Origin of the sequence: Nocardia sp. NBC_01388 (assembly GCF_045040085.1) — a bacterium.
In the GTDB taxonomy this organism is placed as follows: Bacteria; Actinomycetota; Actinomycetes; order Mycobacteriales; family Mycobacteriaceae; genus Nocardia.
Genome location: NZ_CP109553.1, coordinates 1,780,949 through 1,837,224, shown reverse-complemented (window position 1 = coordinate 1,837,224; position 56,276 = coordinate 1,780,949). Strand labels below are relative to the sequence as shown.

Below are 56,276 nucleotides of genomic sequence, written 5' to 3'. Positions count from 1 at the left end.
TCCAATTGCGCGATCTTGGGATCGGACAGCTCCATGCTGTAGCGATCCTGATAGCGCTGGAACAGCTTGCGCTTGATGACCCAGTCGATCTCGGTGTCCACCTTGGCGAAATCCTGCGCCTCGACGGCATCGAGGGTGCGGCCCCACAGGTCCACCACCGCGTCGACCTGCGGATCGCGGTCGCGATTACGCAGGTGCTCGACTGCGCGGGCGTAGTACTCGCGCTGGATTTCCAGAGCGCTGGCCTGTCGCCCGCCCGCGAGCCGCACCGGACGTTTGCCGGTGAGATCGTGCGAGACCTCGCGAATGGCACGAATCGGGTTGTCCAGAGCGAAGTCCCGGAACGCGACCCCCGCCTCGATCATCTCCAGGACGAGCGATGCGGTGCCGACCTTGAGCATGGTGCTCGGCTCGGCCATATTCGAGTCGCCGACGATCACATGCAGGCGGCGGTACTTCTCGGCATCGGCATGCGGCTCATCACGAGTGTTGATGATGGGCCGCGACCGCGTGGTCGCCGAGGAGACGCCCTCCCAGATGTGCTCCGCGCGCTGCGAGAGGCAGAACGTGGCGGCCTTCGGCGTCTGCAGAATCTTGCCGGCGCCGCAGATGAGCTGACGTGTCACCAGGAAGGGCAGCAGCACATCCGATATCCGGGAGAACTCGCCCGCACGCACCACGAGGAAGTTCTCGTGACAGCCGTAGGAGTTGCCCGCGGAGTCGGTGTTGTTCTTGAAGAGATAGATATCACCGCCTATGCCCTCTTCGGCAAGACGCTGTTCGGCGTCGATGAGCAGATCCTCCAGGACCCGTTCACCGGCGCGGTCATGAGTGACCAGCTGCACCAAGCTGTCGCACTCGGCCGTTGCGTACTCCGGATGTGAACCGACATCAAGGTAGAGCCGGGCACCGTTGCGGAGGAACACGTTCGAACTACGGCCCCAGGAAACTACCCGGCGGAAAAGGTACCGGGCCACCTCGTCAGGACTCAACCGACGGTGACCGTGGAAGGTGCACGTCACCCCGAATTCGGTTTCGATCCCCATGATTCGTCGCTGCACCCTATCGACATTACAGCGATGTAGTGCCCGATAAGGGTGGTGTCGGACATGCGATGCAAACGTATTCACAACGATTTAGCACTGAGTGCAACGTCGCACCGGCCGTAGGCAGCGAAAAAGCAAGGCCCCTTTGCACTCTGCTGTACAGAGTGCAAACACTCGGAGGGTCCGAGTGCAACGTGGCAGCGGGCGCTGGATACTGCCGGAAAAAGAAATCCCCGATCGCCCACATGCGGTGGGTGACCGGGGATTCCGGGATTTTGCTAGGCCTGCGAGGGATCTCCGGCCGACGGCTTGTCGGCCTCGGCTGTCGCAGTGGCGCTCTGCGCCTTACCGGTGATCAGCTCCTGCAGTGCGCCGCCGGTAATGCGGCGGAACGCCCGCCGCGGCCGGGCCTGCTCGAGGGTTGCCACCTCGAGCTGCGACCCGCCCGTCGGCTTCTTGTCCTTATCGGCGTTTTCCGGCGCCGACTTTTGCAGGGCCTGCATTGCCACCGTCACCGCGGAGTGCAGATCCAGGCCCGGCCGGTAGGAATCCTTGAGCGCGGTGACGATCGGGTCGGTATTGCCGCCCATCACCACGAATTCGCGCTCATCGACAATCGATCCGTCGAAGTTGATCCGGTACAGCACCGAGTTCGGTTCTGCCCCCGGATAGCCCACCTCGGCGATGCAGATCTCCACCTCGAACGGCTTGAGCTGATCGGTGAAGATGGTGCCGAGGCTCTGCGCGTACAGGTTGGCCAGGAATCGGCCGGTGACATCGCGCCGGTCGAACTGGTACCCACGCAGATCGGCCTGCAGAATGCCACCGCGGCGCAGGCTTTCGAACTCGTTGTACTTGCCGACGGCGGCGAAGCCGACGCGGTCGTACAGCTCGCTCACCTTGTGCAGTGTGGCCGAAGGGTTCTCGGCGACGAACACCACACCTTTGTCGTACACCAGCACCACAACACTGCGGCCTCGTGCGATGCCCTTGCGCGCAAGTTCGGTCTTGTCGCGCATGATCTGTTCGGCGGACGCGTAATACGGCAGTGTCATGCCCGGGCACCCCCTTCTTCGTCCGCGCGCGTGGCCACGATCTCACGGGTGATCTCGGCCAGCCGACCCTCCGACACCTCAACGGAGCCTTCGGAATCGATGACGATCGCCGTCGGATAGATGCCCCGCATGGTGTCGGGACCACCGGTGGCGGTGTCGTCGTCGGCGGCGTCGAACAGGGACTCGACCGCGATGCTGAGTGCCTGGTCCTGATCGATGCCGCGACGGTAGGTCTTCTTGAGCGAGGACCTGGCGAACAGGGAGCCGGAACCGACAGCGGTATAACCGAATCGCTCTTCGCTGCGGCCACCGACCACGTCGTAGGAGATGATGCGCCCGGACCTGTCCGGATCGGAGGCGTCCGGGTCGTAGCCGACCAGGAGCGGCACCACGACCAGGCCCTGCAGGGCCGCAGGCAGGTTGTCGCGCACCATTTTCGAGAGCTTGTTTGCCTTGCCGTCGAAGGTGAGGGAGACGCCCTCGATCTTCTCGTAGTACTCGAGCTCCACCGCGAACAGCCGGATCATCTCGATGGCCATACCCGCGGTGCCCGCGATGCCCGCCGCGGAGAAGGTGTCGGTGATATACACCTTCTCGATGTCACGGCTGGCCAGCAGGTTGCCCTGGGTGGCCCGGCGGTCGCCGGCGATCAGCACACCGCCGCGGTAGGAGACCGCGACGATGGTGGTGCCGTGCGGTGCGATATCCGACGGCGCACTCCCCAGGGGGTGCGCGCCGTCGGTCCGGAAATTATTGCCTGGCAACAGTTCCGGCGCATTGAGCCGCAGGTATTCGGAGAAGGACGAGAGGGCGTACCCCGTCTGGAGACGCAAGGGGTCGCCTGAGGTCACTGGCCGCCCTTCTGAACATACGCACGCACGAAGTCCTCGGCATTCTCCTCGAGGACATCGTCGATCTCGTCGAGCAGGTCGTCGGTCTCCTCAGCCAGTTTCTCGCGACGCTCCTGCCCCGCAGCACCGCCCTCGACTGGACCCTCATCCTCGTCGCCACCACCGGCGCGCTTGGTCTGCTCTTGTGCCATAGCAGCCGACCTCCTCTGTGATCATCGGCGAGCACCGGAGAAAATCCGATGCCCGTCCCCCAACACTACCTAGCGCTACGGACAACATGCCGGATTAACCGCAATGCCGCCGTCCCGCGATCTTCCGGAAGCCTCTCGCGGGCCCGCGGGAAGGGCTCTCGGACAAGCCCCCGAACCCCGCTGAAGTGGGGTGCGGGGGCAACCCCCGCACTCCCGGAACAACAATCCGGGGGCGGCCCGGGGCTCCCGGAAAACCTTGGAGGAAGCCCGAACACCCCGCTCACCGCGCAGCACCGACACGCGAAGGTCGCGGGGCTCGAGCCCCGCGACCTCTCGAAAGCCGCAAATGCGGCTAGTGGGTGAGCTGCTGCACCAGTTCGGCGGCGGTCGAGACTCCGTCGAGGAGTTTGCCGACGTGCGACTTGGTGCCCCGGCGCGGCTCGAGGGTGGGGATGCGGACCAGCGAATCGCCGCCCAGATCGAAGATCACCGAATCCCAGCTGGCGGCCGCGATATCGGCGCCGAAGCGGCGCAGGCATTCGCCACGGAAGTACGCGCGAGTATCGGTGGGCGGGTTGGTCATTGCGTCCAGGACCTGTTGTTCGGAGACCAGGCGCTGCATGGACCCGCGCGCTACGAGGCGGTTGTAGAGGCCCTTGTCGAGACGCACGTCGGAGTACTGGAGGTCGACCAGGTGCAGCTTGGGTGCGGCCCAATTGAGGCCCTCACGGGTGCGCATGCCTTCCAGCAGGCGCAGTTTCGCGGTCCAGTCGAGCAGGTCCGCGGTTTCCATGGGGTCGCGCTCGAGCAGATCCAGGACATGCGCCCACTTCTCGATGACGTCCTGTACGCGCGCGTCGTCGTTGCCGATGCGGTCCATGTACTTCTCGACGCGGTCGAGGTAGATGCGTTGCAGCGCAAGGCCGGTCAGTTCGCGGCCGTCGGCGAGCGCGACGGTGGCGCGCAACGTCGGGTCGTGGCTGATGGTGTGCACGGCGGTGACGGGCCGGGCCAGTTGCAGATCCGAGAGGTCCTCGCCGGCCTCGATGAGATCCAGCACCAGGGCGCTGGTGCCGACCTTCAGGTAGGTGGACCATTCGGCGAGGTTGGCGTCGCCGATGATGACGTGCAGCCGCCGGTATTTGTCGGCGTCGGCGTGTGGTTCGTCACGGGTGTTGATGATGCCGCGCTTGAGCGTGGTCTCGAGGCCGACCTCGACCTCGATGTAATCGGCACGCTGGGACAGCTGGAAGCCGGCGGTATCGCCGTTCTGGCCGATGCCGACGCGGCCGGAACCGCAGATCACCTGGCGGGAGGCGAAGAACGGGGTGAGGCCGATGATGATCTGGTTGAACGGCGTATCGCGGCTCATGAGGTAGTTCTCGTGGGTGCCGTAGGACGCGCCCTTGCCGTCGGTGTTGTTCTTGTACAGCTGCATGCGCGGGGCGCCGGGCACGCTGGAGGCGAAGCGGGCGGCCGATTCCATGACCCGCTCACCGGCTTTGTCCCAGATGACCGCGTCCAGTGGGTCGGTGACCTCGGGTGCGGAGTATTCAGGGTGGGCGTGGTCGACGTAGAGGCGGGCCCCGTTGGTCAGGATCATGTTCGCCGCGCCGACCTCGTCGGCGTCGATGACCGGTGCGGGTCCGTTGAGCCGTCCGAGGTCGAAGCCGCGCGCATCGCGCAGCGGTGACTCCACCTCGTAGTCCCAGCGGGTTCGTTTGGCGCGCGGCACGCCTTCGGCTGCGGCATAGGCGAGGACCGCCTGGGTCGACGTGAGGATCGGGTTGGCCGACGGCTCCGAAGGCGTCGAAATGCCGTACTCGACCTCGATTCCGATGATGCGCTGCATGCCCCGAGCCTAGGCGACGCGGCCGCGAATCGGGCGCGACCGGGTGCGGGTCAGGTATCAGGGTGGGTCATTCGCTGGTCGTACCCGGCATCGTTCTCCCGGTCGATCCGCGCTGACCTGCCCGGAAGACACAATGACAGCCATGGCCGAACCGGTGTCCCGATCGCAGCCGCGGCGACCGCGCGGTCTCGCCGACAGCGCGAATCCCGTTCCGGCCGAACCGCGTTCGACACGTCTGCCCGCGCTGGACGTGCTGCGCGGCATTGCCATCCTGGGCTGTTCACCCTCGCCTGCTACTTGATCGTTTCCGCCCTCATGCTCACTTTCGCGCACTTCTGGTTGCGACGCTTCGAGCGCGGACCGGTGGAGTGGCTGTGGAATACCAGCTACCACGCCTTGACCAGGCGTGGTAGCCGCGCGAGTTGCCCCGCGGACGCGGCGGGGCGCTGGGAGGCGGGATAAGCGATTATCCGACCGGCGTCGCGCTGCGCGAGGCCGCACCGAACCAGCGGGTGAGAGCCGTTCGCAGCGTGTCGAGTTCGGTGTCGCCGGGGCGCGCTGAGGCGGATGCCCAGGCGATGTAGCAATCCGGCCGGAGTAGCAGCGCTCGGGGTGATGCCTCGCCGGAAGTGCGGGCCGCGACAATATCGACGCGGTCGCGCCACTCCGGCAGGGCGTCCGCGAGTGCGCCTTCCTCGGTGAGGTCCAGGAGCAAAGGCCTTGCGGTTCTGGTCAATTCGGCGAGACGGACGGTGCCCGCGCCGGTGTGCAGTTCGAGTTCGGGCGCGCAGTAGCCGACGAGCGGGTGCGGGTGCGGATCGCCCATGTCGTAGCGGACATCCGAGCCCGCGATGAGATCGGCCAGGCGCTGGACCGTCTGCCGATCGGTGAGGAGTTCGGCGAAGACCTCGCGCAACGCGGTGACGTCGGCTCCGGGTGCGAGCACCGCCGCCTGCGCCTGCGCGGAGACCACGGATCTGCTTGCCGCGGCACGCCGTTCGGTGTCGTAGGTGTCCAGCAGTCCCGCCGGTGCGTCACCGTTGATCTCGGCGGCCAGCTTCCAGCCCAGATTGATGGCGTCCTGCAGGCCGAGATTGAGCCCGGGTCCGCCACCGAAGACCAGCACGTGCGCCGCATCCCCGGCGAGCAATACCCGCCGGTCCCGGAAGCGTTCGGCCAATCGGGTGTTGCCGCCGATCAATCGGCGCAGCAGATGCGGCCCCGGACCCGGCGGCGGTCCGATCGGGATATCCGCGCCCAGTACACGATTGACGCTGGCGCGCACTTCCTCGAGGCTCATGGGCTCGGCAGGCTCGGGCTGATCCCACTCGGTGGTATTGATCAGGGGCGCGTTGCCGGGCAGCGGCGCGTACACGAAGCCGCCGCGCTCGGTGCGCACCGGCAGGAACGGCAGGATCGGGCCGTAGCCGGGTACGCGCAGTGCGCCGGTGACGGGATCGAGCCAGTCCGCGGGCACGGTGGCATGCGCGGTGCGACCGGTGGTGCGGTCGTAACTGATTCCGGGAAAGTCGATTCCGGACATCTTGCGGACGAGACTGTGCCCACCGTCCGCGCCGACCAGGTACCGGGCGCGAAGTCGATGCGTGCCGCCGGAGTCCGAAACATCCACCGTGACACCGTCACAGTCCTGCTCGAGGCCGCTGATCGCTGTGCCCCAGCGGATTTCCACGCCGAGTTCGACGGCCCGATCGCGCAGTACCGACACGATGCGCGGCTGTGGCGCGGCCATGTTGTAGACGGGGCTGTGTTCGAGCAGGCTCAGATCCAGTGCCAGCGCGCCGAACATGAAGTAGGCGGAATTGGGTTGTGGCGCTCCGGCAAAACCGCTGAGCGCTTCGCTCAGACCGCGCCGGTCCATCATGGGCACCACCTGGCCGACCAGGCCGTTGGCCTTGGGTTCGAGGCTCGGAGCGGTGAGTCGCTCCAGCACCAGCGGCCGGATTCCGGCCAGGCTGAGCTCGCTCGCCAGCATCAGGCCGACCGGCCCCGCGCCGGCGACGATCACGTCGTAGGTCATGACTTCTCCTGACAGACAGCAGGTTTCGAATTACGGCTCCGGCAGTCCCGCCGCGAGCTCGGTGAATGCCTCCAGCAGCAGCGGCAGCAGCAATCCGGGCGGATCGGTGCGCTGGATGTGATCGATGACAACGGCGCAGGCGGCGATGACCGCGGCCGCCACCAGCTTCGGATACAGGTCCCGCTCCGGATCGGTGCCGGTACGCGTGGCCACGGCCACCGTAAGTTCCTGCTGGGCAACGGCGTTGGCTTCCATGATGGCCGCCTGCACCGCCGGTGCGCTCAGCATCAGCCGAATGCCCGCCGTCCACTGCTCGTCCTGCGGTGGCGCCGCACTCACGTCCTGCCCGAGGGCGAACCGGTCGATGACCGCGGCCGGCATTGCCTCCCAGAGGGATTCGCTCGCCGGGCGCGCCAGTAGTTCCTCCGCCACCTGCTGCATGCGCTCGAGATGCCGCGAGGCCACCGCTTCGGCCTTGCTGGAGTAGTAGTTGCGGAAAGTTCGCACGGAGACGTTCGCCGCGGCGGCGATATCGTCCACCGTCACATTGTCCCAGCCGCGCTCCACACTGAGCCGGATGGTCGCGAGGCTCAGCGCGAGGCGGGTTTCCCGCTTCTTCCGCTCCCGCAACCCGAGGTCGCCATCGTTCACCTCACCCAGCGTACAGATTATTGCCGCGATGGCAATATTTCCTCAGCGGCAAAATTCAGGCGCGAGCGGCTTCCGCGCGGGCCACCAGATCGGCGACCACGGTGTCACGGGTGAGCGGCACCTCGAGACTGCGCGCATTGCCCTCGATCAGCGCCAGCATGGATTCGGCCAGAATGCCCTCGACCTGCTCGGAGGTGAGTACACCGTCGGCCCGCCAGCTGTTCACGACACCGTCCACGAAGCCGACCATGCCGAAGGCCGTGGGGCGGGCGCGATTCGGATCCAAGCCGAAACTGGTGAGGGTGTCGGCGAACAGGTCCGCCAATTGCGCGCCGATCCGATCACGGGCGCCGGCCAGGGCGCTGGAGGAGGATCCGTGCGGATCGCCGGCGGCCAGGAATCGGTGCAGATTCGGGTGCCGCTCCACCCATCCCACATAGGTGCCGACGGCGCCGCGTACCGCATCACGCACGGTGCCGTCCGGGCGTAGTCGCGGAAGTAGTTCGGCCAGTAGCGAATCCAAGATGTGGCGGCGGATCTGCTCATCCAGATCGGCGCGGCCGTCGAAGTGGCGGTAGACCACCGGGCGCGGCACCTTCAGCCGATCGGCGATCTGCTGCACCGAGATCTCGGTGCCATTGTCCTCGATGACACTCAGTGCGGCATCCAGCATGTCGGCGCGGCGGCGGGCTTTGTGGCCGTTCCAGCGGGTGCTGCGGCCATCGGCGGTCGCGGACGGTGTGCGTGCGCTGGTTCCGGTCACCCGGTTCACGATACCCACCTGCTTATTGACCGTTACACCTTGTACCACTAATCTGAGTGTAACAGCGTGTACCAGTAATATGAATCAGGATGCCGACATGGGCAACGACGCCACACTGCTTCCCCAGGATTCCTTCGCTCAGCGTTTGCTGACGGGGCATGTGAAGAAGTTCTACGATCCGGTCGTCGATATCGACTGGGATGCGCCGCTGGATCCGGACAAGCTCTTCCTCCCGGCCGAGGTCGTCTCCCTCTACGGCACGGTGCTGTGGGAATCGCTCAGTCGTGAACAGCAGCGCGAGCTTTCACGCCAGGAGCTGGCCAATGTCCTGTCCGTGGGCATCTGGTTCGAGAACCTGCTCAATCGACTGCTGTTGCGCGAGCTCATGTCCGGTAATCCGACCTCGCGGCATTCGCACTACACGCTCACCGAGATGGGTGACGAATGCCGGCACATGATGATGTTCGGCAAGCTCATCGAGCAGGTGGAGGCAAAGCCGTACTGGCCCAACCCCTATGAGCGTCTGGTCATCAGCTCGCTGCAGATCTTCCTGCGCGGATCGATGGTGTGGGTGGGCGCGCTGGTCGGCGAGGAGATCTTCGACGCCATCCAGCGGCAGACCCTCGACGATCCGGAACTGCAGCCGGTGGTGGCCCGCGCCATGCGGATTCACGTGACCGAGGAGGCGCGCCACATCGGTTTCGCCCGGGATGCGCTCGTGCGCCGGGTGCCCACCATGTCGAAGGCAGAGCTGGCGTACACCCGTCTCTGCGTCGCGATTGCCGCACCGCTGTTCGTGCATCTGATGACCAACTGGCACATGTACGTGCGCGCGGGCATCGAGGACGGCCGCGGGGCCCGGCGCATTGCGCGCGCCAACCCGCATGCCCAGCGCACGCTGGGGATCGGCGCGGCGAATCTCGGTGCGTTCCTGGACAAGCAGGGGCTGATCGGCCCGCTCGGCAAGCGCATCTGGCGGCGTCGGGGGCTGCTGTGAGGCGTTCCCGCAGACCGCTGCCCGACGACAGCGAGTATCCGGATCCCGCACCCGCCCCGGAGTATTCGGGACCGGCCCTGCTCGATGCCCCGGGTGCGGAACTCGCCGTATCGGTGAGCCTGAGCGGTCATCTCGACCCTATCGACGGCAATTTCCATTGGTACGGCAGGGTTTCCGCGCCCGAGGGCGTCCAGTTGCCGGATCCCGGGCGGACTCAGGTCTTCCTGACCCTGCCGGGCGGCACACCTGCGCGGGGCGTGCTCCAGGAGCGCGACCCGTGGGGCAACCTGCGCATCGTCGGCCTGGGCACACCGCCATTCCCCATGGAACAGGCGGAGATTCACAGTCGCTAGCGCGGCAGGCCGACCACGTCGGCCATCATCTCCACGGCATACTCGAAGAACGAACCGGCCGGGTCCATGCTGCCCACGAGCTGCCCGGTCAGTTCGAAACTCACCATGCCGAACAGCTGTGTCCACGCCACCACGCTGCGCGCTATCGCCTCGGCGGGCATGCCGGGCGCGACCAGCGCCGCGAGACCGTCCGATTGCGCGATGAGTTCGGCGGACAGCACGTCGCCCGCCACCGTGAGAGTCCCACTCTCCCATGCTTCCCGGACGATGGCGACGATGGCGATCGGGAGCCGGGAGGCAGGGCCGACGGTGGTCTGCGGGGCCACGTAGCCGGGCACCGGAGAGCCGTACAGCAGGGCGTATTCGTGTGGATGCGCAATCCCCCAGTCCCGCACCGCGACTGCCGCCGCACGCCACCGCGCCCGGGGTGAATCACCTTCGGCGACAGCATGTTCGACCGCGGCGCCGATGGCGTTGTACGCCTCGATGATCAGTGCGGTCAGCAGCTCGTCGCGGCTCGGGAAATAGCGGTAGAGCGCCGAGGACACCATGCCGAGCTCCCGCGCGATCGCCCGCAGCGAGAGCGCGGGCGCCCCGGATTCGGCGAGCTGACGCCGGGCCGCATCGGTGATCTCACGGGTGATCTCGACTCGGGCCCGTTCGCGGGCGGTACGCGGCACGCTCATGGGAACAGTCTGCCACATTCCGGAGCACTGCATTAATTCGAGAGCACTGCTCTTGACAGCTCGACGACGTCGCGCGCACACTGATCCCAGCAGAGAGCACCGCTCTCGAAATCCAGTGAGGAAGAGATCATGAACGACGCCGCCACCCGCTATATCCGCCCCACCGGCCTCGACCCGATCATGAACCGCATCGCCAATACGCTGCCCAAGCTGGGGATCAGTTACGCCAATTCGCGCCTGCTGGCAGTACGGGGACGCACGAGCGGCGAATGGCGCACCACCATGGTCAACCTTCTCGTCACCCCCGACGGCACCCGCTACCTGGTGGCCCCGCGCGGTCGCACCCACTGGGTGCGCAACCTGCGTGTCGCGGGCTCCGGTGAACTGCGCCTCGGCCGCAAAGTGGAAACCTTCACGGCCACCGAACTCCCCGATGCCGAGAAGATCCCGGTGCTGCGCGCCTACCTGGAACGGTGGGGCTGGGAGGTCGGCCGCTGGTTCGAGGGCCTCACCAAGGATGCCACCGATGCCGAATTGGCCGCCATCGCACCGGGATTCCCCGTTTTCACCCTGCACTGACCTGCCGGATCGCCGCGACCTGCGACACCGCGGCGGATCAGCGCTTCCCGTACGAACTTCCGAGCACCCGACATCACGCCGCAGCGCCGCGTCGCGAGTCAGCGCAACGTGAGTCAGCGCAACGTGTCGAGAGTTTCGTCATCGCGGACCAGCAGAGCCCTGCCGTCCGCTGTAAAGACGATCGGCCGCTGAATCAAGCGCGGGTGTGCGGCGAGCGCCTCGATCCAGCGCTCCCGATCGGCGGCGGTCCGCTCCCACGCGGATACGCCCAGTTCCTTGGCCTCAGCCTCGCTCGTACGCGTGATCTCCCACGGTTCGAGGCCGAGTTTGCCCAGCGCATCCCGTATTTCGACGGCATTCGGCGGATTGTCGAGGTAGCGACGCTCGACGTAGTCGACGCCGGACTCCTCGAGCACCGCCTTGGCTGCACGACTCTTGGAGCACTTCTGGTTGTGCCAGATTTCCGTTGCCATGGGACGCAGCCTAGCGATTCCGGCGCTCACACCCAGTCGACGACCCAGCGGTAGGGGCGCATCCAGTACAGGCCGGATTCGGGCAGCGGCCCGCCCCAGCGCTGTTCGGCCTGGGTGAGTTCCCAGCGGTATTCGGGCGCGGGTTCGCCCTCGTGGATTTCGAACAGGTGCCGGCGCCAGGTATTGAGCATGGCGGGCACCACCTGTGCGTCCTTGTCGAAGGCCCAGTTCACGCAGCGGCCCATAAGGGTGTCGACGGCGTGGTTGGAGGCATTGCGATCGCCGGTGCTGAGCGAGTGCAGGAAGGCCGCGACCAGGTTGTAGGCAATGGAGTCGTGCACGGAGGTCTGGCCGTTTTCCAGCGCCCACACGCCGAGGTAGGTCGGCCCCTGCTCATCGATCCACACCGAGTGCGCCTCACCGACCTGATTGTCGAAGATGAGCGACATGAGCAGACCCAGCACCGACTTGCCGACGATCAGCGGATCGGGTTTGCCGGTGGACATGGCCTCGTCGATGAGGGCGCGGTAGGCGGCCGCCGCGACCGCGGGGCGCTGCGCCTCCAGCAGGGCGTCCGCCGTCTCGCCGCCCGCGAGTTGTTCGGCCGGTGGCTGTTTGGGGCCGGAGACGGCCGCTATGCCGGTGTCGGAGACCTGCAGCAGCGCGGTCTGGGCCGGGTCCAGCAGCGGGGAGAAGTCCACCGGTGGCAACGGATCTACGGGTTGCGCGAATCCGGCGGGCGGCAGCAGGTCCACGGGTTGCGCGAATCCGGCGCGCGGCGACAGGTCCACGGGTTGCGCGAATCCGGCGGGCGGCGACAGGTCCACCGGGGGCGGGAATTCGGCGGGCGGCGGGAAGCTCGACGCCGCGTTCCGCACGGTCGGAGAGTTCTCCAGGTATCCCAGTGCCTCGCGCGCGAATTCACTGTCGTGGCCGCTGAGCCAGTCGTGGCCGCCGCGCAGCATATCGACCAGGTGTCCCCCGACGCCGTGTTCGATCGCGCCGCAGATGGCGTAGTAGCCGTAGGCGCGGTGTTCGTCGTGCCCGGCGCCCTCGGTGATCAGCAGCTGGGCGTATCGGCTTGCCAGATCGTGTCTTTCGATATCGCCGAGCAGAGTGCAGGCGGTCATGGCCGCCATCAGCACCTCCTCGGGCCCGCCCTGGGAGCGCCGCAGGTCGATGCAGCGATCGGCCATGGTGACGGCGCTCTCGGCGCGGCCCAGCTGGGTGGCGGCCTCCACGGCCATGGAGTACATGGTGGCCAGCGTGGCGGGCGGGATATCGGCAGGGAAGCGCGCCGGCCCGTTCTCCGCTATATGCAGCGCCTGGGCGAAATCGCCTGCCGCGAAAGCGGAACGGAACCGGTAGGACACGACCCAGCCGTAGTCCTGAGGTTCCGGCGCCGCCAAGAGCGCATTGTCGAATGCCGTCAGCCGGGCGAGCGCTTCCTGCGCCTGTCCGGACTCCAGCATGCCGCTCGCCTCGTTCATCACTTCGACGAACGCATTTCGATCCATGGCCTTTTCGCCTTCCCGCATCCTTCAGCCCCGGATCGTATGGCGGCGGGCCGGACTCGCGCGGGCAGTGAGGGAAAGGTCATAGTTTGAAGCCTGTGGACATGACCGACCGCCCGGCGGCCTGATGCGCCCGCCGGGAATACCGACCCCCCAGTACTCAACTACGTTCCCCCGCAACCGATTCCGCCGCACGAGCGCCGACGGCACCACCCCCGATCGGGCCGGCAACCGAATATCCGGTGGTGCGGCCGCAATTCACCGCGGCAACACCACCGAACACTCTCCCCTCAGGCGGGCACCTTGTCCAGAAATCCCTGCACCCGCGCGATCTTCCCGTCCACCAGGGTCACCACATCGAACCCGATCACAATCGGCTCCTCGACCCCTGGCGCGTTCAGCGTCCAGGTGAACCGAGCAATATCGTGATGCCCGTCCACAGGCCCCAGCCCGAACTCCAGCCCGGCGAACTGCTCCTGCGCCCCGGCCACCATCCCCTCCACCGCATCGGTCCCGACCAACTGCACCAGCGGATCGGTGAAAACCACATCCGCCGTGAACAACTCGCCGATCAACGCCCGCCGCTTCCCGGCCTCCTTCTCATTCCAGCTGTCGATGTACCGCTGTGCAACGTTCTCGTATTCGCTCATGCACCAAGCTTCTTCGTTCCGAGTCACAGAGTCGATTACGCGTCAGGTAATGCTCGCGACCAGTTTTCGCGAGGCGCCAGGCGGGCGCAGATCCTTCATCTAGACAATTTATCAGTCAATGCATACTATCGATCCGTCTTGAGTTCGGTATGACATCACAGCCATACGTGAACGTTCGAAACAGTAACGGGGGGAACGCCTTTGCCGATCCAGGCCAACGAAACACGTCCACAGTTCGAGATGAGCAGGCGCCGCTTCTTCGCCTGTTCTGAGCCCTTCGCGGCGGTGGCGGCGACTTCGCACTGGTCACGGCCGTCGAGTTCGATCTACATCCCGCCCCAGCGGTCTACGGCGGCCAGATGATGTGGCCCGCCCAACTCGCGCCGCAGGTCCTTGCGGCATTCCGGGACGTCACCGCATCGGCCCCGGATGAGCTGACCGTGTGGGTGGAGCTCATGCAGGTCTCGGTTCTCCCGCCGATGATCTCTGTCTACGCCACCTTCCTCGGCGACCAAGCCGAGGGCCAAGCCCTGCTACGCCCGTTCGACCACATCGGTTGGCGCCTGCAGGACACGCGCACCATGATGCCTGTCACTTCGTTGAGTGACATCCTCGCCGAGCCCACCACACCGAGCGCCACAATCAGCCGTGCAGCGCCGTTGACCCGGATCGACGACGGCGTGATCCAGCAACTGACGGCAACCCCGCTCGCCCCACTGACTGCCGTCCAGATCCGCCACTTCGGCGGAGCCTTCGCCCGAGGCAGCGACTCAGCCGCAGGAACCCTCGCCGAGCCGTATCAAATCGACTTCCTATCCCTCGCCACAGACCCCGCAGCCGTCAACGCCAGCATCCAGGAACACCTTTCGGCCCTCGCCCCGAACCTCGGCTCCCGGACCCCCTTCACCTTCCTGTCCCCGGGACGCACTGCCGCAGATGCCTTCCCCGCCGACACCTTGAACAGGCTGCGCGACATCAAACAAAACTACGACCCCCACAACGTGCTCCACAGCAACTACCCGGTACTCGCCTGACACGGACGGCGTCCTGCTGGTCCGCACCTTGCGTGAGTAACGGCACCGAGCTACGAAACGGCTACATCTGCCGCTTCTCTAGTGCGATGGCAATGAGTGCGCGGGCAGCATCACCGTAGACGGCCTGCTGATGCAGAGCGGCCCAAGCCTTTTCGTACGAGGCCAGCTCGGCTGGGCCGGTGACACTCACTTCGGCGCTGATGGTCTCCACCATTGCAAGACGACGATCGAACATCGCGAAACTTGTAGTCGTGTAGATGAACTCGAATTCACGGGGAACTACACCGAAGATCAATCGACTCTCAGTCATGATTTCGAGTAGATGCTGTAGTTGCCCAGCCATCACCTGGTCGTCGCCTACGCGGGTATAGAGAGCCTGTTCGGCAAGCAGGACGATGACTCGACGGGTGCCGGAATGCAGCACTTCCTGTCGGCGCATCCGGGCGGCGACGGCCTTCTCCAAGTCGTCCGCAGTGCCAAGAAATTGGATGCACGTGGCGAGAACCGCCCGTGTGTAGTCCTCGGTCTGCAGTAGGCCCGGAACGATGAGTTGGGACCAGTTTCGGATGATGCGGGTCGCGGCCTCGAGCTCGATGCTGCGGCGCTGCCGTTGGGCATGACCGGATGCGGCGACCCGCTTCCACTCCGTCCACATGGATTCGAGATTGGTGAGGGTGGCGAGCAGGTCCGGGAATGCCAGCATGGAATCGGTGATCTCACACCAGGACGTGAGATCCTCGACGCTCGGCGCTTGCTGCCCTCGCTCGATTTTCGAGATCTTCGAGGGCACCCATCCTGCACGCTGGGCGAGCTCCACACCGGACAAGCCTGCGGCTCTGCGAAATTCGCGCAGCCGGTTGCCCAGCACAATGCGAGCCTGCTCGACACCCGCCATCTACTGCGGCCCTGGAATGTAGTCGGCGTGTGGAATCGCCCTGGCCCACAAGGTGTCACGGACGGTCATAGCGCGAGCGACATCGAAAGGATCGCGGGTCACGGCGAACCCGGCGAAGTCACCCTGCTGATCGAACAGTGTCCAGGCGAGGGCGGCGTCATCGAGCAACCACCATTCATCCACGGTGACTTCGGCGGTGTCGAGGTTATGCCTGGGCATCCATCGAATTTCCTCGCCGTGGGCTTGATTGCGATCGGTGACCGCGTGCAGGAATCGGATGTACTCCGTCAACGGCTCGCTCACCACGCGAACCCGCTGCAACGCAACACCTCTAGCGGTAGCAGCGTCGGTAAGATCTTCCCAACGCTTCCAATCCGGCGGGTAGTTGTCCGGGTCCAAAGGCGGCAGTCCGGCGCGCCATCTGCGCATCGGCTCGTCCTCGTTCGATACAGAGTGGTCGTCTTCCACCTCCAGATGGAATGCACGGCGTTCAGCCATCCCGAGCAACGTGGCGCCGGACCCAACAGGCAGATACAACACAGGTCACCATCTCCTCGGGGTCGCGACTGCCGGCACTTCGAGACAGACCTCATGCGCTGGCGTTTGTATCTGCTCGAGAATCGCTACGTCTGAGATCGGTGTGCCCGTCAAGGTGAAGGTCCCGATTCCGGAGTCAGTGAGCACCGCGCCGAGGTGAGTGTCCGGCTTCAACCAGGTGAGCAACATGTGCGGGATCTCCACTCGCTCAGGGCCGCCGGGGACCTTCAGTCCCTGAACAAAATACATCTCGCGATCGTCATCGATCCACAGTCTCGGTGAGCCTTCGTTGCCCGTGGGGCCGCCCAGAAGTCGCAACGACATGACAGAGCCTCCATGTTCTCGAGATTCTTCGAACAGAATCAATTCTCCGACGTCATGGGTCACATCTGGTCCGGATCCGAGAAATATCTAGAAATCTCGTGGTGCGCCAAACCCGCAAGTCTCTACCGTCCAGGTAGGTACTCGGGACTGACGATCGTCGTCCTCCTCCCTAGTAGTCACCCACAACGACACATGCGACGAAACGACGAGAGGCGACGACGATGGCTTTGTCCGAAACGGAAGCGAAAGCGCTTGGGGCCTTGTCCACGTTGCAGCCCACACAAGCTCTCACTGTTCAGCAACTCTGCTGCACAACAGGACTCACGGACGGCGCGATCCGTCGTGCTCTACGGCGGCTCTCGCGCGAGGGTCTGGCTCTAGGCACCCGTCGTAGCCCTGCGAACTGGCGGGCGACCAATCGCGGGCGACTGGCCGTCAACAAACCCGGATACCGCGACTACGTCGCGTCATCGACGGGCAGGTACCCGCAATGAGGGACATCCCAACCGCCATCGGATACCTCCGCCGCGACGTGTCCGGTTTCCGGCAGGACTGGGACGAAACAAGAATCCGCAGCCGCGCGAAACGTCTCGGATACGACCTAGCGAAGATCGTCGTATTCGGTCCGAACACCGACGCTCCACTCGAGCGGCTGATCAACGTTGTCCGCAACGTCGATGCTGACGCCGTGATCGTCCCGACCGCCACGCACTTCGATGGCGCAGAGATCCCGGCGCCACTGGTGAACGTTGCCGAAGTGATCACGGTCGATCCGGAACAGACCTACGCACGCTGGCTGCTGCCTCCATGGCCCACCACAGGTCAGCCTCACATGTGACGACAACCTTCGGATCGACCCACATATCTGGCCCGCCAGCGCAAACCCAGTCTTTCAGCTGAAGCGCGTCGACAGCGTCGGATGGCTCGATAGCTACGCAGAGAACTTCGATGCCGTTTGGGCCGCCGCGCGGACCTGGACACCCTGATGAAAGGCCGATCATGGGCAGAATCGAGTACTACGACCCGAAGGCTCCCAAACCGAATTCCCTTGCGGTGGCGTGCAATCTGTTGGTGACGGACGATTCCGGGGCAATTCTGCTTCAGCGTCGCCGCGATACCGGCCAATGGGCGTTGCCCGGTGGGGCTATGGAACTGGGGGAGACAGCCGCTGAGTGCGCAATCCGAGAGTGCCGGGAAGAGACCGGGATAACCGCCGAGCTCACCGGCTTCCTGGGCGTATACAGCAATCCAAGCCACATAGTCGCCTACACCGACGGTGAAATTCGCCAGCAGTACGAGAACTGCCACATCGGCCGCCCGCTCGCTGGCAAACCCACCATCAACGAGGAAGCAGACGGCGTGATGTTCCTTCCTCCAAGCGCCTTGGATCAGTACGACATTCACCCGAGCATGCGTCAGCAGATCGGGGACTATCTGACGGGGAACTACCCCTATCTCGGATGACCCCTCGTTGCCTGCTCGATGCGGGAGACGGTGGCGAGGATGTCGGGTTCGGCGCGCTGGATTCCCGCAAGCCACGTTCCTCAGCCTCCCACAGCGCGAAGGTGTGATTGCCAACCAGCCGGACGAGTCGTTCATCGGCATGATGCTCGTCCCGCAGGAAGCGCGCACCATCCAGCGGATGGAACCCGGTCACGGCCAATCTGGGCGCATATCCCACGTCGTGGAGAATCGCCGACCCAACGAGGACATCCCAGTCGCAATTCAGTTGCGCCGCAATCTCGATCGCAGTTCGAGCTACTCGACGGGAGTGCGCCCATCTTCGGGGAAGCGAGCTTGCCAGTTCACTCCGAGCCAGACTCCACGCCCGAGACGACCCCGAATCGACCATGGTTCAACGCTACGCGAGTGACCCGGATCACTCCACCTGCCGTCGCAGATGGGTTCACGAGAATGGTTACAGCTCAAACGGTTTACACGTCGAAGTAGAGCTCGAATTCGTAGGGGGTGGGGCGGAGGTTGATTTCGGCTATTTCGGTGTCGCGTTTTATGCGGATCCAGGTTTCGATCAAGTCTTCGGTGAATACTCCACCCTGGGTTAGGTAGTCGTGGTCGGCTTCCAGGCGGTTGATTACGGCGTCCAGGCTGGCGGGGGTTTGGGTTACTTCGGCGGATTCTTCGGGGGTCAGTTCGTAGAGGTCTTTGTCTATGGGGAGGGCGGGTTCGAGTTTGTTCAGGATGCCGTCGAGGCCGGCCATCATCATGGCGGCGAAGGAGAGGTAGGGGTTGCCGGAGGAGTCGGGGCAGCGGAATTCGAGGCGTTTGGCGCGGGCGCTGGTGCCGGTGACGGGGATTCGGACGGCGGCGGAGCGGTTGCGCTGGCTGTAGACGAGATTCACGGGGGCTTCGTAGCCGGGGACCAGGCGTTTGTAGGAGTTCACGGTGGGGTTGGTCCAGGCCAGGAGGGAGGGGGCGTGGTGGAGGAGGCCGCCGATGTAGTGGCGGGCCAGGTCGGATAGGCCCGCGTAACCGGCCTCGTCGTAGAAGAGGGGCTTGTCGTCGCGCCAAAGGGATTGGTGGACATGCATTCCCGAGCCGCTGTCGCCGAAGAGCGGTTTCGGCATGAAGGTGACGGTTTTGCCTTCCTCCCAGGCCGTGTTCTTGATGATGTATTTGTAGAGCTGTAGATCGTCGGCGGCGGCGAGCAGGGTGTTGAACCGGTAGTTGATCTCGGCCTGCCCGGCGGTGCCCACCTCGTGGTGCCCCTTCTCCAGCTCGAAACCGCAGCGCTGCAGGTTGGTACACATCCGGTCGCGCAGATCGACGTCGGCGTCGTAGGGCGCAACGGGGAAGTAACCGCCTTTGGGCCGCACCTTGTAACCACGATTGAGACTGCCGTCTGGATTGCGTTTCGCGCCGGTGTTCCAGTCCGCCGAGGCCGAATCCACCTTGTAGAAGGACCCGTTCATGGTGGTGTCGTAGCGGACCGAATCGAAGATGTAGAACTCCGCCTCCGGTCCGAAGTACGCCGTGTCGGCAATGCCGGTGCTGCGCAGGTAGTTCTCGGCCTTGCGCGCCACATTGCGTGGATCGCGACTGTATGCCGCGCGCGTATGCGGATCATGCACGAAACAACTGATATTGAGCGTCTTGGCGGCCCGGAACGAATCCAGTTGCGCGGTACGCAGATCCAGCAGCAAGAGCATGTCGGATTCGTGGATGGCCTGGAAGCCGCGCACCGACGAGCCGTCGAAGGCGATGCCCTCATCGACCAGTTCGGCGTCGAACATGGCGGCGGGAATGGAGAAATGCTGCTGGGTTCCGGGGACATCGCAGAAACGGACGTCGACGTACTCGACGCCTTCGGTTTCGATGTAGTCCTGTACTCCGGTGACGGTGGGGGTGATCACGGCGGGCTCCTCGACAGCCGCACCACTACCCGATCGGACGGCCCGGTCGGGGGTCCGGCGGTCCTGTTGGTGCTTCGACGATACGTCCGATATCCACCCGGTGAACCGGGAATCGGCGTGCGCACCGAGAGCAACATCGTCACTCCGCGACGTCGGCGACCACGTTTGTCACATTGCACAAACCGATCACCTCAGGTCTTCCGTATTGCCACTAGTCCGCACCGCTCTTTGTGCGGTGTGCTGTATGGCGACCCGAGAGCAAGCGCTCTCGATGACGTGTGAGCCAGAGGTAGGTCGTGAGTTCAACATCGGTGGCGGCAGCGAGCCCGCACACGCTGTGCGAGGCGTTCCAGTCGAATGTGACCGCATATCCGGAGGCGGTCGCGCTGCGCACGCTCGGCGGAGCGGTCGCGATCACCTGGCGGGAGTACGGGGAGCGGGTGCGTGCCATTGCCGCGGGGTTGGCGGCGCGAGGCATCGGGCGCGGGGACACGGTGGCGCTCATGATGACGAACCGGCCCGAGTTCCATCTCTGCGATACCGCGATCCTGCATACGGGCGCCACGCCGTTCTCGGTGTACAACACCAATCCGGTGGATCTGCTGGTCTACCAGTTCGGCAATGCCGGCAATAAGGCCGTCATCTGTGAGCGGCAGTTCGCGCCGCAGGTGCTCGCGGCGGTGGAGAAGGCCGCGGCACAGGGCATTACGGTCGAACACGTGATCTGCGTGGACGACGCACCGGAGGGTACGATCTCGCTCGCCGATATCGAGGCGAGTCCGGCCGCCGATTTCGACTTCGAAAGCACTTGGCGCGCAGTCGCTCCCGAGGACCTGCTGACCATCGTCTACACCTCCGGCACCACCGGCCCGCCCAAGGGCGTGGAGCTGACCCACACCAATTTCATCGAAAATGCCCGCGTGGTCGAGGAATTCGGCGGTGGCGGCCGCGAGGACAAGGTGGTCTCGTACCTGCCTGACGCGCACGCCGCCAACCGCTGGTTCGCGCACTACCTGTCGCTGCTCAGCGGTGCGGAGATCACCACCTGCCCCGATCTCAAGCAGGTCGCCGAGGCGCTGATCGAGGTGCACCCGAGCGTATTCCTGGGTGTGCCCCGGGTGTGGGTGAAGGTCAAAGCGGCACTGGAGGAACGCTTCGCGGCTGAGCCGAGCCCGGTGCGGCGCACGCTGGTGGACTGGGCCGTGCGCACCGGCCGGGCGCGTGCCCGCGCGGTCTCCGACGGCCGCAGCCAGAACATCTTCGAGACGGTGCAGTACCGGCTGGCCGATCGCCTCGTGCTCGCCACCGTCCGGGAACGCCTGGGCCTGGACAAGGTTCGGGTCGCCGTCACCGGTTCGGCACCGATCCCCCGCGACACCCACGAATTCTTCCTCGGCCTCGGCCTGCCGCTGTGCGAGGGCTACGGCATGACCGAATGCACCGCGGGCGCCACGGTCAGCCGCCCCGAACGCATCAAGATCGGCACCGTCGGCACCGCCCTGCCCGGTGCGGAGGTGACGATCGGCGAGGACGGTGAGGTGCTGGTGCGCGGCCGAATGGTCATGCGCGGCTACCGTAATGACCCCGGCAAGACCGCCGAGACCGTGGACGGCGACGGCTGGCTGCACACCGGCGATATCGGCGAGATCGACGCCGAGGGTTTCCTGAAGATCGTCGATCGCAAGAAGGAAATCATCATCAATGCGGCCGGCAAGAATATGTCGCCGACCAATATCGAGAACACGGTCACCGAGAACACTCCGCTTGCGGGCGCTGTGGCGGTGATCGGCGAGGCGCGCTCGTACAATACGGCGCTCATCTGCCTGGACCCCGAATTGGCCGCCGCATTCGCCGAACGGCATCAGCTATCGGATCGGAGCATCGCCGCGCTGGCGGCCGACCCGGTGGTCCTGCAAGCCCTGCAGGAGGGCATCGACGCCGCGAATTCCAAACTCTCCCGGGTGGAACAGATCAAGCGGTTCGCGGTGCTGCCGGATGTGTGGGCTCCCGGCAGTGAATGCCTGACCGCCACCGGAAAACTGAGGCGCAAACCGATAGCTATCGCGTACGCGTCTACTATCGAGTCGCTGTACATGTAGCTAGGGGAGTTCATGCTGGTGCGTAACCGGGACCGGGCGCTGGAACAACTGTATCGGCGCGCGGTCGCGGCACGGGACGAGCTCCCGACCGCGGTGCCGCCGTACCGAACCCTGCCCCAGTCATTGGTGGTCAGCGGCCTCGAGCGCGGCACCAAACTCAATGTCGATCTGTTCTTCGACTTCCTGCGCACCGGCGTCAACCCCAGCGAGGACGACACCCGCGAGGTGGTCGATATCGCCCTGGGCCGGGTCCGCGACGGCGAACCGCTGGAGGAGGTGCTCGGCCGCTACCGCCTCGGGGCCGAGTACATCTGGTCGCGCATTCGCGCGGCCGCGGCGGAGAGCGAGCGCGAACTGCTCACCGATGCCGCGCTCCCCCTGCTCAGCTACCTCACCCTGCTGACCGCACGGATCGCCACCGCCTGTGTGCAGCGCGCGCACGATCCGCGCTGGGAACTGCTGGAACGCCGCCGAGCCATTGCCGATGCCCTGATCACCGGACGCGACCCCATCGAATGGGCCGATGAACCGGCCATCGCGGTGCCGGACGCGTTCGTCATCGCGGTTTTTCGCCTCGGCACCGGGGCGGGCGGCACGCGGCACGGCGCCGACACCAGCGAACTGCGGCATCGCATCGAGGCGATTCCCGGTGTGTTCCTGCGCCTGGACAGCGGCGGCTGGACAGCCCTGCTCCCCCGGCAACCCGGTGACGACGGCACCGCCACCCTGGCGGCACTGACCACTCGCCTGCTGCCCGCCCACCCGATCGGCCAGGCCGACAGCCTGCCCGGACAGTTCGCCCGGCAGCCGGAATCCCCGGCGCCCCGCACTCCGCCGCCCGCACCCTTCTGGGTGGGCGTCACGGTGGCATCCTCGCGCGCCGAGATTCCCGAACTCTTCGCGGAGGCCCGCATGCTCGCCGAACTCGGCCGCTGCCTGGATCGCTCCCAGATGGTCTGCCGCCGAACAGATCTCATGTTCGAGTACACCGTCGCCGCGGGCGGCAGCGCACGCACCGGATTGGCTGCGGTCCTCGCGCCGCTCGACTCCCAACCATTGCTGGCGGAAACCCTGGAGGTCTTCGTCGACACCGGCTTCAACCAGCTGGCCACCGCCCGCCTCCTGAACATCCACCGCAATACGGTCACCTACCGCCTGGCCCGCATCCACGAACTCACCCGCCTGGACCCCCTCCGCCCCACCGACGCCATGACCCTGTCCGCGGCCCGCATAGCCCGCCGCCTCGAATCTGCTTCGTTCGCACCGTAATCCCCGCGCCTCGCGCATGAATTCGCACCGCGCGCACGGAATCCCATGCCCTTTCGTACGCGGCATGCCAGTTTGTGCGCGGCGGCTCAACTCACGCGCGGCATACCCACCTACGCGAGGTGTACGAAATCGGGCCCGGCATGCTGACTCGGCCTGAATGCTGTTGTCACTCTTCTGTGCGGATGCACAAGTGGGTGTCTCACAGTCTTGGGGATTGCCGGTAGCGGGGGCTATCGACTGTGCGGTGTGCTGAATGCCGACGACGAGGTCACGCGGCGGGATCGCCCGCAGGTGCGGCCTCCCGACCATCCGCAGAGGTAGATCGTTGACACGCAAGTCCCGGCCGGCTGTGCGCTGCCGCCTCGTCCCGCTCGCTGTCGCAGGGCTCTCCGCTTTCGCGATGACCGTGTCCAGCACCATGTTCGCGGGAGCCGTGCCCACCTCCGGGCCGGTGCCGAGCGCACCCGCGAACTTCGGACTGCCCGCGGACTATCAGCCCACCCCGGCGCCCTACGGCGTGGGTTATGAACTCGGACATGTGGTTCCGCTGTCGGACGGCACCCGGTTGCAGGCCGAGGTGCGGTATCCGACCGATCCGGCGACGGGGCAGCGGGCGGCCGGCGACTTCCCGGTGGTCGTCAACTTCACCACGTACGGCGCGGTCACCAGCGCGCTCACGGCCGCGATCACCAGCGTGATCGACGAGCTGCACATTCCGCTGCCCGATCAGCTCCGCGATGTGCGCCGGGTGATCAATCAGGCCACCAGCGCGCAGGACATGCTGGTGCGGCACGGCTATATCGAGGTGATCGCGGATGTGCGCGGCACCGGCGGCTCCACCGGCGCGTGGAATCCGGCCTCCCGCGAGGACGGCACCGACGGTGTGCAATTGGTGGATTGGGCCTCGAAGCTGCCCGGCTCCAATGGCAAGGTCGGCATGTTCGGGTACTCCTTCCCCGCCCTGAACGCGCTGCGCACCGCCGAAGCCATCGGGCCCGGCTCGCCACTGAAAGCCATTGTGCCCATGGCGATGCCGAACAATATCTTCAACGAGGTGCTCGGCCACGACGGCATGATGAGCCCGATCCTGCTGACCGCGATCTCGCTCATGGTGCCGTTCCTGAGCCTCATCGGCCCGTTCATGACCGCGGTGGTGTCACCGCAGACGTTCATGAAATCCCTGGTGGACCATCTGCAGGCGCTGGTCTCCTCGGACTCCACCATCAAACTGCTGCTGGAGGCGTACGCGGGCGGCCCGCTGGCCTACGACACCTCGTGGTGGCAGGAGCGGCGCTTCGAAACCGACCTGCACAATCTCGTCGACAACGGCATTGCCATGTATCAGGTCGGCGGCCTCTGGGACCTGTACCAGGAGGGCCCGTTCCGCAATTACTCGCAGCTGCAGAATCTTTCGGCCGGACGCGATCAGTTCGCGCCGATGGCGAGCGATCAGCGGGCCGACGGGCGCTACCAATTGCTCATGGGCCCTTGGTATCACGTGGGCCTGGGCGTCGGCCCCGGCTCGCGCCTGGACACCGATACGATCACCCTGGCGTGGTTCGACCGCTGGCTCAAGGACATTCCCAACGGCGTCGACCACACCGACAAGCCGCTGCACGTCATCGATCCGGGCAACAATGCCGCCGATACCGCGCACTACCCATTCGATCAGACCGCGGTGACGCAGCGCTATTTCGACGGTGACCGCCTGACCGAGCAGCCGCCCACCGTCGCCGATGCCTCCGACCGGCTCGATTTCACCGGCATCGACAATCTGTGCAACCGGCAGAGTCTGGGCCAGTACACCGCCGGACTGCTCGACTTCGTCTTCCGCGTGTTCACCGCCTACAACCCCTGCACCGAGCAGGTGCTGGAGCCGACCGCGGGCCTGAAGTACACGATGGATCCGGTGACCGAGCCGACCGTGCTGGCGGGACCCGCCAGTGTGTCGCTGTACGCCTCCTCCACCGGTACCGATGCGGCCTTCCAGGTCTGGCTCGACGATGTGGCGCCGGACGGTTCGGCCGTGAACATCACCGGAGGCTCCCAATTGGCGAGCCAGCGCACCCTGAACGACGACAAGACCTGGCGCACACCGGACGGTACGGTCTACGCTCCCGAACACGTACTGACACTGGAGAACCAGCGGTTGCTGACACCGGGCGAGGTGGTGAAGATGGATATCAAGCTGCGTCCCACCTTCTACCGCATCGAGCCCGGTCACGCACTGCGCCTGCGGATCTCGACGGGCACCTTCCCGTCCACCATGCCGATCCCCACGGATCTGCCGCGCCTGCTGGGCACTTCGCAGCAGCTGCAGCGTAATGCCGCGTGGCCGTCGAGTCTGGTGCTGCCGCTCGCACCCGCGGGCGACTTCACGCACTGAGCGCGCCCACAGAGCCCGGGGGGAACCGGGGAAGGGTGGTATGGCCGGTCGCCGCCGCCATACCACCCTTCGACGCATTCATCCCGATGCCGCATTCACCCCGGCGCATTGACACCCGCCTCCGCGCCCATCAAGGCGGACTCGATTCACTTGCCTGAGACAGAGGAGGCGGCAGTGGCGCCGCAGACACGCACGGTGACCAATGGCGATAATCGAGATCGCGGTCTACGAGCAGGGCGTCATCGAGGGACCGACCAGCGTGCTGCGGACTCCGATCCGCGGCTGCCGCACCGGTATTCATATCCAGCACCAGCCGCGTGCCGGGCGCCGCACGTGAGACGCAGATCAGCATGCCCCTGCGACCGCTGGGCGTCATTGAGCGCCGTCCGGGCCGCCGCGACGCTTCGCCTGCCCCCAGCCTCGGACAGTTGAGGAGCACTATCCACGATTCAGCGATATTTGTCTGAGACAATAAGATCAGATGATCTTGCGTGCCATCCCGCTTCCGACCGGAAGGTCCACCCTCTCCGATTCGAAGCAAAATCAGCGGCCGCTTTCTGCTTCCGATCATGATCGGCCGCATGACACACTGAGACACCCGATCTTGGGAGGTCCTCTATGCCCGAACCGCGCCCGGGCGGCTTCCGGCGACTGCGCCGCCGCGCCGAATCCGACACCGTCGGACAGCCGCCGACCCGTGCGACCGTGCGCAATGCCAAGATCGTCGCCCTGCCTGTCGCCTATGCGGCACGGCGCGCGGGCGGTCTCGGCCGCCGGGCCATGGGACGGCCGGCCCGCGAGGTGGAGCTCGATATCCAGGCGCGCACCGCACAGCACATGTTCGAGGTGCTCGGTGAACTCAAGGGTTGCGCGGCAAAGCTCGGCCAGGTGCTCGCACTCTACGAATTGGCCCTGCCCGCCGAGCTGGGAGCACCCTATCGGGAGGCATTGAGCCAGCTGCAGGATTCCACCCCGGCCATGCTCCCGGGCGCGGTGTACGAGGCGATGGCCGCGAGTATGGGCGCGAATTGGCGGGACAGATTCACCTCCTTCGAACCGCGTTCCTGTGCCGCCGCCTCGGTCGGCCAGGTACATCGCGCGGTCTGGAGCGACGGCCGCCCCGTCGCGGTCAAGATCATGTACCCGGGCGCCCGTGAATCGGTACAGTCCGACCTCGCGCAGATCCGCCGACTCGCGCCCCTGGCAACGGTTTTCATGCCGGTGGCCGATACCCGCGCCCTGGCGGACGCCTTCACCGAATGCATCACCGAGGAACTCGACTACGCCAAAGAGGCTGCCGCACAGCAGGTTTTCGCCGAGGCCTACGCCGACGATCCGGACTTCGCCGTCCCGCAGGTGGTGCACCAGCAGGGGGATGTGCTGATCAGCGAATGGCTCGACGGTATTCCGCTGCCGCGCATCATCGCCTCCGGAGACCAGTCCGAGAAGGATCGGGTCGGCCTGCTGCTCCTGCGGTTCGTGGTCTCCAGCTTCGCGCGCACCGGACTGCTCTACAGCGATCCGCACCCCGGCAATTTCCGGGTACTACGCGACGGCCGACTGGGCATCGTCGATTACGGCGCCTGCCCACCGTTCCCGTCCGCTTTTCCCACGGCGGTCGGCGAGATCGCCGACGCGGCGCTCAACGGGTCCAACACCCTGCTGGAGGCCGTGCTGCGCGAGCACGGATTCATTTGCGCCGACGGCGATTTCGATATCGACGGACTGGTCGCCATGATGGCCCCCATCCGCGAGATCACCCTGCAGCACACCTCGCACCTGACCACCGCATGGTTGCGCAAGCAGGTACTTCGCGCCACCGAGCCACGGCTGTCCAATGTCAGCAGGCAACTCACCTCACCACCGGAGTACACCCCGATCGGGCGCACCATACTGGCCGGGGCCGGGGTGCTGTGCCAACTGGGCATCGAGGGGCCGTTGCGCGATGAACTGCACGCGTATCTACCGGAATGGCGGGCGGCGGTCGAACGCTTCCACCTGGGTGAGGGCCCCGCGGCCGGGACCCTCGCACGCGCGGGGAATCTCGTCACAGATGCATCCATTTCGGCCACAGCTGGGACCACGATTTCTTGATCCCGGTGCACTTCCAGAGGGTCACGTTCTGCGTATTGCCCGGGAATCCGATGCGGGTGTTCACCTTTCCCACCGGATCGACGTGCTCGAACTGGCCGCGCAGCACCGCCTCGTAGCTGCCCACGGCCAGCACCGCGGTGGCGTCGTCCGGCGGTGCGCCGAAGTAGCCGAATCCCCGGCTCGGGCTGTAGATATCCGGAAGCTGCTTGCGGCCGAACTCGTCCAATGCCGCTGCCTGCCAATAGGTATCGGTAATGATGACGGCGTTCGACTGCTCCTGCCGGCTAAGCCCGTCGAAGGCGCGATCCACCTCCTCGGTGAGTTCGCGCCAGCCGAAGGACCCGTAGACGCCGATATTGACGGCGGCCTCGGCATCGTCGACGGGCGGGCGCACCGAATCGGCCGAACGCCAGGGCGTGGAATACAGCACGAAAGCCGCGGCGCAGACAGCCAATATCGCGACGAGGGCAATGAGGAACCGCCGCCCGCCGCTGCCCATCCGCTCGGCGGTCGTCACCACACCGACCGCACCGGCGGCGATCAGCACGGCGTACATCCCGGCGGCGTAGTAGATCCGCCCGCCGGTGATCAGGAACGCCAGGAACAGCAGAATCAGCGTGATGCCGAGAAAACGGTAGGGCCGCAAGGACTCCCACGCCAGCAAGACCCACAGCCCGTAGAGCAGCAGTAGCGCGCCCAGGAATCCGGCGAGGCTCACCGACATCGGCACGAACTGCAGGCGCCCGCCGAGAATGCCCTGTTCCGCGCCGATCACCCGGCCCATCTCGAGCTGCGGCCAGTCGTGGCGGGACTGCCACAGCAACTCCGGCACCGTCACGAGCACCACGATCACACCGCCGAGCCACAGCAGCGGTCGCCGCACCAGATCGCGCGGCCCGAACACCAGACTGCTCGCGGCCACGGCCAGCCAGAAAAAGGGGATGAGCCACTTCACCTGCATGTCGATCGCCGTCACCAGGGCCGCGGCCAGGAGCAGCCGGTCCTCGCGGGTGCGTACCCAGCGCACCACCAGCCAGGTGATGATCACCCACAGCGCGGTGTCGACGGCATTGGTCGTCAGCATGGCGCCCTGCAGCAGCAGGAACGGTGACGTCGCGTACCCGACGGCCGCCAGCGACTGCGCCCACGGCCCGCCGCCGAATTCCCGGGCGAGCATGGCGCACAGGATGATTGCGGTCACCGTGAGCGCGACCGCGGGCAGCCGCAGCACGAAAAACGATTCCGGGGCGAGGATATCCATGAACCGCGCCACCATCGGCAGTACCGGACCCTGATCGGCGTATCCGAACGAGGGCCGCCGACCGGCCGCCAGGAAGTACAGCTCGTCACCGAAGTAGCCGTACCGCGTAGCCGAGAGCAGCAACACCACAGCGGCCGGAACGGCCACCGCGGCGACCGCCGGCCACGACAGGGCCGGGCGCTCATGAAATGCCGATTTCCGGCTGGTCGGATTCGGTTGCGCGGGACTGTCCACCACATCGGTCATCGGCATACTCCTGCATGGCGGGTACTGCTCGAAGTGACAAAAGCGGTCATTGGCGAATCTACAGCGTCCTCCGGAGCCCTCCCGCACACGAAACACCCTGCGACCCGTCCGGCGACGCGCGCGCCCGCTCGGGCGACCTCCGGAGTTCTATACTCGAATCTGCATGCGCCTGTCGCGCAACGCATTTCCGTCGAGGAGACCGGCATGCCCGAACCCACCCCCGAAACCAATCCGTACGGCACGCCCACCACCACCGGCCCGGAACCGATCCGGTCCTATCAGGGCGTGCTCAATACCGTCATCCGCACGCTGCTGAACGTCCCCGTCATCGGCAGCCAGCTGGGCAAGCGGCTGGTGACCCTGCACGTGACCGGCCGCAAGTCCGGCAAGGTCTACGACGTCCCCGTCGCGTACACGCGGCACGAGGGCGATCTGCTCATCGGCACCTCCAAACGCCCTTGGGTACGCAATATCCGCAAAGGCGTGCCGATCGAGGTCTCCCTGGGCGGCCCGCAGCGCGGCGCCGACGCCGAGGTGTTCGAGGACAGTGAATCGGTCATGCGGCTCTACGACCTCATTGCCCGCGACAATAGGCAGAACGCCAAATTCAATGGCATCGGCTTCGATCCGGACGGCACTCCGCACCAGGCCGATATCTACCAGACCTGGCAGCAGGGCGGCGTGGTCATTCGGGTCACCCTGCGCTGAACCGTCTCCGGCACACAACCCGGACCGACTCGGCGCACGGCTGAACCGCATCCGGCACACGGCTGATCCGACTCCGGCGCACGCCGGGCCGCCGAGCTACTTCGCGATGTGCGCCTGGACGTAATCCTCCGCCGACAATCCCACCAGCACCTGCCGAACCACCGGCGGCGCCCAAGCCGCCGACGCATCGTGCCCCACGACCGGATCGCTCAGGGGCACTATCCGTCCCCGCGTCTCGAGCTCGAACTTGCCCGCCGCGCGAATGTTCTTCAGCCAGTCCACATCCCGGCCGTAGGTGAGCGCGATGCGGTAGCCGTCGCCGCGCCGGAACACGGTGACCGGCGACCGATAGACACGGCCGGACTTACGCCCGACGTGGATCACGATCCCGAATCCGGGTGCGATGCGCGCCATGACGCCGAGTACGGGATTGGTGATCCGCCGATTGATTCTCGCGAGCGCCCGTGGCAGCGGCATATCTCGTCCTCTCCGACAGTGAGATCCTCGCCGTTGCTCAGCAGCGCAGCAGAGATCAAAACGGTTGCGTCCCAGAGATTACGCCGCCGCCGCACGGTCCGGGCCGCATCGCCGCTCCCCGCCCTGGTTAGGGTGCACCTGAGACCGCCGGCACCGCGGCGGCACAGGAGGGAGCGCTCATGTCGGAGCTGATCGCGGTCTACGACGCCGCCGGTCACGAGGTCGGCGTCGAGGAGCGGGCCGTGGTGTACGCCCGGGGACTCTGGCATGCCAGCGCGGGCGTCCTGGTGCGTTCACTCGACGGTGAACGCATCTACGTGCACAAACGCACCGCTACCAAAGCCGTCTTCGCCGGCATGCACGACTGCCTCGCCGGCGGCGTCCTCGACCCCGGCGAGGACCCGGCCGCCGCCGCGATCCGCGAGCTGGGCGAAGAACTGGGAATCGAGCCGGGCCCCAACGACGATCGCCCCCGCCCCCTGGTCACCGCCGCATGGGACGGCGAATGGGCAGGCCGCCCCATGCGCTGCCACCTCTTCGCCTACGAGGTGCGCTCCGACGGCCCCATCCGGCATCAGCCCGAGGAGATCGCCGACGGCTGGTGGTGGACCGACGCCGAACTCCGCATCCACCTGGCCGACCCCTCCTGGCCCTTCGTCCCCGACACCCGCCGAATGATCCCCGATCTACTGCGCCCGCTGCCGTGAGACCAGTCACAGTAGCTGCTTGTTAGCTTGGCGTAAGGAACGCGCTTATGTAGCGTCCTGCCTGTTCAGCTCCGGTCTGCCGGCCGAAGCCGCGTCGTGAATGCACCGGCGCAGTGCGGGCCGCGCGAGAAATACACACCGGTCCGCATCCGACATCGAGAACAGGATGAGGGATCGATCGTGAAGACATCTGCACAACTGTGGCTGAGCCGTGGAATCATCACGGGCACAGTGCCACTGGCCGTCGCGGTCGCCTGCGCCAGCGTGGTCTCGGCCGCCCCGGCCTCGGCCGAAGACATCCAGGACCTGGCACTGCCCGCCGTGGTGCTGCCCGGCATCGGCCTGCCCGGTGCCGATCTCTCGAGCTTCACGGTGCCTGTCGGGGATCTGTCGAAGCTGCGGGTGCCCGCCGCCGAGGTAGCCGGTGTGCCACTGCCGGACATCACCCTGCCCGCTGTAGTGCTGCCGAGTGATGTGCAGTTGCCCGCGCCCGCCGATCTGAGCATCCCAGCGCCCGCGGATCTGGCTGTGCCGCAACTGTCCCCGCAGGACCAGCAGCGGCTGAGCAATGCCGGCATCGGCGCTGCGATCGGTGGGGCGGCGGGCACGCTCGTGGCCCTCCCCGTGGCGCTGGTCATTCTCTCCGGCGGTGTGGCCGTCGGGGCCGCCGCCGGTGCCGCGATCGGCACCGCGGTCGGTCTCGGCGCGGGTATCCCGACCGGGCCGGGCATGGTCGGAACCGGGTTGACCGGTTTTGTCATCGGTGGTGCCGTCGGGTCAGCCGTGGGCTGCGCGGCCGGTGTGGCGGCCGAACTCGCCATGGGCGCCGTAGGCGCCGGCATCGGCGCCGCGATCGGTGCATCGATCCCCGTCTCCTGAGACGCGGCAACCGTGTCACCTCGAAACCCGAGGCGGATCCGGACACGACGCCACTAGGGCGCCGGCCCGCCGTGGATGTTCGGGTGGTGCGCCGCGGCGGCCGGCACATCGGCGGGCGATCCGCCCAGCGGACCCTGCAGGAATGCGGCCACGCTGTCGCCGGCCGCACGCTGGGTGTCCACCGGTCCGCGCGCACCTCCGATGAACTGGGCGACCACCTACCGTGCGGGTGCGGCGAGGAACAGCGGCGCATCGGTGAAGCTGAAGTGATTCGCCTCGGCGATCTCGTAGCGGAAGCCGCGGGCCCGCAGGTGCTGAATGAGGCTGCGACTGCGCTCGAGATACTGCGCGGAATGGCCGGTCTCCGAATGATCGCTCTCCAGCAGCAGGAACGGCCGCTGCAGCGCGCGGTCGGGGATCGCCGTAGAGCGTGCCGTCGATATTCACCGCCGCTATGATCCGTGGATCCAGCGCCGCGACCGCGACAGCGGTCGCGCCACCGAACGAATGTCCTACCGCCGCAATGTGCTCGGTGTCCAGGCGGCCCGCGAGCAGGCCGACAGCATCGGAGCGGTCGAGCTGATCGACGACAAAACGCAGATCCGCCGCGCGCACTGAAAGCTGCTCGGCCATATAGCGATCGCCGTCCGCGGCATTGTCCGGGAAATGCCCGGCCGGCGTCGCGATCGTGCCATCTGCCAGTAGAAGCTCTCCAGCACCCATTGGACCAGACATCCGATGACCAACAGCGGCAACATAATCGACGTGACGCGCCCGGCCCGGCGCCACGGCCGCCACCATGGCGAAGAGTATGGCGGCACCGGGGACAACCGCATCGATGATCGACATTGCGTCGAGCATTGCGCATCGGGCACCGTCACCACGTCGGCGGAAAGTGGCGTTTCAGGTCATCCCCCAGGATGATCCCGAAACGCCTACCTCCGAAAACGAGAACAGCCCATCCGATGTCCCGCGCGACCCGGATGGGCTGTTTACGTTTTGCGGCTCAGGCGCCGGTGCTACCGGTGAACAGACCCTGCAGGGTCTTGATCAGAACCGAAGCCAGGAAATCCGAGGCGGATCCGGACACGCGCTACTCCTCATCTATCAATGACAGTCGAACATCCGAAGCATGCACGTTCCAGATTCATCGGCGGAGGATTTCCACAAGAAAATCTCAGAATCTGACACTTGATTATTGGTAGAACGTGTTCTAGCTGCAGTTATGTCAATACGGCACAAGTGTGCTATGCATCACAATTCTAGCCGGACGAGGCGGACGACCCCGCCCACGCCGCGAAGGCGCCCGGATTGCGTGTCTGCAGCAGCACTCGCCCCGGCCCGATGAAGTCGAAAACGAAGCCCTCGCCGGACTTCAGTGACTGCAGCGATCGCCCCGACACCGCCCGGCGAATGGAGAAGTTCATGGCCAGGTCGTAGGCGACCACATGCCCGGTATCGATGGTCACCGGCTCCCCCGGCGCCAGATCGATGACATCGATGGCCCCGAACACACCGAGCACCACCTCACCGTCGCCATGGGCCCGCAGGCCGAAACCACCCTCGCCGCCGAACAGATTCGCCAGTCCGCCCCATTTCGCCTCCACGGTGACCGCGGCCGAATTGGCGATCCAGCCGCCACGGCTGATGAAGAACGGCCGATCCTGCGTAATGGCCAGCGACAGCATGTCGCCGGGCAGTGCGGGCGCGACATCCACCCAGCCGCCTTCGGCCGGTGCGGTGAAGGTGGAGACGAACAGCGATTCGCCCGCCAGCACCGACCGCTTCAGCCCGGCGATGAGGCCGCCTTCGACCTTGGCGGCCAAGGAAACTCCCGCGGAATGCGCGACCATCGCACCGCTCTCGACCCGCATGGGCTCGCCCCCGGCCAGAAAGCAGCGGGCAATGGTCGACGACGGATTGTGCCGCAGCTGAACCTTCATGTCACGGGACGTTAGCAGCGAAAACCTCGCGTGCGGGCACGATCCCGGCGCGTCTCTCACCACAGGTCGAGCCATCCCGCCCCACGCACGCTCCCGAGGTGGAATGATGCCGACCGCACCGTCCACCGCGCCATCCCTGAGCTGAAGGAGATCCACACCGGTGAACATCGAACCGCACGCGCATACCCTCGACGGCGACCCCGCCCGGCAGCCCCGCCGAATTCGTCTGGGGCGCAAGGCGCTACGGCGGATCGGACTCCTCGGTGCGGCCATCGCGATCACCGTACTGGTGAGCGGGCGCGCTCAGGCCATGCCGAATCAGCTGCGCGACACCGCGCCGGGGTGCTCACCCGCCGCGGCCGGGCAGCCCAATGGCATGCAGTGGCAGGCCGAGCCGGGCATGACCATCGATCCGAATTCGGCCTACACCGCGACGCTGCAGAGCAATTGCGGCACCATCGCCCTGAGCCTGGACGCGGCCCGGGCGCCGCAGACGGTGAACTCCTTCGTCTTCCTGGCCGGGCAGCAGTACTTCGATCACACCAAATGCCACCGCCTGACCACGCAGGGCATTTTCGTCCTGCAGTGCGGTGATCCGACGGCCAGCGGCACCGGCGGCCCGGGCTACCACTTCACCGATGAGAACCTCGCGGGCGCAACGTATCCCGCGGGCACCGTGGCCATGGCGAATTCCGGGCCCAATACCAATGGGAGCCAGTTCTTCCTGGTGTACAAGGATTCCCAGCTGCCGCCCAACTACACCCCGTTCGGCCATGTCACCGCCGGTCTGGATGTGCTGCAGAACATTGCCGCCGCCGGTGTCGAGGGCGGATCCGGCGACGGCTCGCCCGCAGCGGAGGTCACTCTCGACTCCGTCTCGGCCACGCAGGGCTGATCTCAGCCCAGATGCCGCATGTTCGGCCACTCGTGCGACCACGATTCGTGCGGGTGGTCACAGCGCCAGAGGGTGATATCGCGGGTGACGCCCGGAATGCCCAGGCGCGCATCGGCCCGGCCGGCCGCCGTCACGTCCGTACACCACTTGCGAGGTTCGACGCCGTCACCGCCGACCCACAGCACCGTCGTCGCCGTTTCCGGCGGGGTGCCGAAGTAGCCGAAGCCGCGGCTGGGGCTGTACACCGCGGGCAGGCCGTATTTCCGGCGAACGGTGTCCAATGAGCTTGCCTGCCAGTAGGAATCGCCGATCACCACGGCATTCGCGCGTTCATCCGGCGGCAGCGCCGTATAGGCCGCGGCGGTCGCCTCGCCCAGTTCACGCCGGCCGAAGGGCCCGTAGACGGTGGGCTGAGCAGCCGCATCGGACTCGTTCGCGGCGGGCTCGATCTGCGACTCCGGCTTCCACGGCAGCGAGACCGCCACGGTCAGCACCGAGGCGACCACCAGCTCTCCCGCCAGCCGGCGCCGCCAACCGGCCATTCGCCGCGCGGCGAAGACGCCGCCGGTGGCCATGACCGCGCCGTAGCAGCCCGCGCCGTAATACGGTCGGCCTACTGCTTCCTGGGTGTGGCCAGCCCCGGAAACAGTGGCGCCCGCTACTCCGCACGAGGGTGCGAGGTAGCGGGCGCAGACGCGAAGAGTTACTTGCCGCCCTCGGTGAGGGTTACCGGCTTGGCGCTGTAGCCACTGCCGGTGACATCGATATTCTGCGATTTCAGCAGGTCGAGGGCCTTGGCAGCGTATTCGGTGGTGTACGCGGCGGCGTCCGGATCCTTGGTGAGCACGGTCGCGCCCTCCTGATTGCGGGTGGTCTTCGCAATGGCGACGGTGCGATCCCAGGCGGACTTGTCCACCATGCCGATGCCGTTGGGCGAGGGCCAGATCAGCTTGTTCACCTCGGTGATCTGCCACTCCTGATGACTTGCGCCGAGGGTGGAGCCGGCGGCAACCGTGATATCACGGCACTTGTCGACATTGTCGCGGCAGAAGGCCCACCCCTTGAGCGAGGCGGCGATGAACTTCACCGTCTGGTCGGCGTACTTGCTGTCCTTCAGCTTGTCGGTATTGGCCCAGATGGCGTCCTGCAGCATGCCCACGCCCTGGTCGTTCCAGTCGATGAGATTGAAATCGTCCGGGGTGTACAGCTTTCCGGTGGCCGGATTCTTCACCTCCAGCAGCTGCGCGTACTCGTTGTACGACATCGCCTGTGCGGCATCGATATCGTGCGAGAGGAAGGCGTTCATATCGAACTGCTGCTGCACCAGTTCGACGTCCTTGGCCGGGTCCAGACCGGCCTTGGTCATCCCCGCGAAGAGCTCGAATTCATTGCCGTAGCCCCAGTTTCCGACCTTCTTACCGCGCAGGTCGGCCGGGCTGTTGATACCGGCCGTCTTGAAGGAGACCTGTTTGGTGCCCGAGCGCTGGTAGATCTGCGCCACATCGGTGATGCCCGCTCCGGCCTCCCGCGAGGCCAGGGCCTTCGGCACCCAGGCGATGGCGTAGTCGGCCTGCCCCTGTGCCAGCACGGTCTGCGGCACGATATCGGTTCCGCCGTCGAGGATGTCGACGTCGAGACCCTGCTCCTTGTAGAAGCCCTGGTCGACAGCGGCCAGATACCCGGCGAACTGCCCCTGTTTGAACCACTGCAGCTGCAGCTTCACCTTGGTGAGGCCATCGGAGGTGGTGGTGCTGTCGGATGTACTGCACGCCGTCAGTGCTGCCAGGCTCAGCACCACGGCGGCCAGACAGGCCCGGAAGCGATATTTGTGTGTGGTACTTCTCATTTCGATCTCCAGAGGGTGGTGCGGGGTCGGCGAGTGAGCTGTTCGAGTAGCAGCACGGCGGTCAGGAACAGCAGGCCCAGGATCATGGCGGCGGTGACATAGGCCCAGGCGCGGGGATAGGCGGTATTGGCGGCGGCGGAGGTGATGCGACTGCCGAGTCCGTGCTGCAGGCCGCCGAAGTATTCGGCGATGATCGCCGCGATCACCGCGCCCGGCGCGGCAATCCGCAAGCCGGTGAACAGGTGTGGCAGGGCGGCGGGCAGTCGGACCGTGCGGGTGATCTGCCACCCGGTGGCGGCGTACGCGGTCATGAGGTCGGACTGCACCTGCGGTACCTGGCGCAATCCCCGGACGGTGCTGACGAATACCGGGAAGAACACCACGATCGCGGCGACCAGCCGGCGTGGGAAATCGGTGGTCGTGGAGTACATGGAGTTCAACAGCGGCGCGAGCGCCACGATCGGCACCGCCGCCGCGCCCGCCGAGAGCGCACCGAGCAGACCGCCGACCACTTCGAACCGCACCGCCAGCATGGCCGCGGCGATACCGAGGAACGCGCCGACGAAAAGCCCTATGAGCGCATTGGTTCCGGTGGCCACGGCGGCCTTGGCGATGGCGTCGAAATTACTGGAGAAAGCATCGGCGATCGCCGATGGCGACGGCAGCAGGAAGGACGGCACCCCCGCCGCGACAGTGAGCAACTGCCAGAGCGCGAGCATGGTCACACCGAAGAGCACCGGCGGCAGACCGGTTTTAAGTATGCGGGTCACCGGATATCCCGTCCCGCAGTGGTGTTCGGCTCGGTGCCGTGTCCTTGGTGCAGGGCGGCGCGCACGGCGGCGACCGCCGCGAAGAAGGCATCACTGGAGCGCACATCGGTCTCGGCGTGCCGGTCCCAGCCGCCGGTTTCCAGCACCGCGGTGATCCGCCCGGGTCGGGGCGTCATGACCACCACCCGATCGGAGAGGAATACCGCCTCGGGAATGGAATGCGTGACGAAAATGACTGCGGCCCCGGTCTCTTCGGCAATGCGCAGCAGCTCGCCCTGCATGCGCTCGCGGGTCATCTCGTCGAGTGCCCCGAAGGGTTCGTCCATGAGCAGCAGCGGCGGTTTGCGGGCCAGGGCGCGGGCAATGGCGACGCGCTGCTGCATACCGCCGGAGAGCTCGCCGGGATAGCGGCGGGCGAAATCGGTCAGGCCGGTGATCTCCAGCAGTTCCGCGCTGCGGGCCCGGCGTTCGCGCTTGCCGATACCGTGCAATTGCAGCGGTAGTTCGACGTTTTCCTGCACGGTGCGCCAGTCCAGGAGTCCGGCCTGCTGGAAGGCGATGCCGTAGTCCTGATCCATCCGGGCCTGGCGCGCGGACTTGCCGTGCACCACAACGGTTCCCGAACTCGGCTGCTCCAGGTCGGCGACAATGCGCAGCAGGGTGGACTTACCGCAGCCGGAAGGTCCGATGAGCGAGACGAATTCACCGGCGGCGACCGTCAGGCTCACCTCTTGCAGGGCGGTGACCGCACCCGCGGTGAAGATCTTGCCGACCGCGCCCAACTCCACGGCGGAGACGGAATCGGCTGGTGCGGGCGGCTCTTGGGCCAGGGATGCTTCGACGGTCACTGGGTACCTCCTGACGAACGGCCGCGGCTGTAGCGGCGCAGCGCGACCTCGGCCAGCCCGACCAGGGCGGTGAGCACCACGCCGAGCAGGGCGGCCGCGATGACAGCGGCATACAGCCGGGCGGCATTACCGGTGGACTGCTGGGAGAACACGATGATCTGGCGGCCGATGCCACCGGCTGTGCCGGTGGAGATCTCGGCGACCACCGACCCGATCACCGCCGCGGCCGCGCCCAGACGCAGGGCGGGCAGCAGATAGGGCACGGAGGCGGGCAATCGCAGATGCAGCAGGGTGCGCCACCAGCCGGCCGCGCAGCTGTGCAGCAATTCCACCGAGGCCCTGGACGGCGATTGCAAGCCGCGCAGCATGCCGATGGCGACCGGGAAGAACACCAGGTAGGAGGCGATCACCACAATGCTCATCCAGGGCTGCCAGGGCTGCCCCGCGATATGGACGCGACCGCCCCAGCCCGCCACCAGCGGAGCGAGCGCGATCAGTGGAATCGTCTGAGAGACGATCACATACGGCAGCAGGCCGCGCTCGACCCACACGAACCGCTGCATGAGCACGGCGAGCGCGATGCCCACCACGGTGCCCGCCACCAGGGCCAGCAACGCCAGCCCGAAGGTGAATCCCGCCGTGTGCAGCAGGGTGACGCCGACGGTGCGTTTCCCGTCGCGCTCGCCGAGCACCGTGATCACCGCCCACACGTGCGGCAGTGCCCCGTCGGAGGTGCGCGGCAGCACGCGGGTGCTGCCGAGGCTGACGCCGTTGGCGGGCACCAGATCTTTCACCAGTTCCCAAGCGGCGAGCAGCAAGACGAATGCCGCCACGGGATAGCCCGCGCCGCGCAGCAGCGCCATGCCACGGCTACGGGCGGACCCCGCGAATTCCGAGCGCGGCGGCAGCACCGCCGCCGCGAGATCGAGCACCGGCTCGGGCGCCACCGTTGTCGAGTCGGTCATAGTCGATCGCCTGAGAAGCTCGGAGGCCACCGCCCGGCGTGGCCGTAATTCGGTAATCGCAGCGAATCACGCACCGCTGTCACTGTTTTCACGAAGCACTCACTGTCGCCGTGACCGGATGTGCGAGACGCGGGAGCACCGATTCGCCGTATGCCTCGAGGGTCGAGGTCTTGGCATCGTGCTGCAGATAGACCGCGAACTGGTCGACGCCGAGCGCCTCCAGTTCGCGCAATCGCACCAGATGCTCATCGGGACTGCCGATCAGGCAGAACCGATCCACGATGGAATCGGGCACGAAGTCGGCGTGCGTATTTCCGGCGCGCCCGTGCTGGTTGTAGTCGTAACCCTGCCGGCCCGCGATGTATTCGGTGAGCGCCTCCGGAACCTCGCTGTCGGCACCATATTTGGTGACGATATCGGCGACATGGTTGCCGACCATGCCGCCGAACCAACGGCATTGCTCCCGTGCGTGTTTCAGTCCCGGCACCGTCCCGTCGGTGATGTAGGCGGGGGCGGCGACGCAGATCGTCACCTCCTTCGGGTCCCGTCCGGCGCGTTCGGCGGCGGCCCGGACCCGGGCGATGGTCCACGCGGTGATATCCGGATCGGCGAGCTGCAGAATGAAGCCGTCCGCCACCTCACCGGTGAGATCGAGTGCGCGCGGCCCGTATCCGGCCACCCACACCGGCAGCCGCGAGGACTGCGCCCACGGCAGCCGGACGGTGGTATCGCCGATGGTTGCGGTGCGGCCGTTGCCGAGTTCCCGGATCACCTCGATCGATTCGCGCAGTGTCGCCAGATTGGACGGTCGCCCGCCCAGCGTGCGCACGGCCGAATCCCCGCGCCCGATACCGCAGATGGTGCGATTGCCGAACATCTCGTTCAGCGTGGCGAAGGTCGAGGCGGTCACCGTCCAATCCCGGGTGGCCGGGTTGGTGACCATCGGCCCGACCACGACTTTCCGGGTGGTGGCCAGGATCTGGCTGTAGATCACATACGGCTCCTGCCACAGCAGGTGCGAGTCGAAGGTCCATACGTGCGAGAAGCCGTGCGTCTCCGCGATTCTCGCCAGTTCCACGACCCGTGAGGCGGGCGGCGTGCATTGCAGAACCACTCCGATATCCATGCGGGCACCCTCCGTTCGAATCAGATGAGGTTCTGGGACAGTTCGCGTTTCACGAAGCGGCCGTGACCGGCCGTGCCCAGGTACTGCCCGGCATCGATGACGACGCGGCCCCGCGAGAGCACCGTGTCCACATGCCCGTCGATCTCGAAGCCCTCGTAGGCCGAATAATCCATATTCATGTGATGGGTCTTGCCGAGCCCGATGCTGGTGTGCCCGTTCGGGTCGTAGATCACGATGTCGGCGTCGGCGCCCGGGCTGATGACGCCCTTGCGCGGGTACATGCCGAACATGCGCGCCGGGGTCGTACAGCACACCTCGACCCACTTCTCCAAGGAGATGCGGCCGTCCTTCACACCCTGGAACATGAGGTCCATGCGGTGTTCGACGCCGCCGATCCCATTGGGGATCTTGCTGAAATCACCGACACCGAGATCCTTTTGCCCCTTCATGCAGAAGGGGCAGTGATCGGTGGCCACACTGGTGACATCGCCGGTGCGAAGGTACCGCCACAGCTCGTCCTGATGCCCCTCCTCCCGGGATCGCAGCGGTGTCGAGCACACCCACTTCGCGCCCTCGAAACCCGGTGCGCCCAACTGCTCTTCGAGCGAAAGGTACAGGTATTGCGGACAGGTCTCGCCGAAGACGTTCTGCCCCCGGCCCCGTGCGGTCGCGATCTGTTCGAGCGCCTGTTTCGCCGAGACGTGCACGACGTACAGCGGCGCACCGGTCACCTGCGCCAGCATGATGGCGCGGTGCGTGGCCTCCTCCTCCAATTGCCAAGGCCGCGAGGTGCCGTGGAAGTAGGGCGAGGTATCACCGCGCTGGATCGACTGCTCCACGAGCACATCGATGGCAATGCCGTTCTCGGCGTGCATCATCAGCAGGGCCCCGAGGTCGCCGGCGCTCTGCATGGCGCGCAGGATCTGCCCGTCGTCGGAGTAGAAGACACCCGGGTAGGCCATGAAGAGCTTGAAGCTGGTGACACCCTCGGACACCAATTCCGCCATGCCCTCGAGGGATTCGGCGTTCACGTCACCGATGATCTGATGGAATCCGTAGTCGACGGCGCATTTGCCCGCCGCCTTCTGATGCCACAGCGCCAGGGTGTCCTGCACGCGCTCACCCGGCTTCTGGATGGCGAAGTCGACAATCGTGGTGGTGCCACCCCACGCCGCGGCCCGGGTCCCGGTCTCGAAAGTGTCCGAGGCCTCGGTGCCGCCGAACGGCATCTGCATATGCGTATGCCCGTCGACGCCACCGGGAATCACATACTTGCCGGTGGCGTCGATGACCACGCCGGCGGCCGCGGCGAGATCGCTGCCGAGCGCGGTCGAGCCCGGTTGCACCACTGCCGCAATGGTTTCGCCGTCGACCAGTACGTCGAGCAGCTGGGAACCGGTGGTGGACACCACCGTTCCGCCGTGAATGAAAGTAAGCATCAGGGGTTCACCAGCGGTCCGTAGGCGTCCGGGCGGCGGTCGCGATAGAAGGCCCAGCGGTCGCGCACCACCTTGATCAGATCCATATCGAGGTCGCGGACCACGAGCTCCGGGCTGGTGTCCGAGGCCACCTCACCGACGAACTTGCCCTCCGGGTCGACGAAGTAGCTGGTGCCGTAGAAATCGTCGTCACCGAGCTCTTCGATGCCGACCCGGTTGATCGCCCCGATGTAGTACTCGTTGGCCACCGCCGAGGCCGGCTGCTCGAGCTTCCACAGATAACTCGACAGCCCGCGCGAGGTGGCCGAGGGATTGAAGACGATCTCCGCGCCCGCCAGGCCCAGCGCCCGCCAGCCCTCCGGGAAGTGCCGGTCGTAGCAGATGTAGACGCCGACCTTGCCGACCGCGGTATCGAAGACCGGCCAGCCCAGATTGCCGGGCCGGAAGTAGAACTTCTCCCAGAAGCCGGTGACCTGGGGAATGTGGTGCTTACGGTATTTGCCGAGGTAGCTGCCGTCGGCGTCGATGACCGCGGCGGTGTTGTACAGCAGACCGGACTGCTCCTGCTCGTACACCGGCAGCACCATCACCATGCCGAGTTCCCGCGCCAGCGCCGCGAACCGGTCTACCGTGGGACCGGGCACCGATTCCGCGTAGTCGTAGAACTTGGCGTCCTGGACCTGGCAGAAATAGGGCCCGTAGAACAGCTCCTGGAAGCAGATCACCTTGGCTCCGGCCGCGGCGGCCTGCCGCGCATAGTCCTCATGCGCCTTGATCATGGATTCTTTGTCGCCGGTCCAGTTCGTCTGGACCAGCGCAGCTCGAACGATTGCCATACTTTGTGATACTGCACCCGAAACGAATTTCGTTGTGTTACAAGTTGACGGAAACAGTTTCGTGACCGTAAATCCTGGGGGCAGTGGCGGTCACTTCGTATGCGCCGACGCAGAATGGCACTGTGACAACGGAACTCGGCCCGGCTACTGCCGACGGCGCATCCGGCGCCGCGGCGGCCCCCACGAGCCCGGCGGTCGCCGAGTTCCTGGCCGGTGTGCACGATCGCACCGCGGCCGGTATCGCCGCCGCCGTCAGTCACCGCATCCGCTCCGGGGCGCTCACACCCGGAACCCGCCTGCCCACCGTGCGCGAGGTCGCACGCGCTCTCAAGGTCTCCCCCGCCACGGTCAATCAGGCCTGGCGGGCGCTGGCCGGGGCCGGGGCCATTGTGGCGCGCGGGCGGGCCGGAACGTTCGTGGGCACGCCCCCACCGCCCGTACCCCTCACCGCGGCGAGCCGGTACCAGCGGCTGCACTCGCAGTCCGATAAGAATTTCCGCATCGACCTCTCGCGCGGTATCCCCGACCCCGCGCTGCTGCCCGACCTCACCTCGGCCCTGCGGGTGCTGGGCGGTGACGATGCCATCGACGATCTGTCCGCCACCTATCTGGGCGAGGCGGTGCTGCCCGAACTCGAGGCCACCGTGCGCGCCGACTGGCCCATGCGCGCCGAACGCTTCACCGTCCTGGACGGCGCGCTCGACGCCGTGGACCGCCTGCTCGCCGCCCATGTCCGCCTCGGCGATGCGGTACTCGTCGAGAATCCGTGCTTCCCGCCCTTCCTCGACCTGCTCTCCCGGATCGGCGCACGGGCGATCCCCGTCGGCATGGACGAATCCGGCCTGCTGCCCGGCGAACTCACCCTCGCCCTGGACCGCTACTCCCCCACGGCCCTGCTCCTGCAGCCACGCGCCCAGAACCCCACCGGCGCTTCACTTTCCGCCCGCCGAGTACGCGAACTCACCGATATCCTCACGGACGTCGACCTGCTCATCATCGAAGACGATCACTCCGACGGCATCGCGCACTCCCCGTTGCGCTCCCTCGGCAGCCGTCTCCCCCGCCAGGTCGTCCACATCCGCTCGTACTCCAAATCCCACGGCGCCGACCTGCGCCTGGCGGTCGCGGGCGGTCCCGCCGAATTCCTCGATCCCCTCATCGAACGCCGCATGCTCGGCCCCGGCTGGACCAGCCGCCTCCTGCAACGAGTCCTCCTGCACATGCTCACCGACGAAATCGCCCGCACCACGGTCGCCACCGCCCGCACCACCTACCGCATGCGTGCGGAAACCCTACGCAAATCCCTGGCCCGCCAGGGCATTACCGTCGTCCGCGGTGACGGCATCAACCTCTGGCTCCCGGTAGCCGACGAGAACGCCGCCATGGTCTCCCTCGCCGCCGCAGGCATCAAAGCCGCCCCCAGCGGCCCCTTCGAGGTCACCGACCACCCCCGCACCGACCACCTCCGCCTCACCATCGCCGCCCTCCACGACGACGAAATCCCCGGCCTGGCACTACATCTCGCCACCGCCGCCAACGCCGCACCGACCTACCGCCGCATCCGCCGCGTCTGACACAGGTTCAGAGCGGCACCGTCGGCCACCAGTGGCCGGCCAGTTCCTCGCCGGTCACACCGACCGACGCCTCGATGCTGCGGAAACTTCGGGCGGCATCGTCGAATTGAATGTCCGGCATGCCGGTCGGCCGACCGCCGATATCCTCGCCGCCGACGGAACCGACGCCGATACCGTTGCCCACACCATGCGGCCGCTACTTCCGGCCCGCTGCCAGCGCTGGTCACCCAGCACGCTTTCGTCCTTGTCGACTTCGAGGGCCATGGGTGCGCGATCGACATTGCAGTCGACGAACAGCCAATCCATGGCACTCCTTCTCGGGAAAGGCGCTGTCCCGGTGAGCAACTCGAACAGGGTGCAACCGAGCGCGTACACATCCGCCCGGTGACCGAACGATTCACCCGCCAGCAATTCCGGTGCGGCGTAGTCGAGCGTCGCGAGCACGGAGCCCGCCTCGGTCAGCGCCGCCGTATCGGCAATCGGCCGGGCCGCCCCGAAATCGGAGATGTTCACCGGATCCGGCTCCCCCGCACGCGATTCGATCAGGATATTGGCCGGTGTCACATCCCGGTGCAGCAGGCCGACGCGGTGCGCCTCGTCGAGACCGCTCGCCGCGCCGGCCACAATCCGAACCGCCTCGCCCGCAGGCAGGCTTCCGGGATGGCGCCCGATCAACTCGGCGGCGTCGGTGCCGTCGATGAAACCCATGGCGAGCCAGAGACATCCGCGTTCGATGCCCCGGTCGTATACGGGCACGATATTCGGATGATCAAGCCGGGCCACCAATTCCGCTTCGCGCACGAAGCGGGCGGTCAGCTCGAAAGCATCGCTGCCGCCGGAAGGCAGCACTTTCCTGTCCAGCTTCCTGTCCAGTGTGACCCATGCCACAATTCTCGAGTCGTCCATGGCAAATCACGTAACAGCAGGGCAGTCGTAGGACGATTCCCTCGTCGAGGCAGAACATCAACGAGGATCGATGGAGGGGCATTTGAAGACGATCATTCGAGGCGTTGCCGGACTCGCCGCCACCGCCGCCGCAACAGGAACGCTGCTGGCCGCGGGTACCGGCGTCGCCGCCGCGGACGACTGGCCGGTGCAGAACCCCAACAGCCCGGTAGAGGTATACGAGGCCACGGGCTTTCTCACGCCGGACAATCCCGCGTACTGGAATCCGCTGGATTCCCGGCAGCGGCTGACCTCGCCCTACGGCAACAGCACGCGCGTGGTCTGCACTGCTTTCCATGGCGTGACCATGAGCTGCTGGCAGGCCGATCAGGATGGCAATCCGCACCAGCTCACCCGGCTGCCGTTCAACTTCCCCAATTTCACCGGCTCGAGCGCCCCCGGCGGTGGCCCCAGCCACTTCGTCTACCCCGGCTTCATCCCCGGCATCAACTGATCCCGAGCCGCCGCGGTCCGCCGCGCGCACTCTGCTCGACCCACCCATGACAAGACCGAACACCCCGTCTCGGGGTCGCACAGCACAGACATCTGCTGTCCGACTCGGGGACGGGGTGTTCGCTTCTGGGCGGCTGTGCGGTCAGGCGACGGCGAGGACTTCGTCGCGGGCCAGGAGATCGGCGTAGAAACCGTTGTGTGCCAGGAGTTCCGCGTGGGTGCCGCGCTCGGCGATCCGGCCGTGATCGAGTACCGCTATCTGGTCCGCGTCTCGGATCGTGGAGAGCCGGTGCGCGATGGTGATGGTGGTTCGCCCGGCGGACAGAGCGTCGATGGCTTCCTGGACCTCGCGCTCGGTGCGGGTATCGAGGGCACTGGTGGCCTCGTCCAGGACCAGGATCGGCGGATTGCGGAGGATGGTGCGCGCCACCGCGAGTCGCTGCTTCTCACCACCGGAGAAGCGGTAGCCGCGCTCGCCGACCATGGTGTTGTAGCCGTCCGGGAGGCCGGAGATGTGGTCGTGGATCTGTGCGGCGCGGGCCGCGGCGTGCAATTCCTCTTCTGTCGCATCGGGTTTGGCGAAGCGCAGATTGTCCGCGACCGAGGCGTGCAGCAGGTAGGTCTCCTGGGAGACGACCCCGACCGTGGCCGACAGATCGGCGAAGCTCATATCCCGCACATCGATTCCATCGATGGTGACACGACCGGAACCGACATCGTATAGTCGCGCCGCCAGATATCCGAGTGTGGTCTTACCGGAACCGGTCTCACCGACCAGCGCCAGACTGGTGCCGGCGGGGACGCTGATATCGATGTCCTCCAGGACCTTCCGATCGGCATCGTAGGAGAACCCGACCTGCTCGAAGCGCACCGCGCCGACCACTCCGCCGGCAGGCAGTTCCGCGGGCTTCTCGGGCGCGGCGATATCGGGCCGCAGATCCAGGTATTCGAAGATCCGGCCGAACAGTGCCAGCGAGCTCTGCACTTCCACACCGGTGGAAAGCAATTGGACCGCGGGGCGCAATAGTCCGGCCTGCAGGGTCGTGAAGGCGACCAGGGTGCCGATGGACACCAGCTGATGCCCGGAGGCGGAGGTCAGCCCGGCCGCCCAGTAGACGACCGCGGGCATGGCCGCCATGACGATGGTGATGGTCGATTGCCGCCAGCGCCCGGCCATTCCGGAGCGAATCTCCAGATCCACCAGGCCACGCGATTCGCGGGCGAAATCGTCGATGAGCGCGGGCGAGCGACCCATGGTGCGGCCCAGCAGGATTCCGCTCACCGACAGCGACTCTTCGACAATGGCCGACATTCCGGCCAGCTGCTTCTGCCGCTCACCGGTAATGCGCCGGCGCTCGGACCCGACGCGGCGGCTGATCCAGACGAAGAACGGCAGCATGACCAGCGAGACCACCGTCAGCCGCCAGTCCAGGGCGATCATGGCGATCACGGCCGCGAGTACCGAGGTGAAGTTGGCGATCAGCGAGGTCGCGGTCGAGGTGACCGTCGACTGCATGCCGCCGATGTCATTGGCGATGCGCGACTGCACCTCACCGGTGCGGGTCGTGGTGAAGAACGACAGTGGCATGGACTGCAATCGCGCATAGACCGCAGTGCGCAGATCATGCATGACCGACTGCCCGACCGCGGTCGAGAGATAGGTCTGCCAGACGCCGAACACCGCGGTCAGCGTCGTGACGGCGATCATGCCGAGGGCCAGCAGCGTCAGCAGCCCCGTGCGGCCGTGCGGAAGCGCGTCGTCGAGGACCGCTCGCAACATGAACGGCGAGGCCAGACCGACGATGGACGACAGCGCGACCAGCACCCCGACCAGCACGAGCCGGGAACGATAGGGATGGAACAACCGGAGTATCCGGCGAAGTTCGGATCGGGCAGCCATAGGCGCCTCCTTCCAGCGGAACTTCCCCTCATAACTGAGCTTGACTCACAATTATTCCATACAACTGTGAGCTATGCTCAGCATTATGGAGAAAGCATCCGACAGCGACCTCCCCGACCTGTTCCTGCGCACCGCCAAACGCATCCGGCACGCCCAGCTGGCCGACCTCGCCCCCCTCGGCCTCACCCCGGGTCAGGGTCGCGCCCTGCGCATTCTCGACCGCGCCGGCGAACCCCTGCGCATGTCCGCCCTCGCCGAACGCCTGGGCATCGTCCCCCGCTCCGCCACCACCGTGGTCGACACCCTCGAAGCAGCGGGGATGGTCACCCGCGCCACCGACCCGGCCAACCGCCGCGCCACCCTGGTCTCACTCACCGACGCGGGCCGCGACGCCCTCACTCACATGTCGGACGCCCGCCGCCGCGCCGCCCGCGACCTGTTCGCCAGCCTTCCCCCGGACCGCCGCGAAACGCTCCGCGAGATCCTGGCGGAACTGGACACTGCCGGATCGGGCGTAGTTACCAAACCTCAGACACACAGCGTTGGGTAACGGCGTTCGTCCCGCAACGATCCGCAGAACCCGGGACGCACGCGAAAGGGCCGCGCTTCCAACGGAAGCGCGGCCCTGACGATTCGGCGGTTTACAGGTACTGGCCGGTGTTCGACTCGGTGTCGATCGCGCGGCTGGCACTGGCGTTCTTGCCGGTCACCAACGTGCGGATGTATACGATCCGCTCGCCCTTCTTACCCGAAATACGAGCCCAGTCATCAGGATTCGTGGTGTTGGGCAGATCCTCGTTCTCGGCGAACTCATCCACGATGGAGTCGTAGAGGTGCTGAATCCGCAGACCGGGGGTACCGGTGTCGAGGACGGACTTGATGGCGTACTTCTTGGAGCGGTCCACGATGTTCTGGATCATGGCGCCGGAGTTGAAGTCCTTGAAGTACAGGACCTCCTTGTCACCGTTGGCGTAGGTGACCTCCAGGAAGCGGTTGTCCTCGCTTTCCGCGTACATGCGCTCCACGACGTGTTCGATCATGGACTTCACGCACTTGTCGCGCTCGCCGTTGAACTCGGCGAGATCGTCGGCGTGCAGCGGCAGCGTCGAGGTCAGGTACTTCGAGAAGATGTCCTGTGCCGCTTCGGCATCCGGCCGCTCGATCTTGATCTTCACGTCCAGGCGGCCGGGCCGCAGGATGGCCGGGTCGATCATGTCCTCGCGGTTGGAGGCGCCGATGACGATGACGTTCTCCAGGCCCTCGACACCGTCGATCTCCGACAGCAGCTGGGGCACGACCGTGGTCTCCACATCGGAGGAGACACCGGACCCGCGGGTGCGGAAGATCGAGTCCATCTCATCGAAGAACACGATCACCGGGGTGCCCTCGGAGGCCTTCTCACGAGCCCGCTGGAAGATGATCCGAATGTGGCGCTCGGTCTCACCCACGAACTTGTTCAGCAGTTCGGGACCCTTGATGTTCAGGAAGAACGATTTGGCTTCCTTGGCATCCTGACCGCGCGCCTCGGCGATCTTCTTGGCGAGGGAGTTGGCAACGGCCTTGGCGATCAACGTTTTACCGCAACCGGGCGGGCCGTAGAGCAGCACACCCTTCGGGGGACGCAGCGCGTACTCACGGAACAGATCCTTGTGCAGGAAGGGCAGTTCCACCGCATCGCGGATCTGCTCGATCTGCCGACCCAGGCCACCGATATCGTGGTAGTCGACGTCCGGCACTTCCTCGAGCACGAGATCTTCGACCTCTGCCTTGGGAATTCGCTCGTAGGCGAAGCCGGCCTTGGTATCAACCAGCAGCGAATCACCCGGCCGCAGTTTGCGAATGGGGCGATCCGGATCATCGAGATTGTCGGCTTCGGCGAGTTCGGACAGCGGCCCGGACAGCCACACCACCCGTTCCTCGTCGGCATGGCCGACCACCAGTGCTCGACGACCGTCGTCGAGAATCTCGCGCAGCGTGCCAAGTTCGCCGATTTTATCGAAAGGACCAGCCTCGACCACGGTCAGCGCTTCATTGAGACGCACGGACTGGCCGTAGATGAGGGTGGTGGTGTCGATATTCGGCGAGCACGTCAGGCGCATCTTGCGTCCTGAGGTGAACACGTCGACCGTCTGATCCTCGTAGACACCAAGCAGGACACCGTAACCGCTCGGCGGCTGACCGAGCCGGTCCACTTCCTCACGGAGAGCGACGAGTTGCTGCCGCGCCTCCTTGAGGGTGTCCATCAGTTTGGTGTTGCGAATTGTCAGCGAATCAACGCGCGCTTCCAATTCCCGTGAGTGATCCGGCGAGTCGGCGAGTTGCCTCCGGAGTGCAGCCGCCTCGGCTCGTACAGCCTCGAGTTCCCTCCAGGCCGCCGAATCCGAATTTTCGATGGGGCTCATAATGCTGCTCCTCCCAGTCCCGGTCTACCAACGCTACCGGGGAATACCCAATCTCGCTTTCCGACATGGTTTCGTCGTGATCACATCTAGGCGGCGGCTGCCGACCCGGGTGAACATGTTAGCCTGCCCTAACATATTACCGGCGAGTTAATCGCCGGCCGAGCCGAAAGGGTGCCGTCGATGCTCCTTCCCACCAGCCGGACTCCTCGTATGCGTAACGCCACGAGGACGCTTCGTGTTTCCGTGGCTACCGTTGCGGCGGCCGTCGCCGTTACCGCCACTCTGGCGGGCTGCGGCTCCGATGACAAGAATTCCGCCGCTGCCACCTCGACCGCCACGACCAGTGCCGCGGTGGTGGCCACCGCGCCGGCCCCGACCGCGGACCAGCTCCAGGCCGTGCTGACCGCGTTCGCCGATCCGGCGAAGCCCGCCGCCGACAAGGCGAAACTGGTGGTCGACGGCGATAAGCGAATTCCACTGATCGAGACCATGAATCAGGGTCTGGCGAACTACGCGGTGACCTTCGCGGTCACCTCGATCACGAACAACGGCAATCAGGCCGATGCCAAGGTGACGGTCGGTTCCCCGCACGGCAGCATGCCGGATGTGCCGATGAGCTTCCAGTATGTGGACGGTTCCTGGAAGCTCGCCGACTCCGGCGCGTGCACCATCCTCGGCATGGCCCGCGCCGCCTGCCAGCCCTGATCGCCTCCGGGCGATCGAAGCCGTTCCGGCCGAGCTGAATTCGACCGTGCCCCCTTCCGCGTGGAAGGGGGCACGGTGCCGGTGCGGCCGCGCGGCTCTCAGCCCTTCGAGGGCCGCCGCTGCGGCTTGGGCGCCATCGCACCCTCGGCGAGGCGGCGAGCGCTCACCAGGAAGGCCGTATGGCCCTGCATACGGTGCTCCGGGCGCACGGCCAGGCCGACCACATGCCAGCCGCGCACGATGGATTCCCACGCGCGGGGTTCGGTCCAGCACTCCTGCCTGCGCAGATGCTCGACGACCTCGGACATCTGCGTGGTGGTGGCGACGTAGACCATGAGCACGCCGCCGGGGACCAGCGCCTTGGACACCGCGTCCAGGGTGTCCCACGGCTTGAGCATGTCCAGGATGATCCGGTCCACCTGCTCACCGGAGTATTCGGCGACATCGCCGAGGGTCAGCTCCCAGTTGTCCGGGCGTTCGCCGAAGAAGCGCTCGACATTGCGCACCGCGTGCTCGGCGTGATCCTCGCGGATCTCCCAGGAGATGACCTTGCCCTCGGGTCCGACCGCGCGCAGCAGCGAGCAGGTGAGCGCACCCGAGCCCGCGCCGGCCTCGAGCACCTTCGCACCGGGGAACACATCACCCTCGTGCACGATCTGCGCGGCGTCCTTGGGGTAGATGACCGCCGCACCGCGCGGCATGGACAGCACGTAATCGGTCAGCAGCGGTCGCAGCGCGAGGTACGGGGTGCCCTTCACGGAATTGATCACGGAGCCCTCGTCGGCGCCGATCAGTTCGTCGTGGGCGATCTGGCCGGCATGGGTGTGGAAGGAACCACCCTCCTCCAGGACCACCGTGAACTTGCGCCCCTTGGCGTCGGACAGCTGTACCCGGTCACCGATCTGGAAGGGCCCGGTCCGTCTGGCCGTCATGAATCTCCGTTCGCTCTGTGCTGTCGCTGCTGCGCACTGAGGTGTTTCAGCGCTGCGTGGATGTCGTTCACACCTTGTCGGTGTGTGCGTTTAGCCTGCCAGGTATGTCGGTACCCGCGATCACTACCCCGGACTCCGCGGGCGCAACGCCGCGCAGGCTCGCACTCTCGCCTTCGCGCGCAATGGATTTCAAACAGTGCCCACTGAAGTATCGACTCCGCGCCATCGACCGGATTCCGGAGCAGCCCTCCCGCGTCGCGGTGCGCGGGACGCTCGTGCACGCGGTTCTGGAAGCACTGTTCGGACTCCCCGCCGCCGAGCGCGATATCGCCCATGCCGCGGAGCTGATCCCACCCGCGTGGACCCGTGTCCTCGAGTCCCGTCCCGAGGCCGTGGACCTGATTGCCGAAGATGAGCTGGATATCTTTCTCGCCGAGGCCTACGACCTCATGCAGGCGTACTTCCACCTCGAGGATCCGACCGCGTTCGATCCGCAATCGCTCGAGGCGTTCATCGAAACCGAACTGCCCGACGGCACGCCACTGCGCGGGTTCGTCGACCGGATCGATCGCGCACCGACCGGTGAACTGCACGTCATCGACTACAAAACCGGTCGCTCCCCCGCCCCCGACCGCGAGACGCGCGCCCTGTTCCAGCTCAAGTTCTACGCCCTGGTCCTCATGCGCACCCTCGGTTCCGCCCCCGCGCAACTACGCCTGATGTACCTGGCCGATGAGCAGATTCTCACCTACGAGCCCGATGCCGATGAGTTGCTACGTTTCGAACGCATCCTCTCCGCCCTCTGGGTGGCCATCGACTCGGCCGCCAAGACCGGCGACTTCCCACCCACCAAATCCTGGCTGTGCAAGTACTGCGAATACAAACCCCTCTGCCCCGAATTCGGCGGCACCCCACCGCCTTTCCCCACACCGGACCAGGCCGTCGATGCCCTCACCTCGGCGCAGCCGGCCGCGGTCCCGACACCGGACCAGGCGGCGGAACTGGACCTGTAGAGACGAGACGAGCCCGCCGCACAGTGGCAGCGGGCTCGAATCTTGTTGATTCTCAGGCTCAGAAGGCGCGACAGGACCGGATATCGGTGGCGAGAATGGCTTTCGCGCCGAGGTCGGCCAGTTTGTCCATGAGCACATTGCCGCTCTTGCGCGGCACCAGCGCGCGCACGGCGACCCAGTCGGGATCGGTGAGCGGGGAGACAGTGGGCGACTCCAGGCCCGGGGTGATCTCGACCGCGGCGTCCAGCAGCGACTTGGGGCAGTCGTAGTCCAGCATCAGGTACTGCTGGGCGAAGACCACACCCTGGATGCGGGCAACTAGCTGATTGCGGGCCTTGTCACGCTGATCGGCGTCCTTGGCCTCGATGAGCACACCCTCGGAGTCGCACAGCGACTCACCGAAGGCGACCAGATTGTGCTGCCGCAGAGTGCGACCGGAGCCGACCACATCGGCAATGGCATCGGCCACACCGAGCTGGATGGAGATCTCGACCGCACCGTCGAGTCGAATGACTTCGGCCTCGATACCGCGAGCCGCGAGGTCCGCCAGCACCAGATTCGGGTACGAGGTGGCAATGCGCTTGTCGTAGAGGTCCTCGACCTTCCACTCCTGCCCGGCGGGCGCGGCATAGCGGAAGGTGGAGGCGCCGAAGCCGAGGGCGAGGCGTTCCTGCACCCGCGCACCGGAATCGAGCGCGAGGTCGCGACCGGTGATGCCGAGGTCGAGCTCACCGGAGCCGACGTAGATGGCAATGTCCTTGGGACGCAGGAAGAAGAACTCGACCTGATTGATCGGGTCGAGCACGGTCAGATCGCGCGAATCCTTGCGGCCGCGGTAACCGGCCTCGCCGAGGATGGCGACGGCCATCTCCGATAGCGAACCCTTATTTGGGACGGCGACGCGAAGCATAGATGTTCCTTTCGGGACGGGTGGCGGGACGTGAAGACAGTGGACGCGGGGTCGTCGGCCGCACGGGCTGTGCGGTGAAACGGCGCATCACAGATGTCGGTACACGTCTTCGAGCCGCAAGCCGCGGCCCACCATCAGCACCTGAACCCAATAGAGCAGCTGGGAGATCTCCTCCGACAGCGACTCATCACTCTCATGCTCGGCGGCGATCCATACTTCACCGGCCTCTTCCAGTACCTTCTTGCCCTGCGCATGGACACCGGCATCCAAGGCGGCGACGGTGCCGGACCCCTCGGGTCGGGTGACAGCACGATCCTGCAGCTCGGCGAACAGGGCTTCGAAAGATTTCACGGTGAGTCATGCTATCCCGCCTCCCCGGAACTCTTGCCGACGGCTCAGGTGCGTGGCGGCTTTCGTACCGGAGCGGCGGCGGGGGACGTGGCTCAGTTCGCCCGTCCCCGGCGAGTTACCCGGATCTTACGAGATCAGTTCTTACGTCATGGCAAAGCGCAGCAGCGCCTGCATATCACCCTGCTTGACCTTGCCCTTGCGATCGAGCACCTGCAATTGCCAGGTCTGACCGGCGCGAACGGCGCGGGCGATGGCATTGGCGTTCTCGGCGCCGAGCAGTGCGGGCCAGACATCGGCAACCTGCTGGCTGCTGCCGCCGGTGGCGTCGTAGATCTTGAAGGAGACATTGTTGGCGCGTTCGAAGGAGCTGCCCTTTTTGAACGCGGCGGCCACGAAGACGATCTGATCGATGACGGGCGGGATATCCGCGAAGGTGACGTGCACGGTCTCGTCGTCGCCGGAGGCCGCACCGGTCTGCTCATCGCCGGTATGCAGGACCGAGCCGTTGCCGAGCGGGTCGAGGGAATCCAGTCCGGCGAAGCGCACGGGATCGCCACCCTGCACGAGCACTGCGATGAGGTCCAGGTCGACGCCGCGCTTGCGGCGCGCGATACCGAGCAGTCCGCCGCTGGTGCCCGAGGAGGGATCCCAGCTGACTCCGACACTCATCTTGGTGATGCCGCCGAGATCTGCTGCGTCGTCTTCTTTCCGAAGCGTAATCACAACGGCCACAGTACAGACAAATCGGACAGTGTTGCCGGGCATCGAATCCCACGCTGCGGGTGTAACTCGGACCACTGCCGCGCCTGTAACTCGGGCCGCTGCCATGCCGATACGAATTGCAGGACAGTAGCTATCAGATGTCGGCTACCAGATCTTCGCCCCGTAGCGACGGGCGAGACAGACGGGTCCGGGGCCTCAGCCCCGGCACCGAGAACGGCCTTACCGGACATTGCCCGTCCGGGAAGGCCGTTCTTCCATTCAGGACCGGAGCAGTGTCTCCAGTTCGGCTGCGGCCGTGCGCAATTGCCCCGCGAAGGTATGCATCTCCTGCGCCACCGATTTCGGCGTGGCCAGGTAGAGGTTCCAGCGGTCGGGCAGCAGCACGTAGGCGATGCCGATGCACTTCTGGCTGGTGGAGCCGAAACCGAAGTACTGGATATTCACCGACGGCGCGGAGCTGGTGCTCAGATAGTCGTCGCGGGAGATGATCCAGCCCGGACTGTCGTAGAACGCCATCGGTGCGGTCGCGCCGAGTTCCGCACCATGGCGGCGCTGCCGCAGCTGCAGTTCCCACAGATGCTGTTCGGGCGCTTCACCGCGCTGGCACTCCTGCGCCCGCCGCACGTGCGCCTCGGCGGCGGTCCGGGCGGCGGCGCGCTTGCCGTCGGTATCCACGGCCGGATCCACCATGGCCGCAACAAAATCCAGCACCTCCTGGGTCACCATGCGCATGGCCTCGGTGCGGCCGCTGCGGTACTGACGGGTGGCGATGGATTCGTAGGTCGCACCGGTGAGTCCCTTGCTGCGCCGGTGGGCGAGCTGATAACTCAACTGCGCGAAGGCATCCGGGGAGATGCCGAGCTTCTTGATCTGGCTGGTGCCGAAGTCGAACGACACCGTGGAGGTGGCATTGTCCGCCGCGTACTGTGCGAAAGCGGCTGCGGCGGAGGCGACCTCGGCCTGCTGCCCGATATCGAGGCTGAATTCCACCGGTTCGATGGCCGGCAGGCCCTGCGGCTGCGCACCGGCCTGGGCGGCGTGGTCGGCCACCGGGGTTTCCAGCAGCGTATCGACGAAGGACAGGATGGTGGTGCCGTCCAGGCCGCAGTGCTCGATATTGATGCCCGCCTGCCCGTCGGCGAAGACGATGAACGACACCGCCTTGTCGAACCAGCGATTACCGCTGTCCCCGTGCAGCAGTTGATCACACGCGTGCAGGGTGTCGCGCGGCGTGAAATCTTCCAGGCAGAGACAGAACAGCGCGGTTTCGATGGTCTCGAAGGCCGCGGCATTGGCGGGCAGCAACTGCGCGCGCACCGGCGCCCAGTCCTTGCGCGCCAGCGTGGTGAGGTGTCCGGCCGAGGTATTGGTCGGCGCGCGCCGAGCCCCGGCCTTCATCACCGCGTGCAGTCCGGCGCCCAGGTCCTCGGGCGTATACGGGACGCCGTCGGGGCCGAGGGCATCCATGCGGAACATATTGCCGCGGTAGAAGACAATGATGTGCCGCGCCTGTGAATGCCCGGGCCATTCGGCGCTGTAGGGCACCCGCACGGTGTCCTGCGGGTCGCCCGGAATACGGGTCTCGGAGAACAGGAACTTGTTCTGCGCCATATTGAGTTGCTGCCCGCGCTGGGTGACCGGCGGAATCTCCTCCGCGTCCAGCCGCAGCTTGTAGTTCACGGCGGCGGCGACCAGTGCGGCGGCCCGTTCGGCC

Annotated in this window: 59 protein-coding genes and 1 pseudogene (2 of these 60 running past the window's edge); 23 read left to right on the top strand and 37 right to left on the bottom strand. The window is 66.1% G+C overall.

All coding sequences use genetic code 11. The features are described from left to right. The 5 genes from pafA to dop form a co-directional block, all read right to left on the bottom strand. Positions 1-1,061, bottom strand: the 5' portion of a protein-coding gene (gene pafA / locus OG716_RS08530) for a Pup--protein ligase (protein WP_297615502.1). Its footprint begins 298 nt before the window's first position; the window shows 1,061 of its 1,359 coding nt (coding positions 1-1,061); it begins with the start codon at positions 1,059-1,061; its stop codon lies off the left edge, out of view. Between the two features lie 263 nt (positions 1,062-1,324). Next, positions 1,325-2,101: a proteasome subunit alpha gene (gene prcA, locus OG716_RS08525; protein WP_355121832.1), complete on the bottom strand. Its 777-nt coding sequence runs from the start codon at positions 2,099-2,101 to the stop codon at positions 1,325-1,327. Continuing rightward, positions 2,098-2,952 carry a proteasome subunit beta gene (prcB, locus tag OG716_RS08520; protein WP_327139832.1) on the bottom strand — a complete coding sequence of 285 codons (855 nt, stop codon included), beginning with the start codon at positions 2,950-2,952 and terminating at the stop codon, positions 2,098-2,100. The genes prcA and prcB overlap by 4 nt, the downstream gene beginning before the upstream one ends. Further along, the gene (locus tag OG716_RS08515; RefSeq protein ID WP_297615508.1) at positions 2,949-3,143 is read right to left on the bottom strand and encodes a ubiquitin-like protein Pup; all 195 of its coding nucleotides are present in this window, start codon (positions 3,141-3,143) and stop codon (positions 2,949-2,951) included. The genes prcB and OG716_RS08515 overlap by 4 nt, the downstream gene beginning before the upstream one ends. Positions 3,144-3,495: 352 nt before the next feature. Beyond that, the gene (gene dop, locus OG716_RS08510; protein ID WP_405137117.1) at positions 3,496-4,995 is read right to left on the bottom strand and encodes a depupylase/deamidase Dop; all 1,500 of its coding nucleotides are present in this window, start codon (positions 4,993-4,995) and stop codon (positions 3,496-3,498) included. Between the two features lie 142 nt (positions 4,996-5,137). Here dop and OG716_RS08505 point away from each other — a divergent pair, with 142 nt between their 5' ends. Both OG716_RS08505 and OG716_RS08500 read left to right on the top strand, forming a co-directional pair. Further along, the gene (locus tag OG716_RS08505) at positions 5,138-5,296 is read left to right on the top strand and encodes a hypothetical protein (RefSeq protein WP_405137116.1); all 159 of its coding nucleotides are present in this window, start codon (positions 5,138-5,140) and stop codon (positions 5,294-5,296) included. Between the two features lie 14 nt (positions 5,297-5,310). Next, on the top strand, positions 5,311-5,457 hold the full coding sequence (locus OG716_RS08500) for a DUF418 domain-containing protein (RefSeq protein WP_405139587.1): 147 nt from the start codon (positions 5,311-5,313) through the stop codon (positions 5,455-5,457). A gap of 4 nt (positions 5,458-5,461) precedes the next feature. Here the strand turns inward: OG716_RS08500 and OG716_RS08495 are convergent, their stop codons facing one another. From OG716_RS08495 to OG716_RS08485, 3 genes are read right to left on the bottom strand one after another with little or no spacing between them, the layout of a single operon-like run. Next, entirely contained in the window at positions 5,462-7,033 is a 1,572-nt protein-coding gene (locus OG716_RS08495) for an FAD-dependent monooxygenase (protein WP_405137115.1), read from the bottom strand. A gap of 30 nt (positions 7,034-7,063) precedes the next feature. Next, positions 7,064-7,684: a TetR family transcriptional regulator gene (locus tag OG716_RS08490; protein WP_327139836.1), complete on the bottom strand. Its 621-nt coding sequence runs from the start codon at positions 7,682-7,684 to the stop codon at positions 7,064-7,066. A 55-nt stretch (positions 7,685-7,739) separates the two neighbouring features. Next, positions 7,740-8,495: a TetR/AcrR family transcriptional regulator gene (locus OG716_RS08485; protein WP_405137114.1), complete on the bottom strand. Its 756-nt coding sequence runs from the start codon at positions 8,493-8,495 to the stop codon at positions 7,740-7,742. A gap of 49 nt (positions 8,496-8,544) precedes the next feature. Here OG716_RS08485 and OG716_RS08480 point away from each other — a divergent pair, with 49 nt between their 5' ends. Together OG716_RS08480 and OG716_RS08475 are read left to right on the top strand one after the other, a co-directional pair. Further along, complete coding sequence (locus OG716_RS08480) at positions 8,545-9,444, top strand: diiron oxygenase (RefSeq protein ID WP_405137113.1); 900 nt, start codon at positions 8,545-8,547, stop codon at positions 9,442-9,444. Further along, on the top strand, positions 9,441-9,797 hold the full coding sequence (locus tag OG716_RS08475; RefSeq protein WP_405137112.1) for a DUF4873 domain-containing protein: 357 nt from the start codon (positions 9,441-9,443) through the stop codon (positions 9,795-9,797). Before OG716_RS08480 ends, OG716_RS08475 begins: the two co-directional genes overlap by 4 nt. Here the strand turns inward: OG716_RS08475 and OG716_RS08470 are convergent. Beyond that, a complete protein-coding gene (locus OG716_RS08470) occupies positions 9,794-10,483 on the bottom strand; it encodes a TetR/AcrR family transcriptional regulator (protein ID WP_405137111.1) in 690 nt (229 codons plus the stop codon). The two genes, OG716_RS08475 and OG716_RS08470, sit on opposite strands and share 4 nt — an antisense overlap. A 129-nt stretch (positions 10,484-10,612) precedes the next feature. On the opposite strand from OG716_RS08470, the gene OG716_RS08465 reads away from it, so the two are divergent. Further along, complete coding sequence (locus OG716_RS08465) at positions 10,613-11,062, top strand: nitroreductase/quinone reductase family protein (protein ID WP_405137110.1); 450 nt, start codon at positions 10,613-10,615, stop codon at positions 11,060-11,062. Positions 11,063-11,175: 113 nt separating this feature from the next. Here the strand turns inward: OG716_RS08465 and OG716_RS08460 are convergent, their stop codons facing one another. The 3 genes from OG716_RS08460 to OG716_RS08450 form a co-directional block, all read right to left on the bottom strand. Further along, positions 11,176-11,535, bottom strand: a complete 360-nt coding sequence (locus OG716_RS08460; RefSeq protein ID WP_405137109.1) for an ArsC/Spx/MgsR family protein — start codon at positions 11,533-11,535, stop codon at positions 11,176-11,178. A 26-nt stretch (positions 11,536-11,561) separates the two neighbouring features. Next, on the bottom strand, positions 11,562-13,052 hold the full coding sequence (locus OG716_RS08455; RefSeq protein ID WP_405137108.1) for a hypothetical protein: 1,491 nt from the start codon (positions 13,050-13,052) through the stop codon (positions 11,562-11,564). Positions 13,053-13,339: 287 nt separating this feature from the next. Then, complete coding sequence (locus OG716_RS08450) at positions 13,340-13,699, bottom strand: nuclear transport factor 2 family protein (protein ID WP_405137107.1); 360 nt, start codon at positions 13,697-13,699, stop codon at positions 13,340-13,342. 359 nt (positions 13,700-14,058) lie between these two features. Here OG716_RS08450 and OG716_RS08445 point away from each other — a divergent pair, with 359 nt between their 5' ends. Next, positions 14,059-14,733, top strand: coding sequence for a hypothetical protein (locus tag OG716_RS08445; protein WP_405137106.1), 675 nt, complete (start codon positions 14,059-14,061; stop codon positions 14,731-14,733). Positions 14,734-14,794: 61 nt separating this feature from the next. Here the strand turns inward: OG716_RS08445 and OG716_RS08440 are convergent, their stop codons facing one another. Genes OG716_RS08440 through OG716_RS08430 form a run of 3 tightly spaced genes read right to left on the bottom strand, consistent with a single transcriptional unit; the run spans position 14,795 to position 16,552 of the window. Then, the gene (locus OG716_RS08440; RefSeq protein WP_405137105.1) at positions 14,795-15,628 is read right to left on the bottom strand and encodes a helix-turn-helix domain-containing protein; all 834 of its coding nucleotides are present in this window, start codon (positions 15,626-15,628) and stop codon (positions 14,795-14,797) included. Next, positions 15,629-16,168, bottom strand: coding sequence for a DUF6879 family protein (locus OG716_RS08435; RefSeq protein ID WP_405137104.1), 540 nt, complete (start codon positions 16,166-16,168; stop codon positions 15,629-15,631). A gap of 3 nt (positions 16,169-16,171) precedes the next feature. Beyond that, positions 16,172-16,552: a hypothetical protein gene (locus tag OG716_RS08430; protein WP_405137103.1), complete on the bottom strand. Its 381-nt coding sequence runs from the start codon at positions 16,550-16,552 to the stop codon at positions 16,172-16,174. Positions 16,553-16,979: 427 nt separating this feature from the next. On the opposite strand from OG716_RS08430, the gene OG716_RS08425 reads away from it, so the two are divergent. Both OG716_RS08425 and OG716_RS08420 read left to right on the top strand, forming a co-directional pair. Next, positions 16,980-17,327, top strand: a complete 348-nt coding sequence (locus OG716_RS08425; RefSeq protein WP_405137102.1) for a recombinase family protein — start codon at positions 16,980-16,982, stop codon at positions 17,325-17,327. 161 nt (positions 17,328-17,488) lie between these two features. Continuing rightward, on the top strand, positions 17,489-17,953 hold the full coding sequence (locus tag OG716_RS08420) for an NUDIX hydrolase (RefSeq protein WP_405137101.1): 465 nt from the start codon (positions 17,489-17,491) through the stop codon (positions 17,951-17,953). 94 nt (positions 17,954-18,047) lie between these two features. Here the strand turns inward: OG716_RS08420 and OG716_RS08415 are convergent. Both OG716_RS08415 and glnA read right to left on the bottom strand, forming a co-directional pair. Further along, positions 18,048-18,341: pseudogene (locus tag OG716_RS08415) on the bottom strand (HD domain-containing protein); the annotation flags it as partial. Positions 18,342-18,423: 82 nt separating this feature from the next. Beyond that, positions 18,424-19,860: a type I glutamate--ammonia ligase gene (gene glnA / locus OG716_RS08410; RefSeq protein ID WP_405137100.1), complete on the bottom strand. Its 1,437-nt coding sequence runs from the start codon at positions 19,858-19,860 to the stop codon at positions 18,424-18,426. A 296-nt stretch (positions 19,861-20,156) separates the two neighbouring features. On the opposite strand from glnA, the gene OG716_RS08405 reads away from it, so the two are divergent. The 5 genes from OG716_RS08405 to OG716_RS08385 all read left to right on the top strand — a co-directional run bounded on the left by OG716_RS08405 (position 20,157) and on the right by OG716_RS08385 (position 27,708). Next, on the top strand, positions 20,157-21,959 hold the full coding sequence (locus OG716_RS08405; RefSeq protein WP_405137099.1) for an AMP-dependent synthetase/ligase: 1,803 nt from the start codon (positions 20,157-20,159) through the stop codon (positions 21,957-21,959). A 12-nt stretch (positions 21,960-21,971) separates the two neighbouring features. Continuing rightward, positions 21,972-23,228 carry a PucR family transcriptional regulator gene (locus OG716_RS08400; protein ID WP_405137098.1) on the top strand — a complete coding sequence of 419 codons (1,257 nt, stop codon included), beginning with the start codon at positions 21,972-21,974 and terminating at the stop codon, positions 23,226-23,228. A 400-nt stretch (positions 23,229-23,628) separates the two neighbouring features. After that, on the top strand, positions 23,629-25,614 hold the full coding sequence (locus tag OG716_RS08395; protein WP_405137097.1) for a CocE/NonD family hydrolase: 1,986 nt from the start codon (positions 23,629-23,631) through the stop codon (positions 25,612-25,614). A gap of 202 nt (positions 25,615-25,816) precedes the next feature. Then, positions 25,817-25,951, top strand: a complete 135-nt coding sequence (locus OG716_RS08390; RefSeq protein ID WP_405137096.1) for a hypothetical protein — start codon at positions 25,817-25,819, stop codon at positions 25,949-25,951. 281 nt (positions 25,952-26,232) lie between these two features. After that, the gene (locus OG716_RS08385; RefSeq protein WP_405137095.1) at positions 26,233-27,708 is read left to right on the top strand and encodes an ABC1 kinase family protein; all 1,476 of its coding nucleotides are present in this window, start codon (positions 26,233-26,235) and stop codon (positions 27,706-27,708) included. Here OG716_RS08385 and OG716_RS08380 read toward each other — a convergent pair. Continuing rightward, positions 27,662-29,215, bottom strand: coding sequence for a glycosyltransferase family 39 protein (locus OG716_RS08380; protein WP_405137094.1), 1,554 nt, complete (start codon positions 29,213-29,215; stop codon positions 27,662-27,664). The genes OG716_RS08385 and OG716_RS08380 overlap by 47 nt on opposite strands. A gap of 204 nt (positions 29,216-29,419) precedes the next feature. Between OG716_RS08380 and OG716_RS08375 the strand changes: the two genes are divergently transcribed. Further along, positions 29,420-29,923: a nitroreductase/quinone reductase family protein gene (locus tag OG716_RS08375; RefSeq protein WP_405137093.1), complete on the top strand. Its 504-nt coding sequence runs from the start codon at positions 29,420-29,422 to the stop codon at positions 29,921-29,923. Between the two features lie 96 nt (positions 29,924-30,019). Here OG716_RS08375 and OG716_RS08370 read toward each other — a convergent pair whose 3' ends face one another. Then, positions 30,020-30,400 (bottom strand): nitroreductase family deazaflavin-dependent oxidoreductase, encoded by a 381-nt coding sequence (locus OG716_RS08370; RefSeq protein ID WP_405137092.1) that lies wholly within the window; start codon positions 30,398-30,400, stop codon positions 30,020-30,022. 179 nt (positions 30,401-30,579) lie between these two features. Here OG716_RS08370 and OG716_RS08365 point away from each other — a divergent pair, with 179 nt between their 5' ends. Further along, on the top strand, positions 30,580-31,107 hold the full coding sequence (locus tag OG716_RS08365; protein WP_405137091.1) for an NUDIX domain-containing protein: 528 nt from the start codon (positions 30,580-30,582) through the stop codon (positions 31,105-31,107). Positions 31,108-31,287: 180 nt separating this feature from the next. After that, positions 31,288-31,986, top strand: coding sequence for a hypothetical protein (locus OG716_RS08360; protein ID WP_405137090.1), 699 nt, complete (start codon positions 31,288-31,290; stop codon positions 31,984-31,986). A 53-nt stretch (positions 31,987-32,039) separates the two neighbouring features. Here OG716_RS08360 and OG716_RS08355 read toward each other — a convergent pair whose 3' ends face one another. Next, positions 32,040-32,168, bottom strand: a complete 129-nt coding sequence (locus OG716_RS08355; RefSeq protein ID WP_405140304.1) for a hypothetical protein — start codon at positions 32,166-32,168, stop codon at positions 32,040-32,042. Between the two features lie 556 nt (positions 32,169-32,724). Here OG716_RS08355 and OG716_RS08350 point away from each other — a divergent pair. After that, a complete protein-coding gene (locus OG716_RS08350; protein WP_405137089.1) occupies positions 32,725-32,910 on the top strand; it encodes a hypothetical protein in 186 nt (61 codons plus the stop codon). A gap of 338 nt (positions 32,911-33,248) precedes the next feature. Here OG716_RS08350 and OG716_RS08345 read toward each other — a convergent pair whose 3' ends face one another. Further along, positions 33,249-33,929 carry a TIGR00266 family protein gene (locus OG716_RS08345; protein WP_355121903.1) on the bottom strand — a complete coding sequence of 227 codons (681 nt, stop codon included), beginning with the start codon at positions 33,927-33,929 and terminating at the stop codon, positions 33,249-33,251. 160 nt (positions 33,930-34,089) lie between these two features. Here OG716_RS08345 and OG716_RS08340 point away from each other — a divergent pair, with 160 nt between their 5' ends. Then, positions 34,090-34,824 carry a peptidylprolyl isomerase gene (locus OG716_RS08340; RefSeq protein WP_405137088.1) on the top strand — a complete coding sequence of 245 codons (735 nt, stop codon included), beginning with the start codon at positions 34,090-34,092 and terminating at the stop codon, positions 34,822-34,824. Positions 34,825-34,826: 2 nt separating this feature from the next. Here OG716_RS08340 and OG716_RS08335 read toward each other — a convergent pair whose 3' ends face one another. From OG716_RS08335 to OG716_RS08300, 8 genes are all read right to left on the bottom strand, one after another. After that, on the bottom strand, positions 34,827-35,399 hold the full coding sequence (locus tag OG716_RS08335; RefSeq protein ID WP_405137087.1) for a hypothetical protein: 573 nt from the start codon (positions 35,397-35,399) through the stop codon (positions 34,827-34,829). Between the two features lie 128 nt (positions 35,400-35,527). Further along, the gene (locus tag OG716_RS08330) at positions 35,528-36,670 is read right to left on the bottom strand and encodes an ABC transporter substrate-binding protein (RefSeq protein ID WP_405137086.1); all 1,143 of its coding nucleotides are present in this window, start codon (positions 36,668-36,670) and stop codon (positions 35,528-35,530) included. Further along, positions 36,667-37,440, bottom strand: coding sequence for an ABC transporter permease subunit (locus OG716_RS08325; RefSeq protein ID WP_355121913.1), 774 nt, complete (start codon positions 37,438-37,440; stop codon positions 36,667-36,669). The genes OG716_RS08330 and OG716_RS08325 overlap by 4 nt, the downstream gene beginning before the upstream one ends. After that, a complete protein-coding gene (locus OG716_RS08320) occupies positions 37,437-38,288 on the bottom strand; it encodes an ABC transporter ATP-binding protein (RefSeq protein WP_405137085.1) in 852 nt (283 codons plus the stop codon). The genes OG716_RS08325 and OG716_RS08320 overlap by 4 nt, the downstream gene beginning before the upstream one ends. Next, positions 38,285-39,253, bottom strand: coding sequence for an ABC transporter permease (locus tag OG716_RS08315; RefSeq protein ID WP_405137084.1), 969 nt, complete (start codon positions 39,251-39,253; stop codon positions 38,285-38,287). The genes OG716_RS08320 and OG716_RS08315 overlap by 4 nt, the downstream gene beginning before the upstream one ends. An 88-nt stretch (positions 39,254-39,341) precedes the next feature. After that, positions 39,342-40,379, bottom strand: a complete 1,038-nt coding sequence (locus OG716_RS08310; RefSeq protein ID WP_405137083.1) for a TIGR03842 family LLM class F420-dependent oxidoreductase — start codon at positions 40,377-40,379, stop codon at positions 39,342-39,344. 20 nt (positions 40,380-40,399) lie between these two features. Then, complete coding sequence (gene hydA, locus OG716_RS08305) at positions 40,400-41,818, bottom strand: dihydropyrimidinase (protein WP_405137082.1); 1,419 nt, start codon at positions 41,816-41,818, stop codon at positions 40,400-40,402. Next, entirely contained in the window at positions 41,818-42,654 is an 837-nt protein-coding gene (locus tag OG716_RS08300) for a nitrilase-related carbon-nitrogen hydrolase (RefSeq protein WP_355121921.1), read from the bottom strand. The genes hydA and OG716_RS08300 overlap by 1 nt, the downstream gene beginning before the upstream one ends. A 122-nt stretch (positions 42,655-42,776) precedes the next feature. On the opposite strand from OG716_RS08300, the gene OG716_RS08295 reads away from it, so the two are divergent. Continuing rightward, positions 42,777-44,228, top strand: a complete 1,452-nt coding sequence (locus OG716_RS08295) for a PLP-dependent aminotransferase family protein (protein ID WP_405137081.1) — start codon at positions 42,777-42,779, stop codon at positions 44,226-44,228. A gap of 54 nt (positions 44,229-44,282) precedes the next feature. Here the strand turns inward: OG716_RS08295 and OG716_RS08290 are convergent, their stop codons facing one another. Next, complete coding sequence (locus OG716_RS08290) at positions 44,283-45,134, bottom strand: serine/threonine-protein kinase (protein ID WP_405137080.1); 852 nt, start codon at positions 45,132-45,134, stop codon at positions 44,283-44,285. Between the two features lie 82 nt (positions 45,135-45,216). On the opposite strand from OG716_RS08290, the gene OG716_RS08285 reads away from it, so the two are divergent. After that, positions 45,217-45,627, top strand: coding sequence for a hypothetical protein (locus tag OG716_RS08285; RefSeq protein ID WP_405137079.1), 411 nt, complete (start codon positions 45,217-45,219; stop codon positions 45,625-45,627). Positions 45,628-45,768: 141 nt separating this feature from the next. Here the strand turns inward: OG716_RS08285 and OG716_RS08280 are convergent, their stop codons facing one another. Then, positions 45,769-47,526, bottom strand: coding sequence for an ABC transporter ATP-binding protein (locus tag OG716_RS08280; protein WP_405137078.1), 1,758 nt, complete (start codon positions 47,524-47,526; stop codon positions 45,769-45,771). A gap of 85 nt (positions 47,527-47,611) precedes the next feature. Here OG716_RS08280 and OG716_RS08275 point away from each other — a divergent pair, with 85 nt between their 5' ends. Next, entirely contained in the window at positions 47,612-48,076 is a 465-nt protein-coding gene (locus OG716_RS08275; protein ID WP_405137077.1) for a MarR family winged helix-turn-helix transcriptional regulator, read from the top strand. A 91-nt stretch (positions 48,077-48,167) separates the two neighbouring features. Here OG716_RS08275 and arc read toward each other — a convergent pair whose 3' ends face one another. Next, positions 48,168-49,928 carry a proteasome ATPase gene (arc, locus tag OG716_RS08270; RefSeq protein ID WP_355121937.1) on the bottom strand — a complete coding sequence of 587 codons (1,761 nt, stop codon included), beginning with the start codon at positions 49,926-49,928 and terminating at the stop codon, positions 48,168-48,170. A gap of 243 nt (positions 49,929-50,171) precedes the next feature. Here arc and OG716_RS08265 point away from each other — a divergent pair, with 243 nt between their 5' ends. Further along, positions 50,172-50,633 carry a hypothetical protein gene (locus OG716_RS08265; RefSeq protein WP_355121939.1) on the top strand — a complete coding sequence of 154 codons (462 nt, stop codon included), beginning with the start codon at positions 50,172-50,174 and terminating at the stop codon, positions 50,631-50,633. A 98-nt stretch (positions 50,634-50,731) separates the two neighbouring features. Here the strand turns inward: OG716_RS08265 and OG716_RS08260 are convergent, their stop codons facing one another. Then, positions 50,732-51,565, bottom strand: coding sequence for a tRNA (adenine-N1)-methyltransferase (locus OG716_RS08260; protein WP_405137076.1), 834 nt, complete (start codon positions 51,563-51,565; stop codon positions 50,732-50,734). A gap of 104 nt (positions 51,566-51,669) precedes the next feature. Here OG716_RS08260 and OG716_RS08255 point away from each other — a divergent pair, with 104 nt between their 5' ends. After that, the gene (locus tag OG716_RS08255) at positions 51,670-52,578 is read left to right on the top strand and encodes a RecB family exonuclease (protein ID WP_405137075.1); all 909 of its coding nucleotides are present in this window, start codon (positions 51,670-51,672) and stop codon (positions 52,576-52,578) included. Between the two features lie 58 nt (positions 52,579-52,636). Here OG716_RS08255 and hisG read toward each other — a convergent pair whose 3' ends face one another. The 4 genes from hisG to OG716_RS08235 form a co-directional block, all read right to left on the bottom strand. Then, complete coding sequence (hisG, locus tag OG716_RS08250) at positions 52,637-53,488, bottom strand: ATP phosphoribosyltransferase (protein ID WP_355121943.1); 852 nt, start codon at positions 53,486-53,488, stop codon at positions 52,637-52,639. An 87-nt stretch (positions 53,489-53,575) separates the two neighbouring features. Next, on the bottom strand, positions 53,576-53,839 hold the full coding sequence (locus OG716_RS08245) for a phosphoribosyl-ATP diphosphatase (RefSeq protein ID WP_355121945.1): 264 nt from the start codon (positions 53,837-53,839) through the stop codon (positions 53,576-53,578). Positions 53,840-53,980: 141 nt separating this feature from the next. Further along, on the bottom strand, positions 53,981-54,562 hold the full coding sequence (locus tag OG716_RS08240) for a TerD family protein (protein ID WP_405137074.1): 582 nt from the start codon (positions 54,560-54,562) through the stop codon (positions 53,981-53,983). 258 nt (positions 54,563-54,820) lie between these two features. Continuing rightward, a protein-coding gene (locus tag OG716_RS08235) for a choline/carnitine O-acyltransferase (protein ID WP_405137073.1) crosses the window boundary here: on the bottom strand, positions 54,821-56,276 show its 3' portion. It continues 347 nt past the right edge of the window; 1,456 of the gene's 1,803 nt are visible here — the last part of the coding sequence; its start codon lies beyond the right edge, outside the window; it ends in the stop codon at positions 54,821-54,823.

Bases quoted from the DNA above. Each gene is read 5' to 3' on its own strand.
- OG716_RS08335 (WP_405137087.1), bottom strand. From the start codon at position 35,399: ATGGCCACCGGCGGCGTCTTCGCCGCGCGGCGAATGGCCGGTTGGCGG.
- OG716_RS08275 (WP_405137077.1), top strand. From the start codon at position 47,612: ATGGAGAAAGCATCCGACAGCGACCTCCCCGACCTGTTCCTGCGCACC.
- OG716_RS08440 (WP_405137105.1), bottom strand. From the start codon at position 15,628: ATGGCGGGTGTCGAGCAGGCTCGCATTGTGCTGGGCAACCGGCTGCGC.
- OG716_RS08345 (WP_355121903.1), bottom strand. From the start codon at position 33,929: ATGAAGGTTCAGCTGCGGCACAATCCGTCGTCGACCATTGCCCGCTGC.
- OG716_RS08425 (WP_405137102.1), top strand. From the start codon at position 16,980: ATGAGGGACATCCCAACCGCCATCGGATACCTCCGCCGCGACGTGTCC.
- OG716_RS08310 (WP_405137083.1), bottom strand. From the start codon at position 40,379: ATGGATATCGGAGTGGTTCTGCAATGCACGCCGCCCGCCTCACGGGTC.
- OG716_RS08480 (WP_405137113.1), top strand. From the start codon at position 8,545: ATGGGCAACGACGCCACACTGCTTCCCCAGGATTCCTTCGCTCAGCGT.
- hisG (WP_355121943.1), bottom strand. From the start codon at position 53,488: ATGCTTCGCGTCGCCGTCCCAAATAAGGGTTCGCTATCGGAGATGGCC.
- OG716_RS08495 (WP_405137115.1), bottom strand. From the start codon at position 7,033: ATGACCTACGACGTGATCGTCGCCGGCGCGGGGCCGGTCGGCCTGATG.
- OG716_RS08260 (WP_405137076.1), bottom strand. From the start codon at position 51,565: ATGACGGCCAGACGGACCGGGCCCTTCCAGATCGGTGACCGGGTACAG.
- hydA (WP_405137082.1), bottom strand. From the start codon at position 41,818: ATGCTTACTTTCATTCACGGCGGAACGGTGGTGTCCACCACCGGTTCC.
- OG716_RS08390 (WP_405137096.1), top strand. From the start codon at position 25,817: ATGGCGATAATCGAGATCGCGGTCTACGAGCAGGGCGTCATCGAGGGA.
- OG716_RS08370 (WP_405137092.1), bottom strand. From the start codon at position 30,400: ATGCCGCTGCCACGGGCGCTCGCGAGAATCAATCGGCGGATCACCAAT.
- OG716_RS08380 (WP_405137094.1), bottom strand. From the start codon at position 29,215: ATGACCGATGTGGTGGACAGTCCCGCGCAACCGAATCCGACCAGCCGG.
- OG716_RS08400 (WP_405137098.1), top strand. From the start codon at position 21,972: ATGCTGGTGCGTAACCGGGACCGGGCGCTGGAACAACTGTATCGGCGC.
- OG716_RS08395 (WP_405137097.1), top strand. From the start codon at position 23,629: ATGACCGTGTCCAGCACCATGTTCGCGGGAGCCGTGCCCACCTCCGGG.
- OG716_RS08515 (WP_297615508.1), bottom strand. From the start codon at position 3,143: ATGGCACAAGAGCAGACCAAGCGCGCCGGTGGTGGCGACGAGGATGAG.
- OG716_RS08455 (WP_405137108.1), bottom strand. From the start codon at position 13,052: ATGGATCGAAATGCGTTCGTCGAAGTGATGAACGAGGCGAGCGGCATG.
- OG716_RS08315 (WP_405137084.1), bottom strand. From the start codon at position 39,253: ATGACCGACTCGACAACGGTGGCGCCCGAGCCGGTGCTCGATCTCGCG.
- dop (WP_405137117.1), bottom strand. From the start codon at position 4,995: ATGCAGCGCATCATCGGAATCGAGGTCGAGTACGGCATTTCGACGCCT.
- OG716_RS08505 (WP_405137116.1), top strand. From the start codon at position 5,138: ATGGCCGAACCGGTGTCCCGATCGCAGCCGCGGCGACCGCGCGGTCTC.
- OG716_RS08420 (WP_405137101.1), top strand. From the start codon at position 17,489: ATGGGCAGAATCGAGTACTACGACCCGAAGGCTCCCAAACCGAATTCC.
- OG716_RS08460 (WP_405137109.1), bottom strand. From the start codon at position 11,535: ATGGCAACGGAAATCTGGCACAACCAGAAGTGCTCCAAGAGTCGTGCA.
- OG716_RS08375 (WP_405137093.1), top strand. From the start codon at position 29,420: ATGCCCGAACCCACCCCCGAAACCAATCCGTACGGCACGCCCACCACC.
- OG716_RS08290 (WP_405137080.1), bottom strand. From the start codon at position 45,134: ATGGACGACTCGAGAATTGTGGCATGGGTCACACTGGACAGGAAGCTG.
- OG716_RS08385 (WP_405137095.1), top strand. From the start codon at position 26,233: ATGCCCGAACCGCGCCCGGGCGGCTTCCGGCGACTGCGCCGCCGCGCC.
- OG716_RS08350 (WP_405137089.1), top strand. From the start codon at position 32,725: ATGACCAACAGCGGCAACATAATCGACGTGACGCGCCCGGCCCGGCGC.
- OG716_RS08365 (WP_405137091.1), top strand. From the start codon at position 30,580: ATGTCGGAGCTGATCGCGGTCTACGACGCCGCCGGTCACGAGGTCGGC.
- OG716_RS08280 (WP_405137078.1), bottom strand. From the start codon at position 47,526: ATGGCTGCCCGATCCGAACTTCGCCGGATACTCCGGTTGTTCCATCCC.
- OG716_RS08255 (WP_405137075.1), top strand. From the start codon at position 51,670: ATGTCGGTACCCGCGATCACTACCCCGGACTCCGCGGGCGCAACGCCG.
- OG716_RS08500 (WP_405139587.1), top strand. From the start codon at position 5,311: ATGCTCACTTTCGCGCACTTCTGGTTGCGACGCTTCGAGCGCGGACCG.
- OG716_RS08465 (WP_405137110.1), top strand. From the start codon at position 10,613: ATGAACGACGCCGCCACCCGCTATATCCGCCCCACCGGCCTCGACCCG.
- OG716_RS08300 (WP_355121921.1), bottom strand. From the start codon at position 42,654: ATGGCAATCGTTCGAGCTGCGCTGGTCCAGACGAACTGGACCGGCGAC.
- OG716_RS08445 (WP_405137106.1), top strand. From the start codon at position 14,059: ATGATGTGGCCCGCCCAACTCGCGCCGCAGGTCCTTGCGGCATTCCGG.
- OG716_RS08470 (WP_405137111.1), bottom strand. From the start codon at position 10,483: ATGAGCGTGCCGCGTACCGCCCGCGAACGGGCCCGAGTCGAGATCACC.
- OG716_RS08450 (WP_405137107.1), bottom strand. From the start codon at position 13,699: ATGAGCGAATACGAGAACGTTGCACAGCGGTACATCGACAGCTGGAAT.
- prcA (WP_355121832.1), bottom strand. From the start codon at position 2,101: ATGACACTGCCGTATTACGCGTCCGCCGAACAGATCATGCGCGACAAG.
- arc (WP_355121937.1), bottom strand. From the start codon at position 49,928: ATGAGCCCCATCGAAAATTCGGATTCGGCGGCCTGGAGGGAACTCGAG.
- OG716_RS08330 (WP_405137086.1), bottom strand. From the start codon at position 36,670: ATGAGAAGTACCACACACAAATATCGCTTCCGGGCCTGTCTGGCCGCC.